The organism is Actinopolyspora sp. BKK2 (assembly GCF_011291845.1).
In the GTDB taxonomy this organism is placed as follows: domain Bacteria; phylum Actinomycetota; class Actinomycetes; order Mycobacteriales; family Pseudonocardiaceae; genus Actinopolyspora; species Actinopolyspora saharensis.
Map to the genome: position 1 here is coordinate 173,015 of NZ_JAANTE010000009.1, position 43,173 is coordinate 216,187.

Annotated in this window: 40 protein-coding genes; 13 read left to right on the forward strand and 27 right to left on the reverse strand. The window is 69.0% G+C overall.

All coding sequences use genetic code 11. The annotated features are described in order from the left end of the window. Positions 1-78: 78 nt before the first annotated feature. The 5 genes from G9Q41_RS17965 to dnaA all read right to left on the reverse strand — a co-directional run bounded on the left by G9Q41_RS17965 (position 79) and on the right by dnaA (position 7,303). The gene (locus G9Q41_RS17965; RefSeq protein WP_207631138.1) at positions 79-726 is read right to left on the reverse strand and encodes a DciA family protein; all 648 of its coding nucleotides are present in this window, start codon (positions 724-726) and stop codon (positions 79-81) included. Beyond that, positions 716-1,885 (reverse strand): DNA replication/repair protein RecF, encoded by a 1,170-nt coding sequence (gene recF, locus G9Q41_RS17970; protein WP_092525066.1) that lies wholly within the window; start codon positions 1,883-1,885, stop codon positions 716-718. Before recF ends, G9Q41_RS17965 begins: the two co-directional genes overlap by 11 nt. A 245-nt stretch (positions 1,886-2,130) precedes the next feature. Next, entirely contained in the window at positions 2,131-3,018 is an 888-nt protein-coding gene (gnd, locus tag G9Q41_RS17975; RefSeq protein WP_092527791.1) for a phosphogluconate dehydrogenase (NAD(+)-dependent, decarboxylating), read from the reverse strand. A 94-nt stretch (positions 3,019-3,112) separates the two neighbouring features. Next, positions 3,113-4,237, reverse strand: coding sequence for a DNA polymerase III subunit beta (gene dnaN, locus G9Q41_RS17980; protein ID WP_092525068.1), 1,125 nt, complete (start codon positions 4,235-4,237; stop codon positions 3,113-3,115). A gap of 1,188 nt (positions 4,238-5,425) precedes the next feature. Next, a complete protein-coding gene (dnaA, locus tag G9Q41_RS17985) occupies positions 5,426-7,303 on the reverse strand; it encodes a chromosomal replication initiator protein DnaA (RefSeq protein WP_165633043.1) in 1,878 nt (625 codons plus the stop codon). A 640-nt stretch (positions 7,304-7,943) separates the two neighbouring features. Between dnaA and rpmH the strand changes: the two genes are divergently transcribed. The 8 genes from rpmH to G9Q41_RS18025 all read left to right on the forward strand — a co-directional run bounded on the left by rpmH (position 7,944) and on the right by G9Q41_RS18025 (position 13,532). Next, complete coding sequence (rpmH, locus tag G9Q41_RS17990; RefSeq protein WP_083921486.1) at positions 7,944-8,087, forward strand: 50S ribosomal protein L34; 144 nt, start codon at positions 7,944-7,946, stop codon at positions 8,085-8,087. Positions 8,088-8,100: 13 nt separating this feature from the next. Continuing rightward, positions 8,101-8,604: a ribonuclease P protein component gene (rnpA, locus tag G9Q41_RS17995; protein ID WP_092525072.1), complete on the forward strand. Its 504-nt coding sequence runs from the start codon at positions 8,101-8,103 to the stop codon at positions 8,602-8,604. Then, positions 8,604-8,918 (forward strand): membrane protein insertion efficiency factor YidD, encoded by a 315-nt coding sequence (gene yidD, locus G9Q41_RS18000; protein WP_092525074.1) that lies wholly within the window; start codon positions 8,604-8,606, stop codon positions 8,916-8,918. Before rnpA ends, yidD begins: the two co-directional genes overlap by 1 nt. Positions 8,919-8,930: 12 nt before the next feature. Then, a complete protein-coding gene (gene yidC / locus G9Q41_RS18005; RefSeq protein ID WP_165633044.1) occupies positions 8,931-9,890 on the forward strand; it encodes a membrane protein insertase YidC in 960 nt (319 codons plus the stop codon). Between the two features lie 31 nt (positions 9,891-9,921). After that, a complete protein-coding gene (locus G9Q41_RS18010; RefSeq protein ID WP_165633045.1) occupies positions 9,922-10,479 on the forward strand; it encodes a R3H domain-containing nucleic acid-binding protein in 558 nt (185 codons plus the stop codon). 205 nt (positions 10,480-10,684) lie between these two features. Beyond that, positions 10,685-11,521, forward strand: coding sequence for a 16S rRNA (guanine(527)-N(7))-methyltransferase RsmG (rsmG, locus tag G9Q41_RS18015; protein WP_165633046.1), 837 nt, complete (start codon positions 10,685-10,687; stop codon positions 11,519-11,521). A gap of 65 nt (positions 11,522-11,586) precedes the next feature. Next, the gene (locus G9Q41_RS18020) at positions 11,587-12,522 is read left to right on the forward strand and encodes a ParA family protein (RefSeq protein WP_092527794.1); all 936 of its coding nucleotides are present in this window, start codon (positions 11,587-11,589) and stop codon (positions 12,520-12,522) included. Then, positions 12,519-13,532 (forward strand): ParB/RepB/Spo0J family partition protein, encoded by a 1,014-nt coding sequence (locus G9Q41_RS18025; RefSeq protein WP_092525081.1) that lies wholly within the window; start codon positions 12,519-12,521, stop codon positions 13,530-13,532. Before G9Q41_RS18020 ends, G9Q41_RS18025 begins: the two co-directional genes overlap by 4 nt. 625 nt (positions 13,533-14,157) lie before the next feature. Here G9Q41_RS18025 and G9Q41_RS18030 read toward each other — a convergent pair. The 11 genes from G9Q41_RS18030 to G9Q41_RS18080 all read right to left on the reverse strand — a co-directional run bounded on the left by G9Q41_RS18030 (position 14,158) and on the right by G9Q41_RS18080 (position 28,833). Then, on the reverse strand, positions 14,158-15,102 hold the full coding sequence (locus G9Q41_RS18030; RefSeq protein ID WP_092525083.1) for a D-alanine--D-alanine ligase: 945 nt from the start codon (positions 15,100-15,102) through the stop codon (positions 14,158-14,160). 115 nt (positions 15,103-15,217) lie between these two features. Further along, positions 15,218-16,501: a PLP-dependent aminotransferase family protein gene (locus tag G9Q41_RS18035; protein WP_165633134.1), complete on the reverse strand. Its 1,284-nt coding sequence runs from the start codon at positions 16,499-16,501 to the stop codon at positions 15,218-15,220. A 286-nt stretch (positions 16,502-16,787) separates the two neighbouring features. Beyond that, positions 16,788-17,936 (reverse strand): N-acetylmuramoyl-L-alanine amidase, encoded by a 1,149-nt coding sequence (locus tag G9Q41_RS18040; protein ID WP_092525085.1) that lies wholly within the window; start codon positions 17,934-17,936, stop codon positions 16,788-16,790. A gap of 552 nt (positions 17,937-18,488) precedes the next feature. After that, positions 18,489-18,812, reverse strand: coding sequence for a thioredoxin (gene trxA / locus G9Q41_RS18045; RefSeq protein ID WP_092525088.1), 324 nt, complete (start codon positions 18,810-18,812; stop codon positions 18,489-18,491). 41 nt (positions 18,813-18,853) lie between these two features. Next, on the reverse strand, positions 18,854-19,867 hold the full coding sequence (gene trxB / locus G9Q41_RS18050; RefSeq protein ID WP_165633047.1) for a thioredoxin-disulfide reductase: 1,014 nt from the start codon (positions 19,865-19,867) through the stop codon (positions 18,854-18,856). A 204-nt stretch (positions 19,868-20,071) separates the two neighbouring features. Further along, positions 20,072-20,911 (reverse strand): hypothetical protein, encoded by an 840-nt coding sequence (locus G9Q41_RS18055; RefSeq protein WP_165633048.1) that lies wholly within the window; start codon positions 20,909-20,911, stop codon positions 20,072-20,074. After that, positions 20,908-21,516, reverse strand: coding sequence for an RNA polymerase sigma factor SigM (gene sigM, locus G9Q41_RS18060; RefSeq protein ID WP_092527803.1), 609 nt, complete (start codon positions 21,514-21,516; stop codon positions 20,908-20,910). The genes G9Q41_RS18055 and sigM overlap by 4 nt, the downstream gene beginning before the upstream one ends. A 275-nt stretch (positions 21,517-21,791) precedes the next feature. Continuing rightward, on the reverse strand, positions 21,792-23,429 hold the full coding sequence (locus tag G9Q41_RS18065) for a protein kinase family protein (RefSeq protein WP_165633050.1): 1,638 nt from the start codon (positions 23,427-23,429) through the stop codon (positions 21,792-21,794). Positions 23,430-23,577: 148 nt separating this feature from the next. Next, the gene (gene murJ / locus G9Q41_RS18070; RefSeq protein ID WP_347567560.1) at positions 23,578-25,488 is read right to left on the reverse strand and encodes a murein biosynthesis integral membrane protein MurJ; all 1,911 of its coding nucleotides are present in this window, start codon (positions 25,486-25,488) and stop codon (positions 23,578-23,580) included. 316 nt (positions 25,489-25,804) lie between these two features. After that, positions 25,805-28,303 carry a DUF6049 family protein gene (locus G9Q41_RS18075; RefSeq protein WP_165633052.1) on the reverse strand — a complete coding sequence of 833 codons (2,499 nt, stop codon included), beginning with the start codon at positions 28,301-28,303 and terminating at the stop codon, positions 25,805-25,807. Further along, positions 28,300-28,833, reverse strand: a complete 534-nt coding sequence (locus tag G9Q41_RS18080; protein ID WP_165633053.1) for an NUDIX hydrolase — start codon at positions 28,831-28,833, stop codon at positions 28,300-28,302. The genes G9Q41_RS18075 and G9Q41_RS18080 overlap by 4 nt, the downstream gene beginning before the upstream one ends. Before the next feature lie 280 nt (positions 28,834-29,113). On the opposite strand from G9Q41_RS18080, the gene G9Q41_RS18085 reads away from it, so the two are divergent. After that, positions 29,114-30,652 carry a CCA tRNA nucleotidyltransferase gene (locus G9Q41_RS18085; RefSeq protein WP_165633054.1) on the forward strand — a complete coding sequence of 513 codons (1,539 nt, stop codon included), beginning with the start codon at positions 29,114-29,116 and terminating at the stop codon, positions 30,650-30,652. Positions 30,653-30,723: 71 nt separating this feature from the next. Here G9Q41_RS18085 and G9Q41_RS18090 read toward each other — a convergent pair whose 3' ends face one another. The 4 genes from G9Q41_RS18090 to G9Q41_RS18105 are packed head-to-tail and all read right to left on the reverse strand — an operon-like array spanning position 30,724 to position 32,829. After that, on the reverse strand, positions 30,724-31,296 hold the full coding sequence (locus G9Q41_RS18090) for a DUF3558 domain-containing protein (RefSeq protein WP_242687616.1): 573 nt from the start codon (positions 31,294-31,296) through the stop codon (positions 30,724-30,726). Between the two features lie 2 nt (positions 31,297-31,298). Then, the gene (locus tag G9Q41_RS18095) at positions 31,299-31,865 is read right to left on the reverse strand and encodes a DUF3558 domain-containing protein (protein ID WP_165633055.1); all 567 of its coding nucleotides are present in this window, start codon (positions 31,863-31,865) and stop codon (positions 31,299-31,301) included. Between the two features lie 2 nt (positions 31,866-31,867). Continuing rightward, complete coding sequence (locus tag G9Q41_RS18100) at positions 31,868-32,413, reverse strand: DUF3558 domain-containing protein (RefSeq protein ID WP_347567561.1); 546 nt, start codon at positions 32,411-32,413, stop codon at positions 31,868-31,870. Continuing rightward, positions 32,410-32,829, reverse strand: coding sequence for a hypothetical protein (locus G9Q41_RS18105; protein ID WP_165633056.1), 420 nt, complete (start codon positions 32,827-32,829; stop codon positions 32,410-32,412). Before G9Q41_RS18105 ends, G9Q41_RS18100 begins: the two co-directional genes overlap by 4 nt. Positions 32,830-33,088: 259 nt before the next feature. Between G9Q41_RS18105 and G9Q41_RS18110 the strand changes: the two genes are divergently transcribed. After that, positions 33,089-33,670 carry a YqgE/AlgH family protein gene (locus G9Q41_RS18110; protein ID WP_165633057.1) on the forward strand — a complete coding sequence of 194 codons (582 nt, stop codon included), beginning with the start codon at positions 33,089-33,091 and terminating at the stop codon, positions 33,668-33,670. 442 nt (positions 33,671-34,112) lie between these two features. On the opposite strand, the gene G9Q41_RS18115 is transcribed toward G9Q41_RS18110, so the two are convergent. The 3 genes from G9Q41_RS18115 to G9Q41_RS18125 form a co-directional block, all read right to left on the reverse strand. Then, positions 34,113-34,628, reverse strand: a complete 516-nt coding sequence (locus tag G9Q41_RS18115) for an SdpI family protein (protein ID WP_347567562.1) — start codon at positions 34,626-34,628, stop codon at positions 34,113-34,115. Positions 34,629-34,725: 97 nt separating this feature from the next. Continuing rightward, positions 34,726-35,658 carry a nucleotidyl transferase AbiEii/AbiGii toxin family protein gene (locus tag G9Q41_RS18120; protein ID WP_165633058.1) on the reverse strand — a complete coding sequence of 311 codons (933 nt, stop codon included), beginning with the start codon at positions 35,656-35,658 and terminating at the stop codon, positions 34,726-34,728. A 47-nt stretch (positions 35,659-35,705) separates the two neighbouring features. Next, on the reverse strand, positions 35,706-36,614 hold the full coding sequence (locus G9Q41_RS18125; protein WP_165633059.1) for a type IV toxin-antitoxin system AbiEi family antitoxin domain-containing protein: 909 nt from the start codon (positions 36,612-36,614) through the stop codon (positions 35,706-35,708). 407 nt (positions 36,615-37,021) lie between these two features. Between G9Q41_RS18125 and leuS the strand changes: the two genes are divergently transcribed. The 3 genes from leuS (at position 37,022) to G9Q41_RS18140 (ending at position 40,659) form a co-directional block, all read left to right on the forward strand. Next, positions 37,022-39,934 carry a leucine--tRNA ligase gene (gene leuS, locus G9Q41_RS18130; RefSeq protein ID WP_165633060.1) on the forward strand — a complete coding sequence of 971 codons (2,913 nt, stop codon included), beginning with the start codon at positions 37,022-37,024 and terminating at the stop codon, positions 39,932-39,934. 168 nt (positions 39,935-40,102) lie between these two features. Continuing rightward, complete coding sequence (locus tag G9Q41_RS18135; RefSeq protein WP_165633061.1) at positions 40,103-40,321, forward strand: hypothetical protein; 219 nt, start codon at positions 40,103-40,105, stop codon at positions 40,319-40,321. Next, on the forward strand, positions 40,318-40,659 hold the full coding sequence (locus tag G9Q41_RS18140; protein ID WP_165633062.1) for a type II toxin-antitoxin system PemK/MazF family toxin: 342 nt from the start codon (positions 40,318-40,320) through the stop codon (positions 40,657-40,659). Before G9Q41_RS18135 ends, G9Q41_RS18140 begins: the two co-directional genes overlap by 4 nt. Positions 40,660-40,922: 263 nt before the next feature. On the opposite strand, the gene G9Q41_RS18145 is transcribed toward G9Q41_RS18140, so the two are convergent. The 4 genes from G9Q41_RS18145 to G9Q41_RS18160 all read right to left on the reverse strand — a co-directional run bounded on the left by G9Q41_RS18145 (position 40,923) and on the right by G9Q41_RS18160 (position 42,917). Next, positions 40,923-41,552, reverse strand: coding sequence for a hypothetical protein (locus G9Q41_RS18145; RefSeq protein WP_165633063.1), 630 nt, complete (start codon positions 41,550-41,552; stop codon positions 40,923-40,925). Between the two features lie 278 nt (positions 41,553-41,830). Then, positions 41,831-42,400, reverse strand: a complete 570-nt coding sequence (locus G9Q41_RS18150) for a hypothetical protein (protein WP_165633064.1) — start codon at positions 42,398-42,400, stop codon at positions 41,831-41,833. After that, complete coding sequence (locus tag G9Q41_RS18155; RefSeq protein WP_165633065.1) at positions 42,400-42,678, reverse strand: hypothetical protein; 279 nt, start codon at positions 42,676-42,678, stop codon at positions 42,400-42,402. The genes G9Q41_RS18150 and G9Q41_RS18155 overlap by 1 nt, the downstream gene beginning before the upstream one ends. Further along, positions 42,672-42,917, reverse strand: a complete 246-nt coding sequence (locus G9Q41_RS18160) for a zinc finger protein (protein WP_165633066.1) — start codon at positions 42,915-42,917, stop codon at positions 42,672-42,674. The genes G9Q41_RS18155 and G9Q41_RS18160 overlap by 7 nt, the downstream gene beginning before the upstream one ends. Positions 42,918-43,173: the final 256 nt, after the last annotated feature.

Here is a 43,173-nt window from a genome sequence, read left to right on the forward strand (position 1 = left end):
GATTCTGACCGCATCGACCCGCTCCGTCCGATCCCACCCCCGAACGGGGGAAGAGCGCGGCTCCACGAGCACGAGCACTCACCCGTAGGTGTCGCGCGGGCCCCTGCCCTGAACGTGTCGTGGACCATAACGCCAGCTCGGGGCCGCCGGGCCCTGCACCCTGATGCTGCGCACCAGCCGCTGCCCGAGCCCGTCGGAGATGCGCTGCACGATCTGACGCTGCAGCAAGCGCAACTGGGTGGCCCACGCCGTGGACTCGGCCTGCAGGGTCAACACCCCTTCGCGCAGCTCCACGGGCTTGCTGTGCGCGGCTATCTCGTCCCCGACCAGCTCGGTCCACCTGCCGAAGAGGTGCCCCCCGGCCAGCCGGTCCGACCAGCCGCGGTCGCTGGCCAACCGGGAGGCCAGCCGGCCGAATGCCTGCGGATCACGCTGATCGTCCTCCCCGGCACCGGACCAGCCGCGCCTCCGCCGGGAAGGAGCCCTCCTGCGCCCGTCCGGGGGACGCCCGCTCCCGCCGGAACGCTGCCTGGCCGCGCGCAGCGCCGCGCGGGCCAGGTCCTGACCGCTCGTGCCGTCCGCGCGAGCGGAGTCCCCACCGCGGCTCGCCCGTTCACCGGAACCGCCGGGACTGCCGCGACCGGACTCAGCGGTCTCCCCTCCGGAGGAACCCTCCACGGGACCACTCCCCCGTTCGGGTGCCTCTTCGGAGAACTCACTCGACATGGCTAACCTCCCCGTCACGCACGTCGAAACGAACGCCGGAAAGCTCGGTCGGCACGTCCTCGGGGACGGCCGCCGTGACCAGAACCTGCTCGGCCCCGGACACCGAGCGCGCCAGCCGCGCACGACGTCGGGAGTCGAGCTCGGCGAACACGTCGTCGAGGATCAGCACCGGCTCGGCACCATCCTCGGACAGCAGGTGGTAGGAGGCCAGGCGCAACGCCAGGGCGAACGACCACGACTCGCCGTGACTGGCATAGCCCTTGGCCGGGGTCCGCCCCAGCACGAGCTCCAGATCGTCCCGGTGCGGGCCGACCAGGCAGACCCCGCGCTCCAGCTCCTGCTTGCGCACCCGCCGGAGCTGCTCGAGCAGCGCCGATTCGACAGCGGCCGGATCGACCCGCTGCCCGCCCGGAGTCCCGCCGTCCGCGGGAAGGTCCTCCACGCTGCTCCGGTAGGCCAACCGCGCCGCGCTGGTCGCGGACTCCTCCGCGGCCGCGGGGTCCCCGGTTGCCACCTCCGCGTAGGAGCGCGTCACGTGCGGCTCCAGATCGGCGACCAGGTCCAGCCTGCCCGCGAGCAGCTCGGCTCCGCACCTGGCCAGGTGCCCGTCCCAGACCTCGAGGGTGCGCAGGTCGTCGGGTCCCGCACCCCGCCCGGCCGACTTCAGCAGGGCACCGCGCTGCCGGAGCACCTTCTCGTAGTCGGAGCGCACGCCCGCGTAGCGCGGAGCCCTGGCGACCAGCAGCTCGTCGAGGAAGGAGCGTCGCTGAGTGGGATCGCCGCGCACCAGCGTCAGGTCCTCCGGGGCGAACAGGACCGTGCGCAGGATCCCGAGCGCGTCGCGGGGACGGGTCGGTGAACCGCGGTTGATCCGCGCCCGGTTCGCCTTCCCCTGCGCTATCTCCAGCTCGACCAGCAGCTCGCGGTCCTCGTTGACCACGGCCGCCCTGGCGACCGCGCGCTGCGCCCCGTGCCGGATCAGCGGCGCGTCCGTGGAAACCCGGTGGGAACCGAGGGTGGCGATGTAGGCGAGTCCTTCCACGAGGTTCGTCTTGCCCTGACCGTTGGCTCCGATCAGCGCGGTGGCCCCCCGAGACAGCGGGAGATCCACCTGCTGCCAGGACCTGAAGTCGGTGAGCTGGAGATGGCGTACGTGCACGGCGGTCCTATGGAGCTCTTCCGGGGCGGCTGGCGTAGGTGCTCGGTCGACGGGACCTCTCGCGGGCTCCCGCTTCCGGGCGGGCCCGACCTCGAGCGGCCCACTGGCCACGTCGGCGTCGGGCCTCGTTCACGAGAGAACCACGACCACTCGGCTTGGCGCGGGGGACGTTCCGGCGCTGTCCGCGCGGAGGGGAAACCCCGGCCAACCCCTCAACTCGGCCGGAAACTCGAAAAGCGCCCCGGTCAGTCGTCGTTGGGCTTGACCGAGTGCCCGCCGAACTGGTTGCGCAGGGCCGCGACCGCCTTCATCGCGGGCGAGTCGTCCTGCCTGGAGGCGAAGCGGGCGAACAGCGCCGCGGTGATCGCGGGGGTGGGCACGGCGTTGTTGATGGACTCCTCCACGGTCCACCTGCCCTCGCCGGAGTCGGTGACGTAGCCCTGCAGCTGTTCCAGCTCCGGGTCCTCCTCCATGGCCCGGACCAGCAGGTCCAGCAGCCAGGAGCGCACCACCGTCCCGTGGCTCCACGCCTTGATCGTGCCTGCCACGTCGGTGACCACGTCCGAGGCGGCCAGCAGCTCGAAGCCCTCCGCGTAGGCCTGCATGAGCCCGTACTCGATGCCGTTGTGCACCATCTTGGCGTAGTGCCCCGCACCCACCGGGCCTGCGTGCACGAAGCCCCTGGCCCGCTCGCCCTCCGGGCGCAGCGTGTCGAACACGGGAAGCACCCGTTCGACGTCGGCGGCGTCACCGCCCGCCATCAGGCCGTACCCGTTGGCGGCGCCCCAGACTCCTCCGGAGACGCCGACGTCGACGTAGGAGATCCCGTACTCGGCCAGCAGCGCGGAGTTCTCCTGGTCGTCGCTGTAGGGGGAGTTCCCGCCCTCGATGACGAGATCGCCGGACTCGAGCAGCCCGGCCAGTTCGCGGATGGTGCTCTTGGTCGGTTCCCCGTGCGGAACCATCACCCACACGGTGCGCGGCGGCGAGAGTTTCTCCACCATCCCCGCTATCGAGGACACGTCGGTGACCTGCGGATCACGGTCGTAGCCGACGACCTCGTGGCCCCCGGCGCGCAACCGCTCGCGCATGTTGAAACCCATCTTGCCGAGGCCGACCAGACCCAGTTGCACCAAGAACTCCCTTTCACACTCCATTTTTCGCAAAAGGCGCCGAACCGGAGCGCTCGCGGGACGTGCCGCCACGCCCCGCGAGCACCCGGACGCCTCAGCTCGGCATCCGAACCGGCATGAGCAGGTACAGATAGCCGGGCACGGTCTCCCCCTCGTCGTCGACCGGCTTGATGACCGCGGGCCGGCTCGAGGTCGTGAACAGCATTCGCGCGCGATCGGTCTTCAGCGCGGCGAGCCCGTCCTGCAGGTACGACGGGTTGAACGCGATCGTGAGCGGTTCACCGTCGAACTCGATCGGCAGCTCCTCCTCGGCGCTGCCCTCGTCGTCACCTCCCGCGGTCAGCCGCAGGCTCGTCTCGGAGAACTCCAGCCGTACCTGGGTACCGCGCTCGGCGACGAGCGAAACACGCTTGATGGCGTCGACCAGCGCGCCGACCTCGACCACGGCCGAGGCGGCGTGCTCGTCGGGCAGCAGCTTGCGGTACGGGGGGAACTCCGCGTCGAGCAACCGGGTGGTGCTGCGCCGGGTCGTTCCGGACAGGCCGAGCAGCCCGTCGGAGGAGGCCAGGGAGAGTTCGACCGTGGTGCCGGAGCCGCCGAGGGTCTTTGCCGACTCGGAGAGCGTGCGGGCTGGCACCAGCACGGCCGTGTCCTCGGCCGAACCGGCCGGTTGCCAGTTCAGCTCGCGCATGGCCAGCCGGAAGCGGTCGGTGGCCACCAGCGTCAGCTGGTCCTCGTTGATCTCGACGCGCACCCCGGTGAGCATGGGCAGCGTCTCGTCCTTGCCCGCTGCCACCGCGACCTGGGCGACGGCCGAGCTGAAGGCGTCCCCGGCCACGGAACCGGCCAGCTCGGGCATCTGCGGAAGTTGTGGATAGTCCTCGACGGGCATCGTGGGGAGGCTGAAGCGGGAGCTGCCGCAGGAGATGCTCACCCTGGAGCCGTCGACGGTGATCTCCACGGGGCGCTGGGGCAGCGCCTTGGTGATGTCGGCCAGCAACCGCCCGGAGACCAGCGTGCGCCCGGAGGACTCGACCTCGGCGTCCACCCCGACCTGGGCGGAGACCTCGTAGTCGAAGCCCGAGATCGTCAGCTTGCCCTCGGTCTCGGCGTCCAGCAACATCCCGCCCAGCACGGGAACCGGTGGGCGCGAAGGCAGGCTGCGGGCGACCCAGGCGACAGCATCGGCGAGACCGTCACGTTCCAGACGGATCTTCATGAGTGTCCTTTCGGTTCCGCTCCCCTGGCGCTGCTGCCGAGGAGAGCCTGATCGAACGGGATGCGGATGTGCTTACCGCGGACCGAAGCGGGTTCGTGGCCGAGTCGTACCGAGGACCCCAACCGGGGTGGGTACTCCGCCGGCGGCTCTCAAAAGCTCGATGGGCCTTCCACGGTAGAGCGTTCGCTGTGTGCTCACTACGCGGGTCCGGGGCCAGTCGGGCGTGTCCGAGGGCGGCGGGAGGCGCTTGTCCACGTCCGCACGCGCTCTTCTTCTTCTCTTCTTCCCTATAAGGAGATTTAGAAGAGCAGTTACCGTAGTAGGGCTTGTGGATGTTGGGGACAAGCCGGTTTTTCGCAGCTTACTGGCTGTACACCGCTGTGGATGCTCTTGTGGGCAATCTGGGGATGAATCAGCTTCGATGTGGATTGATTTGTCCACAAGCCGAGCTGTCCACAGCTGAGGGGGGTTTGATCCACAGTCGATCCCCAGGATTTGCCCAGGTTGTCCCCACTGCCTGTGGATAACGCCGCTTCCCTCGATCAGGTTGTGGATAGATCTGTGGACATCTTGTGGGCAACTTGGGGAGCGCCTGTGGGCAACCCGGGAAGGTTTGTGTACAGCATGTGGGCGGTTTGGGCCCTGCCGCTGGTCAGCCCTGGGGAGCGTTGAGACTGTGCACAAGCCCACCTTCGAGTGATTTTCAGGCGGCTTCGGATGTGGAAATTCACATGTGGGTGATCTTTGCGCGAGCCCTTCACGGAAAGTGGCCCCACGGCTGTGCACAAGATCGCCCCACCCGTTTCGTCCGCTTTCGCGGTGTCCGCCTGCCGAGATCACCCAGTGCTGATCGAAGCTATACCGTGATCCACGTCTCCTCCAGCACTGATCACCGGCGTGTCCGCCGAAGATCCACGACTCCCGCGGTCACCTCCGACGGGATCAGGACTCGTTCGAAGGGGCCGGTCGCTTCCCGCGGTGCTGTGGACGCGCTGAGCGCTCGCCCGGCACGTGGTGCTGGTCGATGAGGGGCCGACGACGGGCGGCGGGACGTCCGGTGGCCTCGCCCGGTCTGCGGCGAGTCCCGCGCAAGGCTTGTGGAAGGCGCGGGCGGAAACCGCTCACCGGTGGAGTCGGGCCTGCTCACGGCCCCACCGGTGAGCTCGCGGCAGCGGTGGGTTCACCGGTTCACAGGAAGGAGGCCTGCTGCTTGATGCGCGCGGTCAGCTCCTGCACGTGGTCGTAGACGCGGCGCCGCTCGGCCATGGCCTTGCGGATCTTCTTGTCCGCGTGCATCACCGTCGTGTGGTCCCGGCCGCCGAAACTCTGGCCGATCTTGGGCAGTGACGAGTCGGTCAGCTCCCTGCACAGGTACATGGCGATCTGCCGCGCCTGGGCCAGCGCCTTGGTCTTGCCCGGCCCGCACAGATCGTCCACGGTCACGCCGAAGAACTCGGCGGTCATGGACATGATGGTCTGCGTGCTGATCTCCGGGGGCTGCGCGTCGTCCGGGATGAGGTCGCGCAGCACGATCTCGGCCAGCTGGACGTCCACGGGCTGCTGGTTCAACGAGGCGAACGCCGTGACCCTGATCAACGCCCCCTCGAGCTCGCGGATGTTGCGCTCGATGCGCGCCGCGATGAACTCCAGCACCTCGGCCGGGGCGGCCAGTCGGTCCTGGGCCGCCTTCTTGCGCAGGATCGCGATTCGCGTCTCCAGCTCGGGCGGCTGGATGTCGGTGATCAAACCCCACTCGAACCTGGTCCGCAGCCGGTCCTCCAGGGTGTGCAGGCTCTTCGGGGGGCGGTCGGAGGAGACCACGATCTGCTTGTTCGAGTTGTGCAGCGTGTTGAAGGTGTGGAAGAACTCCTCCTGGGTTCCCTCCTTGCCCTCCAGGAACTGCACGTCGTCGACGAGCAGGACGTCGACGTCGCGGTAGCGGCGCTGGAAGGCCACCTGCCTGTCGTCGCGCAGCGAGTTGATGAAGTCGTTGGTGAACTCCTCGGTGGAGACGTAGCGCACCCGCATCCCGGGGAAGAGCCGCTGGGTGTAGTGCCCGACCGCGTGCAGCAGGTGCGTCTTGCCCAGCCCGGACTCACCCCAGATGAACAGCGGGTTGTAGGCCCGGGCCGGCGCCTCCGCCCCGGCCACGGCCGCGGCGTGCGCGAAGCGGTTGGAGGAGCCTATGACGAAGGTGTCGAAGGTGTACTTGGCGTTGAGCCGCGTCTGCGAGGTCGGCGGGCCGTTCTTGGGTGCCGTGTACGGCTGGCCCTGCTGCTGCTCGGGCTTGTTCTCCCCGCCGAAGGTCGGCCAGATCTCGTTGGCCGCCTGGAGCGCTTCGCCCTCCTCGTCCTCCTCCTGCTCGGAGTCGCTCTCCGACTCCCCGCTCAGCGGGGGGCTCGTCCCGGCCGGGGTCGACGCCGCGGGGTTGCGGGTGGGCTCCTGCGGGGGCAGCGGGAGGCGTTGCTGCTCGGGAGGGCTCGCTGGTAAGGCCCCGCTGATCGAGCCCGTGTGGGCGGTGTTGCCGTAGTCCTCCGTCTCGTGGGGCGAGTGCGGGCGCGGCCGGGTCTCGCTCGGCCTGCCGTGCCAGCCCTCCGGTTCCCCGACGGGGGAGTGCCCCGGCATCGCCTGTGGATGGGTGGGCTGCTGGGTGCCGTAGCCGGTCTCGTAGGGCAGCTCGGCCTGGCCGAGGGGGTTGTCCTCCCGCTGCGCGGGTTCCTCCGCGGACTCGTTCCGGGGAGGCTCGTCCTCCGGTTCCTCCTCCTCCATCGACTGGGGGGTGACCGGGCGGGTCGGGGCCGGTACGGCGGTGTCCACCTTCACGGCGAGGGAGACCTCCCTGCCGAGCCTGCGCGAGAGCGCCTCGGTGATCGGGTCGCGCAGGGCGCGCTCGATCGCCTCCTTGGCGAAGTCGCTGGGCGCTGCGAGCAGCGCGGTGCCGTCGAGCAGACCGATGGGGCGCGTGACGCGCATCCACGCGCGCTGCTGGGGTGAGAGCGTTCCAGAAGACAGCTCGTGCACCACCTCGTCCCAGACTCTGCCGAGATCGGCTTGGTGGTCGGACACCGCTGAGCCCCCTCCCCTCGTTGGTGTGTGGCCGGTAGTGCCGGGCCGGTCGGTTCGTGATGCGGTTCTCGGGCCGCGCGTGTTCCGTGGAGACGGATCGATTCCGCTGTGCACAACGTGCGGGCGGGCAAAATATCCACATAGTTGTCCACAGCGCTGCCGAAGGTACGACAGACCGAGTGACTCTCGGTGCTCGGGGTTGCCGCAGGTGGGAGGTGAACGGTTTTCAAGCGTGTCGCTCCCCCGGAGGCAGCCTCGATCGTGTGACGTCGGGAGGTCGTTCGCGTGATGGGCGCGTCGAGCAAGCGGCGCAGCCGCCTTGTCACCACCCGATCCACCGGCGTCGGAGCCGGGCACCGGGCCCCCGGCTGTGTGTCCGGTGGCGCGGATAAGTACCCTCGTAAGGTCCCCCGCCACAAAGCGGGCGTTTTCCTGGTGCGTGTCAGCGACACTTCCTCGCGGCACGGAGCCTGGTTCGTCCGCACGGGGCCTTGCACGCTCAGTCGTGTTCGGTCTCGGCGCGGATGTTGCTCGCAGCCGCTTCCGCTACCCAGTGCGGGGACACTTGACCGAGCCACACCGGCCATCTTGTGCCTTGTTAAGGCGCGTGGTTGGCCTGTAGTAACCGGGAGAGCCGACCGTGAGCAAGGGCAAGCGCACCTACCAGCCGAACAACCGTAAGCGGGCCAAGATCCACGGCTTCCGGAAGCGGATGCACACGAGGGCCGGCCGCGCCATCGTGGCCGCTCGTCGCCGCAGGGGTCGTAAGCAACTCACCGCCTGATAGGAGACGGGCCGTGCTTCCAGCGGCAGCGCGGCTCAGGCGCAGCCAGGACTTCGACCTGGTCGTGCGCCGGGGACGTCGAGCCGGCAGGCCACGTCTCGTGATGCATGTCTTCAGGCGCGACCCGTCCGCGTCCGGAGCGGCCGATCGACCGGTCGCCGCGGCCACGGACGTATCCAGGACGGGCGGCGAGGGCACGCACGAGAGCGATACTTCGAACAGTTCGCCCACCCTGGGCGACCACGAGCGCCCCAGGGTGGGCTTCGTCGTCAGCAAGGCCGTCGGAAACGCGGTGCGCAGACACCGGGTGGCACGGCAGTTGCGTCATTTGATGCGCGAGCGCATCGCGGTGTTGCCTGCTGGCACACTGGTGGTGGTAAGAGCACTGCCGCCTGCGGCGGCCTCCACCAGCGAGGAGCTCGCACGGGATCTCGACAAGGCCATGCGCAAGCTGCGTCTGCCGACTCTCCGTGATTCAGCAGGTGGTGGTAATCACCCATCCACGGATCCCGCGTAATGGCAGAGCAAGAGTCCGGCGCACTCGACGAGTCGGTAGCGCCCGCGCCCCGGCCGAGCCCGGTGGCACGGCTGTTGCTGCTGCCGGTTCACGTCTACCGCAAGGTGATCTCACCACTACTTCCGCCCATGTGCCGGTTCTACCCGAGTTGCAGCGCTTACGCGGTGGAAGCGTTGCGCACGCACGGGGCGTTGCGGGGCGGCTGGTTGAGTGTGTGGCGACTGCTGCGCTGTGGCCCCTGGCATCCAGGGGGTCTCGATCCGGTGCCACCGCCGAAGCAGCGTGACAGCGAAGCGGACCGAGCCCCCTGCTGAGGAGTAGCCAAGGTGCTGGACTTCATAAACTACCCGGTGTCGGCCATTCTGTGGTTCTGGCACTCGGTCTTCGGATCGCTGCTCGATCCGGACAGCGGCTTTGCCTGGGCCCTGTCCGTGATCTTCCTGGTTTTCACGTTGCGAGCGCTGCTGTTCAAGCCGTTCGTGCACCAGGTGCGCTCCATGCGCAAGATGCAGGAGGTCGCTCCTCGGATACAGGAGCTGCAGAAGGAGTACGCCCACGATCGCCAGCGTCTCGCGAGCGAGATGCAGAAGTTGCAGTCGGAGCAGGGGTTCAACCCGGTCAGCGGCTGCCTGCCGATACTGGTGCAGGTTCCGGTGTTCATCGGCCTGTTCCAGGTGCTCAACGGCTTCCACCCGGGGGAGGACAGCAACTTCGTCTTCGGCGAGGCCGGGGTGAACTCGTTCCTCGACGCGCACCTGTTCGGCGCGAGTCTGTCCACAGTGATCAGCGCGCCCGCCGAGCAGCTCGCTTCCTTCGGAACCGACCGCGCCTCGATGCTGCTGGTCGGCGTTCCCCTGATGATCGCGGCCGCCGTCGCGACCCATTTCACTTCTCGTCACTCGGTTGAGCGACAGCGCACGGATCAGCGCTCGTCCGGTCTCGGAGCACCCGGTCAGCAGGCGATGATGAACCGGATGGTGCTGTGGGTCTTCCCGATGTTCGCGATAATCGGTGGACCGTTCCTCCCCCTGGCGATCCTGCTGTACTGGTTGGCGAACAACTTCTGGACCCTGGGACAGCAGTACGTCGTGTACCGGCGCATCGACAGGGAGGAAGCGCAGCGCGCTCCGTCCGAGGACTCCGCGGCGACCGCCGCTGTCGTCGATTCGACCGTCGTCTCCGCGGAAGACCCGCCGGAGCGCTCCCGCAGTGACGAACAAGCCGAATTGCCCGGAATACCGGAAGATCGTTCCAGCGAGACGGATGCTCCGGACGAGCGCCGGTGAGTCCGTCGCACCTCCAGAGAGGAGACAGGCAGTGTCCGAGACCGTGCAGGAAGCCGGCCAGGACGAGCAGTCCGTGGCCGGTGGTGCCGAACAGGCCGCTGACGCCGGGTCGGGTAGCAGCGGCGAGGCCGATCTGGTGCGGGAAGGCGATATAGCCGGTGACTACCTGGAACGGCTGCTGGACCTGCTCGATTACGACGGGGACATCGATCTGGACGTGGAGTCGGGTCGTGCCGTGGTGAGCGTGGAAGGCGGCAAGGACCTCGAGAAGCTCGTCGGTTCGCAGGGCGAGGTGCTCGAGGCCATGCAGGAGCTGACCCGGCTGGCCGTTCAGCAGGAAACCGGCGTCCGCAGCAGGCTGATGCTGGACATAGCCGGCTGGCGCGCGAACCGGCGGGACGAGCTCACCGAGCTCGGCCGGCGTACCGCGGAGAAGGTGGCCGAGGACGGCAAGACGCAGCGTTTGCGCCCGATGACTCCTTTCGAGCGCAAGGTGGTGCACGACGCGGTTGCCGCCGTTTCCGGAGTCACGAGCGAAGGCGATGGTGAGCCACCCAGCAGGCGGGTGGTCGTTTACCGGGTCGAGTGATTGCTCGGCGCGTAAAACGCAAGAGTGGATCTTTTGGTGAGAGGCTGCCCCCGTGATCGGAAGTCACGGGGGCAGCCTTGTTCGTATGGCCCGTTTCACGTGAAACACGACAGGCTTCCGGTCGCGCCTTCGCGCGTGAGTGGCGGCGGGCTAGAGTGCCTGAGAGCGCTGTGCGGTTTCACGTGAAACACGAAATCACGAGGGGATGAGTGTGACCGGAGAGCAGGGGTCCAGGGGGATGTCGGACGAGGCCGCGAGCGGCGCTGCTCGGGGCGCGGAGCCCGTCGAAGGGACGTGGCAGGAGGCGACCGGAGCGGAAGGGAACCCGCAGGACGCGGGCAGTGCTCCGGAGCGGGAGTTGTTCGGAGTTCGGCGGGAGTTGGCGGAGAAATTCGCGGAACGTCTCCTGACAGACGGGGTTCAGCGTGGTTTGATCGGCCCCAGGGAGGGAGAACGTCTCTGGGAACGCCATCTGTACAACTCCGCGGTGCTCGCGGAACTGCTTCCGGAGGGCGCCACTGTGGTGGATGTGGGGTCCGGGGCGGGGTTGCCGGGAATTCCGCTCGCCATCGCCCGCCCGGATCTGGAGCTCACCTTGCTGGAACCGATGGCACGCAGGGTCACTTGGTTGGAGGAGATCGCGGATGAGCTGGGGCTGCCCTTGGCCGTGGTTCGCGGTCGCGCCGAGGAGACCTCGACTCGTTCCCGGTTGTACGACTTCGACTACGTGGTGGCACGTGCTGTGAGTTCGTTGGACCGGCTCGCCGAGTGGTGTCTGCCGCTGCTCCGCCCCGGAGGGTGGTTGCTCGCGCAGAAGGGCGCGAGTGCCGCCGAGGAGCTGGAGCGGGATCGCGCTTCGATCGAGCGGCGCGGTGGCGAGCGGGCGGTGGTTCGCGAGTGCGGAGCCGCTGCCTTGCGGACTCCGGCCAATGTCGTAGCGATACGGCGTGCGGAAACCCCGGAGCCGGGTGCCGCGGGTCGGAAGGTGAACGGCTCAAGGGCACGTCGGGCCGACAATCGGCGGAAGAGAAAGGAACGGTGACGGTGACTCCGGAATCGAACCAGCCCGGTGTTTCACGTGAAACACAGCGGCGCTCCGTGGGCGGCATGCGCTTCCCCGGCGGGGCGAGCGACGGAGCACAGACCGAGACCACTGCCTCCGAGGGAATCGGGTGGAGTCCGGTCGTGCAGGAGGGCAGGAAGACGACCGACGCGCTGCATTCCGATGCCGCCCAACTCCCCCGCCCGGACCGGCGCCGGATCATGACCGTCGCGAACCAGAAGGGCGGCGTGGGCAAGACGACGAGCACGGTGAACCTGGCGGCCGCGCTGGCGGTCCAGGGGCTGAACGTGCTCGTGGTGGACCTCGACCCGCAGGGCAACGCGAGCACCGCGCTGGGCGTGGAGCACCAGTCCGGGGTGCCTTCGGTGTACGAGCTGCTGCTCGGCAACGTCGGGGTGAGCGATGTCGCCGCGCGGAGCGCTCAGTCCGAACGCCTGGACTGCGTGCCCGCCACCATCGACCTGGCGGGCGCCGAGGTCGAGCTGGTCACGATGGTGGCGCGGGAGGCGCGGTTGCGTGAGGCGCTCACTCCGGAAGTGCTCGACGAGCTCGACTACGACTACGTGCTCATCGACTGTCCCCCGTCGCTGGGACTGCTCACGGTGAACGCGCTCGTGGCCGCGCACGAAGTGGTGATCCCGATCCAGTGCGAGTACTACGCCCTGGAGGGGCTCGGGCAGCTGCTGAACAACATCGAGCTGGTGCAGTCCCACCTGAATCCGAACCTGGGGATCTCCACCGTGCTGCTGACCATGTACGACGGGCGCACCAAGCTCGCCGAGCAGGTCACCGCGGAAGTGCGCGGCTACTTCGGCGAGCGGGCGTTGCGCACGGTCATCCCCCGCAGCGTCAAGATTTCCGAAGCTCCGGGGTACGGGCAGACCATTCTCGGCTACGATCCGGGATCCCGCGGTTCGATGAGCTATCTGGACGCTGCTCGCGAGATAGCCGAGCGAGGGACGGAGAGGGAGACGGCATGACCGAGCGTCGTGGCGGTTTGGGACGTGGACTGGCCGCGCTCATCCCGAGCGGTCCCACCGAGGAGGAGCAGGAGGCGGACACTCCCGCCCACGACTCCCCCGCGAAGCCTCCGGAGGAGAGCACGGCTCCGGAGACGCCGGAACAGGACGTGGAACAGGGCGCGGAGCGCGCCGGTGTTTCACGTGAAACAGGCGGGGAGGTGGCCGGGGCGATTTACCGCGAAGTCGAGATAGCCGCCATAACCCCGAATCCGCGGCAACCGCGCCAGGTGTTCGACGAGGACGCGCTGGCCGAGCTGGAACACTCCATCAAAGAGTTCGGCCTCATGCAGCCGATCGTGGTGCGTGAACTCGATGGGGGCCAGTACGAGCTCATCATGGGTGAGCGGCGGTGGCGCGCCGCCCAGCGCGCCGAGCTCGCGACGCTGCCCGCGATAGTCCGCAAGACCAAGGACGACGCCCTGCTGCGGGACGCGCTGCTGGAGAACATCCACCGGGTGCAGCTCAACCCGCTGGAGGAGGCTTCCGCCTACCAGCAGTTGCTCGACGAGTTCGGCGTGACCCATGACGAGTTGGCCGATCGGATCGGACGCAGCAGGCCGGTAATCACCAATACGATCCGGTTGCTGCGGCTGCCGCTGCCCGTGCAGCGCCGAGTGGCGGCCGGAGTGCTCTCCGCGGGTCACGCGCGGGCGCTGATGAGCCTGGAGGACCCCGCGGCTCAGGAGGAGATAGCCACGAGAATCGTCGCGGAGGGACTTTCGGTACGCGCGGCCGAGGAGCAGGTGACCCTGAAGAAGGGCGAGGTGACGGAGAAACCGAAGCCCAAGCAGCGGGGCAAGATGGAGCTCGCGGGCGCGGAGGAGCTTGAAGAGCGGCTCGCCGATCGCTTCGACACTCGGGTGAAGGTCGAGTCCGGGCAGCGCAAGGGACGCATCGTCGTCGAGTTCGGCTCCCCCGAGGACCTCAGTCGGTTGAGCGCGCTGCTTCTTCCCGATGATTCCGAATGAACCCGGCGGTGCTTTGCTCATGTGACCGGTGAGCCGTCACGTGAGCGGATTCCCGCTCCCCCAGCAGCCGCTCCGCAGTGGCGCGTTTCGCGTGACCGCGGAGCGGTTCATTGTGTTCGGGCTGGTCCAATCCGATCGGGGAAGGTCGACTCCGGAAGCGGCCCGCGAGCGATGAGACGCCGTGTACAGCTCCCGATCTTTCACCCGGGGACATTCAGTCACGGTGACGATTTGTCGCAGCGGGCCTCCGACTCCCCGAACTCCCTCCGAAGCGAAGTTTCACGTGAAACGGCTACCCCTGGATCGCTACCCGATGTCGAGGAGCCCGCAACCAAGCGCCGACCGAGGCTCCGCCAAGTGCTACCTACGCCAAGCCAGTCCCCGCAAAAGCCTCCACCCCAACGCAAGCGCTTCAGCCCACGCAGTCGGCACCGCCGAAAAAGCCCCACCCCAACGCAAGCGCTTCAGCCCACGCAGGAGGAGAAGCTCCGGTGCGTGAGTCGGATGCATTGCACGGCCGGGCCGCTCGCCGCGTAGGTCGCTACTCAAGAGCGGCCCAACACAGCAAGGCGCCGACTCACGTGACGGCTAGGCAACCACGCACGCAACCGGCGCCGCCGAACCTTCAAGAACCAACGGTGTGTTCGACCAGCTTGCTGAATACCTCTCCAACACTCCGCCCTGCTGCTTCGATCGCCATCGGCAGCAGGGAGGTCTCGGTCAGTCCCGGCGAGACGTTCACCTCGAGGAAGTGCACCCGTCCCGCGGCATCCACGATCGCGTCGGTGCGCGAGACGTCCCGCAGGCCGAGCAGGCGGTGCGCGGACACGGCCAGCTCGGAGGCCTCCGCGGTGGCCGCGGCGGACAGCTCGGCCGGCGCCTGGTAGCTGGTGAGTCCCGCGGTGTAGCGCGCCGTGTAGTCGAAGATCCCGTTGGTGGGTTCGATGCGGACCGGTGGGAGCGCGTGCGGCCCGTCCGACTCCTCCACGACACCGATGGCTATCTCGGTGCCCTCGATGAGCTTCTCGGCCAGCACAGTGTCGCCGTAGGCGAAGGTTCCCATCATCGCGGAGGGGAGCTCCGCCCGGTCCCGGACCACCCGTGCACCCAGCGCTGAGCCGCCCTGAACGGGCTTGAGCATCAACGGCAGCCCCATCTTGTCCACCAGGGCGTCCAGCACCGGCTGGGCTCCCAGCTCGCGGAACGTGGACTGCGGCAGCACCGTCCACTCCGGGGTGTTCAGCCCGGCCCTGGCCAGTTCCGCCTTGGCCGTCGGCTTGTCCCAGGCGCGGCGGCAGGCCCGCGGGTCGGTTCCCACGTAGGGGATGTCGAGCAGCTCCAGAATCGACTGCACGGCGCCGTTCTCCCCTTCTCCGCCGTGCAGGGCGACGAGCACGGCGTCGGGGCGTTCGTTGCGCAGCCGGTGCAGCAAGTCGTGGTCGGCGTCCTGTTCGGTCACCGTGAGTCCGGCCGAACGTAGCGCCGCGGACAGCCTGCGTCCGGAGCGCAGGGAGACGTCGCGCTCGTGCGACAGCCCGCCGGAGAGAACGGCAACCCAGCGATCGGTCAATTCCACTCCTGAACAACGAAGTCCACTGCGCCCGCGGAGTCCCCGCGGGCGCAGTGGACGTGACGTCTCGACGTCTCCGCCCGGGCGGGCGGAGCGGAAAACCTCGGTCAGCTTCTCAGGCCGTGTCCGGTGAGGGGGCCTGCGGCCCCGAGATGTCGCGCTGCCCGGTCGACCCGAAGGTGCGCAGCAGCTCCATCTCCTCGTTGAGCGTGTTCGCGAGCCTGCGCACCCCTTCCCGGATGCGCTCCGGCGTGGGGTAGCAGAAGGACAGCCGCATCTGCCTGCTTCCGAGCTGGTCCCGGTAGAACCCGGTGCCGGAGGCGTAGGCCACCCGCTGGGTGACCGCGCGCGGCAGCATCGCCTTGGCGTCCACGCCTTCCGGTGCGGTGAACCACACGAAGAAGCCCCCTTCGGGGTGGGTCCACTCGCAGCCTTCCGGCATGTGCTGCTCGAGCGCGCCGAGCATGGCGTCCCGGCGTTCCCGGTACTGCTCGCGGAAGGCCTTGATCTGGCCGAGCCAGTCGTGGGTGCTCAGGTACCGCGAGACGATCATCTGGTTCAACGTGGGCGGGCACAGCGTCGCCGATTCGGCGGCGAGCACGAGCTTCTCGCGCACGGCGTGCGGGGCGAGCACCCAGCCCACGCGCATCCCCGAGGCGAAGATCTTGGAGAACGATCCCAGATAGACCACGTTCTCCGGGTCCTGGGCCTGCAGCGAGGGGTAGGTCTGCCCCTCGAAGCCGAGCAGTCCGTACGGGTTGTCCTCCAGCACGAGGATGCCGTTCCGCGAGCAGATCTCCAGGATCTCCGGGCGGCGCTCGGGTGCGAGGGTGACGCCGGCCGGGTTGTGGAAGTTGGGGATCGTGTAGAGGAGCTTGATCTTCTTGCCCTGGCGGTGCACCTCGTCGATCGCCTGGCGCAGCGCGTCCGGGCGCAGTCCGTGCTCGTCCATGGCCACGTGCACCACGTCGGCCTGGTAGGTGGCGAAGGCCCCCATGGCGCCCACGTAGGACGGCCCCTCGGCCAGCACCACGTCGCCCGGATCGCAGAAGATCCTGGTGACCAGGTCCAGCGCCATCTGCGAGCCCACGGTCACCATCACGTCGTCCGGGTGGGCCGAGATGCCCTCCAGGGCCATGACCTCGCAGATCTGCTCCCTGAGCTCGGGAACTCCGTGCGCGGAGCCGTACTGGAGCGCGGTCTGCCCCTGCTCGGAAACCAGTCGGGCGACTTCCTCGGACAGCGAGTCCAGTGGCAGAGCCGCCAGGTTCGGCATCCCCCCGGCGAGGGAAACCACCTCGGGCCTGCTGGCCACTGCGAACAGCGCTCGGATCTCGGAAGCCGTCATGCCCGCAGTGCGCTCGGCATACCGTTCGGAGTGGGTGTCGAGGTTGCCCATGCTCCCCGTGCGGGCGACGGGGGCTTGCGACTCGTTCGACGCCTGCTCGGCCGGTTGTTCGGGCTGGTTCGAGTCTGGCTGGTTCGAGTGATCGGACATTTCCGCGCTCCGGGGTCGGTGGTGCGCCGCGTGGTCGTCCCGATCAGTACGGAAGGATCTGATCGGGTTAACCGGCGATTCTAACCATCACATCGCGTGCGGCTCTCGGCCGTGTAACGTTCGCCTCGAACAATCCTCGCCCAAAGTGGCTGACATCACTAATCGGGGGCGGTGCGCCCCGCGGGACTCACGCCCCCTCGGCGCGGGCGAGCTCGTAGCGCAGCAGATCGTCGAAGGTGAAGGTCCCCGTGGGCTGGTCGTCCTCGCCGAGCAGGTACAGCCGCTTCACGGCCACCAGCACCGCTTCCGCGACGGTGTCCCGGAAGCCGGGGTCGAGCAGGCGGGCGTGATCCTCCGGGTTGCTCAGATAGCCCGCCTCCACGCGGACCGCGGGCATCTTCGTCCAGCGCAGCACTTCCCAGGTCTTGGGATGGGTGCGGCAGTCCAGCATGCCGGTGCGGGCCACGATCTCGCGTTGCAGGAAACCGGCGAGGGCCTCCCCCACGTTCGAAGTGGTCCCGTTGCCGGTGCCGAAGTGGAAGGTCGCGACTCCCTGGCCCTGTGGTGAGCTGTTGGAGTCCACGTGCAGCGAGAGGAACAGGTCGGCGCCGGCCTCGTTGGCGAAGGCGGCCCGGTCCGCGTCGGGCGGGCAGGAGTTGGGCCCGCGGGCGATCAGCGCCTCCATCCCGGTGGCCACCATGCGGCCCTCGAGACGGCGGGCGAAGTCCCAGGCCAGGTCGGCCTCGGCCACGCCGTTGACCACGGCTCCCCGGTCACTGCCGCCGTGTCCCGGATCGATGACTATGCGCTTGCCGCGCAGCTTGGGGCCGGCCCGCCGGACCTTCTCCTGCTCGCGGAGGTAGACGGGTCTGCCGCCGCGGACCTTCGGCGCGAGCTGGCGCAGCGAGCGCAGCGTGGCCGGGCCGCAGATGCCGTCCGAGTTGAGGGCGTACTCCCGCTGGAAGCTGCGCAGCGCGTGCTCGGTCTGCCTGCCGAAGATGCCGTCGGGGCGTCCGGCGTCGTAGCCGAGCTCGAGCAGCCGTTCCTGGAGCGCGAAGACGTCGTCGCCGCTGATGGGGCGGGAGACGAAGTAGGCGAGCGAGCGGTCGCCGAGTCGCCACTTGGCGTCGGTGAGTGCTCGGTATGTGGCCGGTCCCACGACTCCGTCGGTGATCAGGCCCCGTTGCTGTTGGAAGGCCCGTACCGCGTGTTCCACCGACGCGTCGTACATGATCGGTCCCGCGGGACCGTTCGGTGGTAAGAGGCCCAGCGTGACCAGAACGTTTCTGATCTCGGAAACTGCCGGGCCGACGTCACCGCGGTGGAGCAGCTGCATGCACTCCTCGCTCGATTCAGGCGCCGGACGGATCCGACGCTAAGGACGTGTCATTACCCCCAAGTATCAGTTTATAGAGATTTTCCGTTTCGGTTGTCGCAGGTGGTTGCCGAGCGAAACCTCCCCGCTGCGGCCACCCCGGTTCCGAGGGGCTCCACCCACGTCGATCCGGGCCTTCCCGCGAGGGCACGGGACGGGAGGACCCGCGACGGTTCCGATGGGCGGCGTGGCCGTCCCCGCGCCGTCGCGCCGGGCGCCACCCCGAACCGGGCCGTCGACTCAACCGTAAAACACCAGTGAGGTATGCGACTCGCTCCGATGCATTGTGCCTTGTCGCCCTCGCGGTGACGTCACGGGCCGGACCCTCGTGACATCGGAGGGTGCTCACCCGGCCGTGGTGTGCTGATCGAAATCCGCGCAAACACGTGATCCCACCGTCCTCGCTCGTTTCCGCGAGGACGGTGGGATCACGTCGTGCGGTTGCTCCGGAAAGCAGGCCGGGGCGGAATCAGCTCCGCGCCCGGGTGCTCGCCGGAGGCGTTCGCCGCGGTTTCACAGGTAGTCGGCCAGGTCCTCCAGCAGCTGGGCCTTCGGCTTGGCACCGACGATCTGCTTGACCGGTTCCCCGTTGGAGAACAGCAGCAGCGTCGGAACCGACATCACCTGGTAGTCCCTGGCGACGCCGGGGTTCTGGTCGATGTCGAGCTTGGCGATGGTGATCTTGCCCTCGTGCTCGGAGGCGATCTCCTCCAGGACGGGGGCGACCATCTTGCACGGGCCGCACCAGGTGGCCCAGAAGTCGACCAGCACGGGCTTGTCGTTGTTCAGGACCTCGGTCTTGAACGAGTCGGCGTCGACGGTAACCGGCTTGGACATGTCGTCTCCTTTGCGGTGTTGTGCTCTGCTGCGGATGGTTGTCAGCGGGCTGCCGCCGCGTCGGCCTCGGCGGCGGGACCGTATCCGCCCCCGACGAGCTCCGAGGTGACCTCGGCGCTTTCGGAGGCTTCCTGTTCGGCGAGCCAGCGTTCCGCGTCGATGGCCGCCGAGCAACCCGACCCGGCGGCCGTGACGGCCTGCCGGTACGTCTTGTCCACCAGGTCACCGGCCGCGAACACGCCCGGGATGTTGGTGGCGGTGGAGGGCTGGTGCACCTGCACGTAGCCCTCCTCGTCCACCTCGACCTGATCGGAGACGAGCTTGCTGCGCGGGTCGTGCCCGATCGCCACGAACATGCCGGTGACGGGGAGTTCGGACTCGGCGCCGGTGACGGTGTCGCGCACGGTCAGCCCCGAGACGGTGCTCTCGCCGTTGACCGCGGTGACGACCGCGTTGGTGCGCCAGTGGATCTTCTCGTTCGCCTGCGCGCGCTCGAGCATGATCTTGGAGGCGCGGAACTCCTCGCGACGGTGCAGGATCGTCACCGAACGGGCGAACCGGGTGAGGAAGGTCGCCTCCTCCATGGCGGAGTCACCCCCGCCGACCACGGCGATGTCCTGGTCGCGGAAGAAGAATCCGTCGCAGGTCGCGCACGCCGACACGCCGCGCCCGAGCAGCTGCTCCTCCCCGGGAACGCCGACGTAGCGCGCCGCCGCGCCCATCGCCAGGACCACGGCCTTCGCGCGGTACTCGACACCGTGCGCGGTCACGGTCTTGACCGGGCCGCCGAGGTCCATCCCGTCGACGTCCTCGGTCTTGAGCTCCGCCCCGAAGCGGTCCGCCTGGGCGCGGAACTGCTCCATCAGCTCGGGGCCCATGATCCCGTCTCGAAAGCCGGGGTAGTTCTCCACGTCGGTAGTGGTCATGAGTTCCCCGCCGTACTGGGTTCCCTCGAAGACCAGTGGTTGCAGCTCGGCCCTGGCCGCGTACACCGCTGCGGTGTAGCCGGCAGGGCCGGAGCCAACGATGATCAGGTTCCGGACGTCGCCAGTCACCGCGCCCCTTCCCTCGGTCACGTCGTTCGCGGGTGGTAGGTGTCCCCGCGCTTGTTCGTCAACGCGATACTAGGTCCCGCTTGTTCCCGCCCCCTCCGTGCACGTGCCCGCACCCACATGTTGGACGGGGACGCGGGCCGCCGAGCGGTTCCGCCACGGGCGTCGTCCGCCGTCCTGGTTCGCGGCCTGCCGCCCTCCGGCCGGTCAACCGCCCACGACGGTGTCCGAGAGGGTCGCCGGATTGCCCGGCCCGCACCCCGGGCCGACGGCGAGCAGCCGGAACTGGCCGATCTCGCCGGTGGACAGCACCATCAGCTGGGCCCGCCGCCCGTTGAAACTGATCTCCCTGGCCCCGATGGGAGAGCCGTCCTCGATGCCGTTCGCCCGTAAGCACGTCAGCAGTCGCTGCGGGTCGACCAGGGAGTCGACGTACTGCTCGGAGGAGAGCACCTGCTGGAGCTGCTGCCCGTCGAGCTCGACCCGGTCTCCGGTCAGCGCCAGCGGGGACGGTTCTCCGTCCTCCGGCGGCTGGGCCGCGGTCGTGTCGTCGGCCCTGGTCTCCTCCCGCCTCGGCTGGTCCGGCTGGACCGTCAGCACCACGGCCAGCAGGACCGCTGCCGCGGCCATCAGGCCGGAGCCCAGTGCGAAGGCCCTGCGGCGGCTGCGGCGGCTGCCGCGCCCGCGGGCCCCGCCGATGGGGGCGACGTTGTCGGGGAGGGGCTGCTCGGGTTGCTCGGTCTCCGCGGCGGGGTGTTCCCGCCGGTCGGTCTCCGCGGCGGGCGGGGGCAGCGGTTCGGCCGCGAGTGAGTTCTCGATGCGGGCCGCGACCTCCTCCGGCATCTCGAGAGCGGGCCTGCCCGCCAGTTCGATTCGCGTGTTCTCCAGCGCCGTCAGGACGGCGCCCGCATCCGGGTCGGTTCGCGCGGCCGAGGCGATTCGCCCCGCCGTTTCCTCGTCGAGGGCGTCCGCGTGCAGATCGGCCAACACGTCCGGGGACCGGTCCGGGTCCCGAGGTGTCCCGGCGCTCAGTTCCTCGCCACTCATCGTCCCTCCCGTCGACGCGTGGCCATGCCTCCATCTGGGACGTCCGTACGCGCACTCGGGTTCCGCAGGTGCCCGAGAAGTTGTGCGAGCTTCAGCCTGCCGCGCGCGCAACGGCTCTTGACCGTTCCCTCGGCCACCTCGAGCATCCGAGCGGCCTCGGACACCGGGTAGCCCTCGACGTCCACGAGCACGATGGGGGCACGCTGGTCGGCGGGCAGCTGGGCGAGCGCGTCCTCGACGACCATCCTCGTGTCGTGCTCGGAGATCCTGTCGTGCGGGTGCGCGGGCTCTCCCGGACCGCTTTCCGGCAACGGGACGGTGGCTCTGGTGCGCTGTCTGCGCATCCGGTCGAGGCAGGAGTTCACGACTATCCGGTGCAACCAGGTGGTGACCCTCGACTCGGCCCGGAAGGAGCTCGCGTTGCGGAAAGCGGAGATCATCGCCTCCTGCAGCGCGTCGGCGGCCTCGTCCGGGTCCCGCATCGTGCGCAGCGCCACGGACCACAGCCGATCGCGGTGCCGCCGGAAGAGCTCGGAGAAGGCCTGCCGGTCCCCGGAGAGGTGGGCCGCTATGAGATCGGCATCCGAACTGGCGGTTTCTGACACGCCCAGAACCCTACTGATCACTGGAAGGGGTAAGCGGGTCGGCGGTGCCGGTTGCTCGGTTCGAGGGGCGGCGGCGCCGACTGCTCGGGCTCAGAGCGCCTGGGTTGAGCGGAGCCTTTCGCTGGAAGTTCCTGGCAAGGATTTCGGCGGATCGGGCCGCTCGCAGCGTAGGTGGCTGTTGTGGCTACTCAAGAGCGTGCCCGACGCTCCCGAGGCGCCGACTCACGTGCCGGCTAAGCAACCGCCCCGGCAACCGGAACCGGCACCCCGACGACTCAGGACTGGGCGGACGTGCCCATCACCTTGATCTCGTCGATCTGGGAGCTGTAGCGGTCCCCGGAGGCCAGCTCGGTGATCCACACGAGCACGTGCGAGGTCGAGCCGTCCGTTTCCGCCGGGATCTTGGTGGTGCCGTCCTTCAGCGTCCCGCTGCCGATGACCTCGGCGTCCGAGAGGCTCGGCGAGGAGTTCGAAGCGCTGCGGATCTCCACCTCGGTCCCCGAGCTCGGGGACCGCACCTCCACCTCGCTGACCTTCGAGGGGTTCTCCAGCTCCAGCATGACCCCGATGCCGTTCTTGAACCCGGTGCCCAGCTGGTCGTTGTAGTTGTCGGTCTGCCAGTGCGTGCCGGAGTCCCCGTCGTGCACCTTGTCGATCTCGTCCTTGTGGTCGCGGTCCTTCTCGGTGACGAAGACGCTCGAGTCGGACACCGCGACGGGCTTCGGCTTCGGCTGCTGCTGCGAGCCCTGCCCGGACTGCTCGCTCGTGGTGCTGCCGTTCTCGTCGGGGTTCAGCACCACCGGAGGACCGGAGGTGCCCGAGCCGGCGAACAGGCCGATCAGGTTCGCGGTGAGCCAGCCGAGCACCACGACGGTGGCCACGGCGAGCACGCTGACGCTGAGCATGAGCTTGCGCCGCTTGGCCGGGTCGGGTTTGGGCTCCTCGCGGTTCCACACCTCGTTGCTCTGCGACTCGCCGCCACCCGCGGGGGCGGAGTGCATCACGGTGTCGGCCGCCTCCTGCTGGGCGTACTGCTCCAGCACCCGCAGGACGGCGGCACCGGTGCGCACCCCTCCCGTGGTTCCGTGCGACTCGGGACTGCCGAGAGCCCGAGTGGACACCGTGGACAGTTCGAGCGGGACGGCGGGGCGCAGAGTGCGCGGGGGGACGACGTTGCCCTCGGAGTCGGTCGGGGCGGAGGAGATCCCTTCCGGCGCGCCGGGCAGAGCCCACCGTCCGGTCAGCAGCAGGTACAGCACCGCCCCGAGCCCGCGGACGTCCTCCCCGGAGCCCGCGTGGGGCATCGGCCCGGGAAACGCCATCCGGATCTCGCCGGAGGCGGTGACCCGCACCCGCTGGGGGTGGTCTATCCCCAGCACCAGCCCGGCGTGGTGGGCGGCCTCCACCGCGGCGGCCAGGGGTTGCAGCAACCGCGCCGCCCCTCCGGGCGCCAGCGGGCCGTCCGAGATCAGCTCGGTCAGGTCGCTGCCGTGCGTCCACTCCGCGATGACGATGCCGAGCACGCCGTCCGGGTCGCCCGGGGAGTTGTGGACCACGTCGAGCACTCTGGCCACGCCGACGTGGTTGAAGGTGCTCGCGTGCATGGCCCGCTCGAGGGTGCGCCGCGCGTTGGCGGCCTGCTCGGCGTCGGCCCGGTCCCCCACGATGATGGTCAGGGCCACGTCGCGGCCCAGGACACCGTCCTTGGCGCGCCAGAGCTGGGCGTTGCAGCGACTGTCCGAACCGACCTTGGCGAGCAGCCGATATCGACCGTGGTCGAGCACGGCTCCCGGTGCGAGCGGCGGCTCCTGGGAGTGCCCCGTGCTCGCGGGACTTCCCTGGTGCACGGTGTCGTCGTACTGGTTGGCGTCCTGCTTGCCTGCACCCGCCTGTCCGGTCGGTTTTCCGCTCACCTGACGTCTCCCGATTCTTCCCGTCGGCGAAGAGTCGCCGAACGCGATCCCCGCTCGTGCCAGGGGTGTTTCCGCGGCCGGAAAAAGAACGCCGCTTGCCCGCACCCCGCCGTAGAGACTCCCCGTCCGAGAGTACGTGACGCTGCCGTCACCGGCGACGCAATAGACCGGTGATTCGGCTGAACGCCGGTTGCAGTTCGGCAACGCGCAGCAGCCACATGCAGGCGAGGATGACGACCATTCCGCAGACCCCGCCGGAGGCCAGCCGCAGCCAGCCGCTCACGAGACCGTCGCTGACCAGACCGTCGACGCCGCTGCTGATCAGCCACGCGACCAGCGCGCCCGCAACCGAGGCGAGCAGGGTGCGTCCCAGGGTGTTCAGGAAGCGCCTGCTGCCGAGCGGACCCAGCCGGGAGCGCAGCCAGAGCTCGCCCACGAGCGAGCCGACCACGAAGGTGAACGAATTGGTGAAGGTCAGCCCGAGCACCACGTTCTCCGGGGCGATGAGCGCTCCGACCGCGATCGCCATGAGCACCTTGAACACGGTCATCACGACCATGATCAGCGTCGGGGTGCGCGCGTCCTTCATCGCGTAGAAGGCCCGCATCTGCATCATGGTGATCGCGAAGGGCAGCACGCCGAAGGAGGAGACGGCGAGGGCGAGGCCGAGCTGCTCGGTCGAACCGCTGCCGTCCTTGATGGAGAACAGCGCCACCGCGATCGGGACCCCCAGCGCGGTCATGATCGCGCTGATCGGCAGCAGCGCCACCGTGGACAACCTGTTGCCCAGCGACAGGTCGTCGATCATCCGCGCGTGGTCCTTGTCGGCGGCCGCGGCGCTCATGCGCGGCAGGATCGCGGTCATCACGGAGAAGCCGATCACCCCGTAGGGCAGCTGCAGCAGCATCCACACGTAGTTGTAGATGGCCCAGGAACCCGGATCGGAGGAGGTGGCGACTCGGGACAGCGCGAGCAGGCCGACCTGGCTGACGCCCACGTAGCCGAGCATCCACAGCGTCATCCCGCCGAACTCGGAGAGCCTGGAGTCCCAGCCGAGCCGCGGGACGAAGCTCAGCCCGGTCTTGCGCAGCGCGGGAAGCTGGATGAACGCCTGGGCGAACACGCCGCAGGTCACCCCGATGCCGAGCGTCAGCAGGTGCGCGTCGCTCATCCGCACCGGGTTGAGGGTCAGCTCCCCCGGAAGCGCCCGGTAGATGAGCAGCGTGGCGATGATGACCACGTTGTTCAGCACGGGAGCCCACGCCGGCGGACCGAAGACGTGCTTGGACTGCAGCAGCGCGCCGAACAGCGCGCTGGCCCCGTAGAACAGGATCTGCGGCAGCAGCAGGTAGGCCAGCCCGGTGGCCAGTTCCGGACTGGCCTTCTCCGAGTCGCCCATGTACAGCCACACCAGTCCCGGGGCGGCCAGCAGCGAGAGCAGGGTGCCCGCCAGCAGCACCACCCCGGAGGCGGCGAGCAGCTTCTGGACGTAGGCCCGGCCCCCGTCCTCGTCGCTCTTCTGCGCCCGCACGAGCACCGGGACGATCACGCTGGTGAGCACACCGCCGATGAGCAGCTCGAAGATGCTGGTCGGGAGCGTGTTGGCCACCGTGAACGAGTCGTTGACCACGCCGAAGCCGACCGTGTAGGCCAGCACCAGCTTCCAGCCGAAGCCGGTGATGCGGCTGACCAGCGTCGCCACCGCCATCGAGCCGCTGGCCTTGAGCAGGGACTTCTTGCCCTCCTGCTGCTGCTCAGTCGTCTCGGGTTCCGCGTCCTCGGCTTCGGGGTGCTCGGACGTCCCGCTGCCGTGTGGTTCGCCCACTGCGGGGATCACCTCGGTGTGCTGTTCGGAGCGCACGTTGCCCGGGGTGCGTCCGAGTGCCGGGATCGGTTGGGTCAGTTCGTCGGCGTTGCCGGAGATGCCGTCCCGCTCCGGGAACGCGGTTCCGGTCAGCGGACCGGCCACCCGCGGAATCGGCTCGGTCTGGTGAGCTTCCTCCTCACCGGGACCCCGCCGCTGGTAGCCGAGGGCTCCGGCGCGGTTCTCTCCGTTCACCAACTCATTCCTTCGCTCGGTGTGCGCACCCGTGCGTGTACAACCCGGCCATGCTAGCGGAAGCGGCCCCTTCGGCGGTTGCTCTCGCCGAGTGTCCGGATGCCGAAAGGCCGGGGTCTCACCTGAAAGCACGATGACCCCGCCGGGGTCTCCGCTCGCCTCCGGGCAGGAGGCCCTCGCAAAGGCTCTCACTGCGGTCCCCCGACCGAGTCGACGGCCGGGGCGTTCCCGCTCCGGCGCGGGCGACGCCGGAGCGGGAACGTTGCCCACCGGCGTCGCCGAGCGGGCACCCCACCGACCCGTTGGAAAACTCCGATCAGCTTCGCCGCGGATCATTGTCGGTGACCGGTTCGGCCGGACCGTCCTCGTCGGCCCCCCGCTCGGGTGGGCCGTCGTGGTCCTCCGCACGGGGAGTCTCCTCACCCGGGGACGTCTCGGGGGCGGTCGGGTTGTCCTGCGCGGGTGTGGTCTCGGTCTCCCCGCTCGCCGGGGAGCCGCCCGGTCCGCTCGGATCCGTTCCGTCCCCGCTGCCGTTCGAGTCGCTCCCGCCGCCGTTCGAGCCGTTGCCGCGGGAGCGGACCCTGCGCACGATGCGGCGGGCCGACAGCAGCACGAGCAGCGCGGCCGCGGTGATCGTGAGGATCAGGGGCACCGTCCCGTAGGCGTTCGAGTCGACCCGCAGCCTGCGCGTCTGGCCCAGCTTGGCCCCGCCCTCGGTGCGCAGGGTCACGTCCACGGTGAACTTGCCCGACCGTTCCACGGTGGTTTCCGGCAGGAAGAGCCTGCTGCCGTTGGCGGGCACCCGCAGCACTCCGAGGTCGTCGACCTGGACTCCCGGCGGGCTGTCCACGTGCAGCTTGAACCGGACGTTGACCGGCAGGTCGTTCTGCACCGTGACGAGGATCTTGCCCTGCGAGGAGGTCAGCGTTATCTGCCCGTCGAACTTGGAGGTGTGCACTCCGTCCAGCACGCCTTCGAGGGTTCTGCTGGCCACGTCGACCCAGTGGGAGGCGGCTGAGCCGTTGCCCCGCCACGCGCTGGAGGCGCCGTGGAGCAGTCCGTTGCGCAGCGGGGTGGTCACCCTGGCCGGGGCCACGTTCAGCGCGGGCTCGCGTTCGGCCGCGCTGTACAGCTGGCCGACCTTGTAGTTCTGCGCCGCGAGTTCGTCCAGCACTGTCGGCGGGATCTCCGCGCGCTCGCTGCTGGTCGGGTAGGTGGGTGCGACCCGCCGGTTCCCGCCCGCCGCTGAGCTGGACGTCCCCGCGGAGGAGTCGCCGCCGCCGCCGGCTCCGCCCTCGTCCGGCGCGGGAAGCGGTTCCGGCCGCACGTAACCGGCCTCTTGCAGGTTCCGCAGCCCGGAGAAGAACTCGCGCAGCTCCGCTCCGCCCGGGTTCCACCTGCGGGGCGGGGCGATGAGCGTGTCGCCGGCCACGGCGGCCTCGCTCGCCCGGAAGGTCAGCGCGGCCAGCCCGTCGAGCACGGCGGGCATTCCGTCCCCGACCGGGGCGAGCCCGGTCGAGCCGCCCGCCTGCTGCCCTCGCGCCGGGTTCAGCGCGTCGGCGAGCAGCGGGTCGATCTTGCGCGCGGTTGGGGCGTAGTCCGGGTTGCCGGTGTTCAGCCGCGCGGGGCGCAGCGTCCCGCTGGTGCCTGCCAGCGAGTCGGGGTGCATCAGCACGCTGCTCACTGAGGTGTCGGCCAGCTGGGAGGCGGTCGAGCGGTCGAGGGAGCCGTCGACGGGCCAGAGGACGTCGTCGCGGACGGTGACGTTCAGCTCGCGGCTCAGCAGCTCGGCGCCGTCCAGCGATCCCCGGATCAGGTCCGGCAGCCCGGCCCGGGCCAGCGCGACCAGGTCCGCGTCGCTGTACGGCAGGGAGAGCACGCAGCGCCCCTCGACGGCTTCCCGCAGCCGGTCCAGCCAGTCGGCGGCCGTTCGGGAGCCGGTGCCGGGCACGGTTCTGCCGCCCTGCTGGCGCACCTGGTAGCCCTCGGCCATGGCCTTGGCGGTGACCACCAGGTCCGGGTCGATGGCGAAGCAGACGCTCTTGCCGAGCTCGGAGCCGGCCGGGACCCGTTCGGAGACCGCGTCGACGAGCTCGGAGAGTCGACCGCCGGGGGCCAGCGATTTCGCGAGGCGGTCGTCGGTGAGGATGGTCGGCCGTCCCGGCAGCTGCTCCTGGGCCATGTGCGGGTAGTCGACCAGCGGTACCAGCGTGGTGATGCCGGTGCTCTGCGCCGGGGCCTGGGTCGATCCCCCGGGTAAGGACAGCACCGGGAGCGTGAAGTCCGTGACCCCCAGCCGCGCCCTGCGCTGCGGGGCCAGGTCGCCGTTGACGTTGAGCAGCACGGGGTACACCCCGGGGTGCTCCAGGCCCAGCGCCTGCGGGCCGTTGCCCTTCAGCTCGACGCGCAGCTCGAACGAGGTGCTCTGCCCGGGTGCGAGCCGGTCGGTCACGGGAGTGAAGCGGGTGCGGTTCGCGGTTCGCACACCACCGCGCATCGCCTCGACCAGCTCGGGACGCGTCGCGCGCGATTCGCCGCGCTCCACACGCATCTCGAGCTGGTCGATCGTCTCGTCGCTGTTGTTGTGCAGGCTCCCGGACACCTTGAGAACGTCACCGGAGTCGGAGCGCACCACGCCGGGCGTGATCGAGGACACGTCGATTCCGATCTGTCCGCCCGGCTGCGCGGCCGCTTCGGGGGCCGCGGGGGCGAGGGCCGACAGCAGCACCGCGACCACGGCGACCAGCGCGGCCCTCGTCCACGTCCGCGCGCTCGCGGGGATCCGCGGCGTGTGCGCGCCCGGCTGCGGGCTCATCCGTGCTCCGTCCAGCTACCGAACTCCACGCTGCCCGGAGTGCTTCCGAACAGTGCGATCACGTGCCGCACGAGCCTGCGCTCGTCGGCGTAGGCCAGGATCTCGTCCAGTTCACCCAGCGGCGCCCATGCCACCTCGGTGACCTCCACGTCCTCGTCGGAAAGCTCGCCGCCCGTGGCGACGAGCAGGAAGTGGTGCACGGTCTTGTGCACCTTCCTGTTGTCGGCCACGAACCAGTAGTCGATCGTGCCGATCGGGCGGACCGCCCTTCCGATGATGCCGGTCTCCTCGGCGACCTCGCGGACGGCGGTCTCCTCCGGAGTCTCTCCCGGCTCGATGTGGCCCTTGGGCAGGGACCACAGCAGGCGCCGTTGCCGGTCCAGTCTCCCGATGACGGCCGCGTACCGCTTCGAGGCGTCGACGACCAGTCCGCCCGCCGACGTCTCGTCCACGGTCCGCAACCTGCGTCGCCGGCGCGGACCCCGGCGCTTCGGGCCGGATCCGCCGGGACCACCGGGCGGAGGAGGCATGGGCCCGATGGTAATGCGCTTCGCCGGTCAATCGTCGTTGTTGACAACGCACCGTGTTTCGACGTGTCGTGCGGCTGGTTCCGCTCCGCCCCGTTCGGTGGAGAGCTCCGCTCGCGGATGATCATTTCATCGTCGCCGTGCGTGTTCGAGGGTGGTTTGTCCAGGACCGGGAGAGTGATCTCGGCCGAGGGCGGCCGTTCGCGCCGGGTTCACCGGGGCGGAACGCGGTTCGCGGTGACCGCCGTGGGCCGCCGCGGGGTGGCCGATACCCTGGTCTGCCGTGTCCCCTTCCGTGTTCGACGCCGCCGACTCCGATTACGGTCCACGAGCCTCCGCCGCGCAGTCACCGGGTGCCGGTGCGGACCCGGCGCTAACGGCGCGGCACAACGCGGTCGAGGAGCTGCTGAGGCAGGCACCGGTCGCCGAGGAGCTGGCGCGCCTCTTCGCCGATTCCGGTTTCACGCTCTACATCGTGGGCGGCAGCGTCCGCGACGCGCTGCTCGGCAGGCTCGGCGGCGACCTGGACTTCACCACCGAGGCGCGCCCCGACCGGGTGCAGGCCCTGCTGGAGGGCTGGGCCGAGACGGTCTGGGACACCGGCATCGAGTTCGGCACGGTGGGCGCCTACCGGCGGGGCGTGACGGTCGAGATCACCACGTTCCGCGCCGACACCTACGACCGCTCCAGCCGCAACCCCGAGGTGGCCTTCGGGGACTCGATCCACGGGGACCTGTTCCGCAGGGACTTCACCGTCAACGCCATGGCCGTCGAACTCACCGGGCGCGAGTTCGTCGACCCGCACGACGGGATGCGCGACGTGATCCAGCAGCGGCTGGACACCCCGGCCACCCCGGAGGAGTCCTTCGCCGACGACCCGCTGCGGATGATGCGCGCGGCCCGGTTCGCGGCGCAGCTCGGCTTCGAGCCCGCAGAGCGGGTGCTGGAGGCGATGCGCCGGATGTCCGACGAGATCAAGCGGATCACCCCGGAGCGGGTGCAGACCGAGCTGTCCAAGCTGCTGTGCGGGCGGCACCCGCGCAAGGGCGTCGAGCTGCTGGTCGACACGGGGCTGGCCGATCACGTGCTGCCCGAGCTGCCCGCGATGCGGCTGGAGATCGACGAGCACCACCAGCACAAGGACGTCTACCTGCACTCGCTCGTGGTGCTGGACCAGGCCGTCGACCTGGAGCGGGCCGCCGACCCGGAGGGCGAGCCGGACCTGGTCCTGCGGTTGGCCGCGCTGCTGCACGACATCGGCAAACCCGCCACGCGCCGCTTCGAACCGGGCGGCGGGGTCAGCTTCCACCACCACGAGGTGGTCGGGGCCAAGATGACCCGCAAGCGGCTGCGCGCCCTGCGCTACTCGAAGGACACCATCTCCGACGTGTCCAACCTCGTCTACCTGCACCTGCGGTTCCACGGATACGGCGAGGGCAACTGGACCGACTCCGCGGTGCGGCGCTACGTCAACGACGCGGGTCACCTGCTGCAGCGGCTGCACAAGCTGGTGCGGGCCGACTGCACCACCCGCAACAAGCGCAAGGCGCGCGCCCTGCAGCGCGCCTACGACGACCTGGAAGCGCGGATCCAGCGCATCGCCGAGGAGGAGGACCTCGCCAAGGTTCGCCCGGACCTGGACGGCAACGAGATCATCGAGCTGCTCGGCGTGAGCCCCGGGCCCGTGGTGGGGCGCGCGTGGCGTCACCTGAAGGACGTCCGGCTCGACCAGGGGCCGCTGGACCGGGAGGACGCCGTGGCCGAGCTGTACCGGTGGGCGCGCGCGGAGGGCGTCCTGCCGTCCGAGGACGATCCCGGCTGACTGGGTGCCGCGGCGTCGGCTGCGTCCGGCGGAACGAGACGTGAGCGGTTCTCACGGCGCGTTGAGGGCGTTCAGGGGCGGGCAGGCTCCGGCACGTTCGGCTCGATCTTCTTCGCGATCTCCACCCCTTTGGCGCACTCGTCGAGAGTGTCGGGGGGATTAGTTTCACGGACTTGGACCTGGATCAGCCCGTCTCCGGCGTTGAACATCACGTTGCAGATCCGCGCCTGCGTCGACCCCTTGGTGATGGCCCGTGCTCCGGAACGCCCGTTGACCTGGAGACGTTCGAACTCCGCCCAGACGTTCTTCTCCGCGTTGGTCGAGACCGTGTTCCGCGTGTCCTTGGACAGCGCGGCCGAAATGGGTTCACCGCTGTAGTAGCACCCTGGACTCCAAGGCAGATCCTCCGTGGGCTCGCCCGGCAGCTCGAGCCCGAAGGACTTCAGCTCGGCCTCGGAGAGCATCTCGCAGGGATCGAGGTTTTCCAGCGAGTTGCTCCCGGAGGCTTGGGGCGTGGAGGAGTCGTCCGAGGTGTCGCCGGACCCGCTCGGTGAGCACCCCAGCGCTCCGAGCAGGGCCATCCCCGAGACGGCCGCGAGCAGCGCACGCTTGCCCCCGACCGGGGGCGAACCAGCACGACGCATCGCTACGCAGGCTCCGGCATGTCCGGCTCGACCTTCTTTGCGATCTCCAACCCCTTGGCGCACTCGTCGACCTCGTCCGGAAGACGATCCTCGCTGGCTTGGACCTGGATCAGCCCGTCTCCGGCATTGAACATCACGTTGCAGATCCGCGCCTGCGTCGCGCCCTTGGTGATGGTCCGGGCTCCAGAACGGCCGTTGACCTGGATGCGTTCGAACTCCGCCCAGACGTCCTTCTCCGCATTGGAGGAGACCGTGTTCCGCGTGTCCTTGGACAGCGCGGCCGAAATGGGTTCACCGCTGTAGTAGCACCCTGGACTCCAAGGCAGATCCTCCGTGGGCTCGCCCGGCAGCTCGAGCCCGAAGGACTTCAGCTCGGCCTCGGAGAGCATCTCGCAGGGATCGAGGTTTTCCAGCGAGTTGCTCCCGGAGGCTTGGGGCGTGGAGGAGTCGTCCGAGGTGTCGCCGGACCCGCTCGGTGAACATCCCAGCGCTCCGAGCAGGGCCACGCCCGAGACGGCCGCGAGCAGCGCACGCTTGCCCCCGACCGGGGGCGAACCAGCACGGCGCATCGCTACGCAGGCTCCGGCATGTCCGGTTCGACCTTCTTCGCGATCTCCAACGCCTTGGCACACTCATCGACGCTCTCGGGGAGACGGGACTCGGTAGCTTGGACCTGGATCAGCCCGTCTCCGGCGTCGAACATCACGTTGCAGATCCGCGCCTGCGTCGAACCCTTGGTGATGGCCCGCGCTCCGGAACGGCCGTTGACCTGGATGCGCTCGAACTCCGCCCAGGTGGACTTCTCCGCATTGGAGGAAACCGTGTTCCGCGTGTCCTTGGACAACTTGGCGGCAACAGGATCACCACTGTAGTGACATCCGGGGCGCCACGGCAGATCCTCATCGAGCTCGCCCGGCAACTCGAGTCCGAAGGACTTCAGCTCGTCCTCGGAGAGCAGCTTGCACGGGTCGAGACTCTCCAGCGAGTTGTCCCCGGAGGCTTGGGTCTCGGAAGGACTGTCCGAGGTGTCCCCGGACCCGCTCGGTGAGCACCCGAGTGCCCCGAGCAGGGCCACGCCTGAGACGGCCGCGAGTACCGCACGCTGCCAGCTGCTCACTGCGCACTCCTCCGCACGTCCTGGGCCACCTGATCATCGGTGGCCTGGTACTTCTGCTTGGCCTGCCGGAACAGATCGGCCTTGCGACGCAGCTCGTCGCGCAGCTGTCCCAGCAGGTCGGCCGCGCCGTTGGTGCCGTTGCGGGCCTTCTGCCCGAACTTGGCCGCCAGCTGCCGCCCCGAGGGGTAGTCCCCCAACCCCGGCACCTGCTGCAAACCGTCAGCCTTCGTAATCAGCTTTTCGACCTCATCGGCCTCGCGTTCGTAGACCTTGGCCGCCTCGTCGGCGGCGCTGGGCTCCATGCTCAGCCCGCCACCGTCGATCTGCTGCTGGATCCAGGAGTTCTCGGCCTGGATGCTGCCCAGCGCGGCGCTCGCCCCCGCGAAACCGGCTTCCTCCGCGTTCGGATCGGTCATCACCGCCCCCTTCGAACTCGCCAGCCCGCTCGCCACGACCAACAACACCACCGAGCGGCCACGATCACCCTAATCGACGAACGAAACGCAGTGGTCGGTGATCGAAACGCCACCGAGGTGACCGTCATCTCACCCGATCGGACTGAAGGAGTCGGTGGCTCGGTCGTGGGAAAGCTCGGCGGCTCGGTCGTCGAGGTCCGCGGGTGCCGACTGCGCGGTCCAGTTGCGGCGATCCCCAAACTGGCTTCGGAGTGAGATCATGCCGGACGTGGGAACCGACGCGGACGTGAAACCGGGAACGCTGCTCGTGGCGGCGCCGACCCTGTACGACGACAACTTCCGCCGGGCGGTGGTGTTCGTCATCCACCACCACGAGGAGGGCACTCTCGGCGTGGTGCTCAACCGACCGAGTGAGATACCGGTGCACGACGTGCTGCCCAAGTGGGCCGAGCACTCCAGCGAGCCGCAGTCCCTGTTCGTGGGCGGACCGGTGGACCAGCGCACCGCGATCTGCCTGGCCGCGCTGCGCACCGGGGTGGAGACCGGTGAGCTGGAGGGAGTCGTCGGGGTCAACGGGCCGGTCGGGCTGGTCGACCTCGAGCAGGACCCGGAGGAGCTGGCCGGGCTGGCCAGGGGGATGCGCTTCTTCGCAGGCTACGCGGGCTGGGGCAAGCAGCAGCTCGAGGGCGAGATCGATCGCGGGGACTGGCACGTGATCCCGGCGCTGCCGGAGGACGTGATCGCCGACCCCTCGGTGAACCTGTGGGGGCGGGTGCTGCGCAGGCAGGGGCCGCCGCTGGCCTTTTTGGCCACGCACCCCGGCGATGTCCAACTCAACTGAGTTTTTTTGGGTGTGGTCGGTCCCGTGCTTGGGCGGTCGCTTGGCGGAACCTCAGTCGGCGCCCGGCTGCGGGATCCTCGACATCGGGTAGCGACCTACACAACGTCGAGGCTGTCCTCGCCGGGCACTCGACTGAGAACCCGCGGCGGTGCCGACTGCGTAGGCTCACAGCGCTCTCGTTGGCGTGGGCCTGTTGGTCGGGAGTTCCAGTTCGGGCTATCGGTGGATCGGGATGCTCGGCGGTGCCGACTGCTCAGGCTCACAGCGCTCGCGTTGGTGTGGACTCCTTGAGTGGGAGTTCCTGTTCGGGTTTTGCGGCGGCTCGGTTGGCTCGCGGCGGTGCCGACTGCGCAGGCTCACAGCGTTTGCGTTGGAGTGGATTCCTTCTGCTGGAAGTTCCTGGCAGAAGTTCGTCGGCCCGGCCGGTTCGCGGCGGTGCCGGTCACTCGGGAGACGGGGAGGAGGACTCCTGCTGGCCGAGCAGCGCGGCCGCGCAGCCGCCGCCCGCCGAGCAGAGCCCGGCCGCGGCGCAGCCGCCTCCGGCCGAACCGGCCCCGGCGGGTTGGCCGCTTCCCGAGGAGGCCGCGCAGACGGAGCAGCCGGATTCGACCGGAGCCGCCGCCGCGGCGCGCGCCCCGAGCATTCCCCCGGTGAGGATCAGCGCCACCGCGCCGACGGCACCGATTCCCACGACCAGCCAGCTCGTCGCCGCTGTTCCCAGCGCGGCCGCGCAGCCACCGGCGATCACGGCCACCGCTCCCCCGGCGAGGATCGGCGGCGCGGCCACCCGGTTGGCGAGCCGGAAGGTCTGCTCGTCGCGCAGCGCGTCCGGGGTGCGCACCCCGGCGTAGCGGTTGCGCGGCAGCGTGCCGCGCAGCCCGCGCACCCCGAGGGTCAGGGCGGCCGCGCCGAGCAGGATCACGGCGACACACACGATGATCAGCAATGCAAGCGCCACCCCGACAGCCTACGACCTCCCCGCGCGGCTGCCGGGCACACCGCCGCGTGGCGTGCCCGGGAGCACACCGGGCGGCGGGGAGAGACGTTCCCGGCTCCTACTGCTCCCAACGCTGCGTCGTGGGACTCCACTGGTTCACGGCGTCGCCGCGCAGTATCGGAGTGAGGAATGCGTCGGCGAGGGCGACGGCGTCTTCGAACGAGTGCAGTTCGTGGAATCCATCCGTCGTGCTGACCTGTCTGGCGTAACCCTCGGCCCAGCTGCGGTGATCGGGAATATCGAACCCCATCGGCAGAGTGATCTCGGTGCGCTGCGCGGTGCGACGCTGCACTTCTTTTCTCAGGGCCTGGTTCAGAAGACGTCCGTCAACGACGTCGTGACTGATCGCGTAGACAAGATCGACAAGATCTTTGACACGACTCGACGGAATGCCGTTATGGAGTTCGTACATGGCGCAGATCTTGTCCGCGAGGTGATCTTCCAGCGCTACCAGCTGCAACTGCACGTCACTACCCGGTAGTTCGTTGATGAGCGGTTCGAGGTGACGCTGTTGGGGTTGACCGACCGGATCCATATCGGTCACGAGGTCGACGGTGATGTGGTTCTGCTTCTTTGTCCCGAGAAACGGCTTGAACGTCACCGATCGACACGGGCGTCCCGCGACAGCGTCCGGTCCGCCCCCGGGCGGAGCTCCACTGGTGCTGATGTGAGCAAAGCGCACTGCATCTCCGAGAGTGATTGCAGCGGCTGCGAGTAGTGTCTGGACAGCTTCTTCCAGGTCGGCCTCGGGGGTGCGGTGCAACAAGTCCAGGTCGCGAGAGTAGCGAGCACCGGGGTAGCGCACGAGCATCGCCAAACCGCCCTTGAGTAGCCACCCGTCGGGGTTGTGGGTGAATACCCGAGCCATGAGCCGTTCCAGGAAGAACTGTCGCCACAGCTCACCGCTTTGGACCTTCCGGTGGCCTATGCTTCCTGGGGCGATCCTGCGTAGCTCGTTCTGGAGCTGGATCGGGGTGACGAGGTTATCCACGTACTACCTCTGCTTTGATCAGGGGCGGGAATCGTCCAGGGAGGCTGCTAAAGCTGATCGCTGGTTCGCCGTGGGGTACTTCGAATGCTGGTGAGCAGGTTTTCGTTTCGGTAACGCGGAGAGCATGTCACCGCGTTGAGCGCCCTGCGTACCGGTGCCATACGTGCTTCGGTGAGATCTGGTAACGACGACTCCCCTCCGGGGGCCGAGTCGGGCAGGGGTGCCGTGTGGCACACGTTCCTTCGGGCTTCCTCGTAGACTTCGGGGAAGGACCGCAGGATCTCGGCCAGGACGCGTTCGCTCGGCGAGTCGGCGCTGACGTGATTGAGCAGGTGGTCCAGCAGGGCACGACCATCACCGGCCGCGAGCCCGTAGCGGCGACTGTAGCCATCGATGCGGGGGGCCAGTCGATTCAGATCCAGCCTGCCGTCGCGGGCGGCGTCGTGGACGATCGGCCCCACGTGACTGGCGTCGACATGCTCCTCGAGCAGGTCGACGACGGTACGTTCGATCGTCGTGACCGGAAGTCCGTCGACCAGTGTCACGTCGGACTCCGCGACGGCTCGCTTCCGCAGGCGCAGCGAGGGATCTCGCGGGTTGCGGCGGCGGGGCACGATCATCTCGACGTCCTCGGCGACCAGTTCGCCGAGATCGTGCAGCGTAGCGGCGCTGCGGTGCGAGACCACTCCACCGTCGGTATCGGGGGTCAGCCGTTCCCAGGCCGGAACGCTCGGGTTGAGCGCGAGCCAGGCGGCCTTGATGTCGGTGTGTTCGGCCTCCTCGGCCGCGGCGATGGCGTACACCCCGCGGCGCGGGCGCACGAGCAGACCTTGTTCGACCAGCCGAGTCAGCGTGACCGTGTCGATTCCCGCCCGGCGGGCCTGGGCCGAGGTCACCATTCCCCACTGTCCCGCTGAGTAATCACCGAGCGCCTTGAGAGCCATCGCCGTCTTCACAGCCCCAGGTTACACAGCGGGATACAGCAATCACTACACCTGGACGTAGTATTTGCTGTCGGAACATGTGGTTTTCGCTCCCCGCGCGGCTGCCGGGCACACCGCCGCGCGGCGTGCCCGGGAGCACACCGGGCGGTCGCGCGTGCGCCCCTGCGGGCGGGTGCCCCGGCCCGTCGCGGCCAGTCCCGGCCCGCGTACGTGCTTTACCCACCGGTTATCCTGTTCGCGTGGCCATCGCCCGACTTCTTGTCGTGCCGCGCTGAGACGACGTGACCCTCGGCGCGGCGACCCCTCATGCCCGGCTCGGGATGAGGGGTTTTTAGTTTTCCAGGGGCGGCACACCGATGGGTCGTCCGGAGCGCCGGCCGGTGAGCCCGGGCGACGAACTAGGGAAGGAAACGCACACGATGAGTGGCGCGGAACGGAACTCGCAGGGCACGGACGGTGCGGGCGACGAGACGCCCCCCTTCCGGTACACCGCGCGGATCGCGGGGGAGATCGAGCGGAACTGGCAGCGGCGCTGGGAGGAGCTCGGCAGCTATCACGCCGCGAACCCGGTGGGTCCGTTGAGCGGCGAGGACGCGGCCGCGGAGAAGCTGTTCGTCCAGGACATGTTCCCCTACCCCTCGGGGTCCGGCCTGCACGTCGGTCACCCGCTCGGGTTCATCGGCACCGACGTCTACGCGCGCTACCACCGGATGCGGGGGCGCAACGTGCTGCACACGATGGGCTTCGACGCCTTCGGGCTGCCCGCCGAGCAGTACGCGATGCAGACCGGCACGCATCCGCGCACCACGACCGAGAACAACATCGAGCGCTACCTGACGCAGATCCGCAGGCTCGGTCTCGGCCACGACGAGCGGCGCAGGGTCGCCACCACCGACATCGAGTTCTACAAGTGGACCCAGTGGATCTTCCTGCAGATCTTCCACGCCTGGTACGACACCGAGGCCGACCAGGGGCGCGGCCGGGCCCGCCCGATCAGCGAGCTGGAGGCCGAGTTCGCCGCGGGTAAGCGGTCCACACCGGACGGCACTCCGTGGGAGGAGCTGGACCGCGAGCAGCAGCGCCGCATCATCGACTCGTACCGGCTGGCCTACCTCTCGGAGGCGCCGGTGAACTGGTGTCCCGGTCTGGGGACGGTGGTCGCCAACGAGGAGGTCACCGCCGAGGGGCTCAGTGAGCGCGGCGACTTCCCGGTGTTCCGCCGCAACCTCAAGCAGTGGATGATGCGGATCACCGCCTACGCCGACCGGCTCGTCGACGACCTGGACCGGCTGGACTGGCCGGACAAGGTCAAGACCATGCAGCGCAACTGGATCGGCCGTTCGCAGGGCGCCGAGGTGCACTTCGGGCTGGAGAATCGCTCCGAGCGGATCGAGGTGTTCACCACCAGGCCGGACACCCTGTTCGGCGCCACGTACATGGTGCTGGCCCCGGAGCACCCGCTGGCTGACGAGATCCTGGCCGCCCCGGAGGAGTTCGGTTCTTGGCCGGAGGGCACCGACCAGCGCTGGACCGGCGGCTACTCGGGCCCGGCCGAGGCCGTGGCCGAGTACCGGCGCGCCGCCGAGATGAAGTCCGAGCTGGACCGCCAGGAGAACAAGGACAAGACCGGCGTGTTCACCGGGATGCACGCGGTCAACCCGGTCAACGGCGAGCGCGTTCCCGTGTTCGTGGCCGACTACGTGCTGCTGAGCTACGGAACCGGCGCGATCATGGCCGTGCCTGGGCAGGACCAGCGCGACTGGGAGTTCGCCGAGAAGTTCGGGCTGCCGATCGTGCGCACGGTGCAGCCGCCCGAGGACTTCGAGGGCGGGGCCTACACCGGTGACGGACCGGCGATCAACTCCTCGTCCGAGGTGACCGGGCTGAGCCTGGACGGGCTGGACGTGGACGAGGCCAAGAAGAAGATCGTCTCCTGGCTGGAGGAGCACGGTCACGGCAAGGGCAGCGTGCAGTACAAGCTGCGCGACTGGCTGTTCGCGCGGCAGCGCTACTGGGGCGAGCCGTTCCCGGTCGTCTACGACGAGGAGGGCTTCCCGCTGGGGATCCCCGCCGACCAGCTGCCGGTGGAGCTGCCCGAGGTGGCCGAGTACTCCCCGCGCACCTACGACCCGAACGACGCCGACAGCAGGCCGGAGCCGCCGCTGTCCAAGGCCGAGCAGTGGGCCGAGGTGGAGTTGGATCTCGGCGACGGGCTCAAGCACTACCAGCGCGACACCAACGTGATGCCGCAGTGGGCCGGGTCTTGCTGGTACCAGCTGCGCTACATCGACCCGGACAACCACGAGCGGTTCGTGGACCCGGAGAACGAGCGGTACTGGATGGGGCCGCGCCCCGACCGGCACGGTGCGGACGACCCGGGCGGGCTGGACCTCTACGTCGGCGGTGTGGAGCACGCGGTGCTGCACCTGCTGTACGCGCGGTTCTGGCAGAAGGTGCTCTACGACCTGGGGCACGTCTCGGCCGAGGAGCCGTACCGCAGGCTGTACAACCAGGGCTACATCCAGGCCTACGCGTTCACCGACTCGCGCGGGGTCTACGTCCCCGCCGAGGAGGTTGTCGAGCAGGACGGCAAGTACTTCTACAACGGCGAGGAGGTCAACCGCGAGTACGGGAAGATGGGCAAGAGCCTCAAGAACTCGGTCTCGCCGGAGGAGATGGCCGATTCCTACGGCGTGGACACGCTGCGGCTCTACGAGATGTCCATGGGTCCGCTGGACTCCTCCCGCCCGTGGGCGACCAAGGACGTGATCGGCTCGCACCGCTTCCTGCAGCGGCTGTGGCGCAACGTCGTCGACGAGCAGACCGGGCAGCCGCGGGTCACGGACGAGGAGCCCGACGAGGAGCTGCTGCGCGCGCTGCACAAGACCATCGACAGCGTGCGCTCCGACTACGACAGCCTGCAGTTCAACACGGCCGTGGCCAAGTTGATCGAGCTGAACAACCGGGTCACCAAGGAGTACTCGGGTGCGGCCGGGCCGCCGCGCTCGGTGATGGAGCCGATGGTGCTGCTGGTGGCCCCGCTGACCCCGCACCTGGCCGAGGAGCTGTGGTCGAAGCTCGGTCACGAGGAGAGCCTGGTGCACGGGCCGTTCCCGGTGGCCGATGAGAACTACCTCGTCGAGGAGACGCTGGAGTACCCGATCCAGTTCAATGGCAAGGTGCGGTCCAGGATGACGGTGCCCGCCTCGGCCGAGCAGGAGGAGCTTCGCGCCACGGCGCTGGCCGATTCCAGGATCCAGGAGCTGCTGGACGGTTCCGAGCCGCGCAAGGTGGTCGTGGTTCCCGGTCGGTTGGTCAACGTGGTCGGCTGATCGCTTTTTCCGTCGTGGCGGGCTCGCCGCCACGGCGCCCTCGCCGGGGCTTCGGTCCCCCGCACGGGAACCGGAGCCCCGGTGTGCTCGTCGGTGATGAGCGGGCACGGGCGATCGTGCCGAGCACTGAGGGTGGTCACGGCTTCGCGACCGGTGTATGCTTGAGGTATGCAAACGAGTATGCGGATCGACTCCGCCAATCGGGACGCGCTCGCACGTATCGCCGAGCGCGACTACGGCGGTGCGAGTCTGGACGAGACCGTGGCTCGGCTGGCCTTCGAACACGAGTCCTTCGCCGCGCTGGCAAGGCTGTCCGACGAGGAACTGCGGGAGTACCAGGACGAACAACACGACCTGGCCGAGGCCGATGTGGCTGTGTCCGAATGAGCGAAAAGCAGCCGCGCCCCTGGCAGGTGTGGTGGACCGATTTCGATCCTCAGGTCGGACACGAGCAGGCGGGACTCCGTCCCGCCGTGATCGTCTCCACCTCGTTCGAATGCGCGTTGCCCAACGGGCTGATCATCGTGGTGCCCTGCACCACCACGGATCGAGAACTGCCGTACCAACCACAGCTGAGTAGCCTCAATCGGACCACGTTCGCCATGTGCGACCACGTGAAGTCCATCAGCCAACAACGACTGCGGCGACCTCATCGTGCGCGGTTGACTCCCGACGAGATCAACAAGATCAAATTCGTGCTCCGCGGAATCATCGACATCAACTAGTAGAGCGGCTCCGTGGGTAGCCCCGCACCTGGCCGAGGAGCTGTGGTCGAAGCTCGGTCACGAGGCGAGCTTGGTGCACGGGCCGTTCCCGGCGGCTCGCTCGGGGCGGTCACAGCCCCCACGCCGCGGCCGACTGGGTGATCAGCCCGTTCCGGTAGCTCTCCCAGCTGTGGGCGCGGCTCGATCGTGCGTTGCACGGCTCGTGCGAGGTCGTAACCTCGGCCTCGCACGGTCATCCCAGCGTGCCGCCGCAGGTCGGGGAACTACTCGAACCGCCGAACGAAGTCTCGCAGCCGGTGGGTGATCCGTTCCGCGATGGCTGCGCGGTTGTCCGGTTGGTCCTCGTAGTCGGTGCGGAAGGTGCGCATAGCGTCGAGCAGCTCACGTTCCTCGGCCGGTTCGTAGTAGCCCAAGCTCGTGATGAGGAGGCAGGAGCGATATGGGGAGAGAACACCGTCCAGACAGGTCCCGGCAGCGTTGAAGCAGGCCATGGGAAAGTAGACGTCGGGGGTGTCGCGGCCCATCAGTGCTCTCGGAGGTATCCGCAGCAGAACCGGTTCGGCGATTTCGTCGTCACGTCCTGCTTTGCGCTGCGGGTCAGCGGCGATTTCGGCGAAGGCGTCGCAGTTTCCCAGCTGTTCGATGCAGTCCAGGCTCGCCCGTTCCAGCGTGCTGTGCGTGCGTCGCTGACCGGGATCGTCCAACAGCGCACGCACTTCTCGATAGGATTTCACCAGGGTGGTGCCGGGGGTGTCGGAGTACCCCAACGCGGCGCACCCGTGGATGAACTGGGTCAGGCCACGGCGCAATGCCAGATGTGGATTGGCTCGGTCCTGTTGCTCGGCGTGCTCACGCAGCTGCTGAATCCGCTGCCGTACTCCCTTCGGGCGCACTCGAGACAGGGTAGGTCGTTAGCCGCTGCTTGTCTTCGAGGTGTCCTTCTGGGCCGAAGCAGGTTGCCAGAAGGCACACTCGCACCAGTCGTTATCCGGTGCGGTGCGGATCGCGGCTATGTCTCCGGTCGCGTCATTGACGACTTCTGAGCGCCCTCGGGGCTCCCGCTGCGGGCCGGTGGGAGCGCGTGCGGCCCCGGTTCCGCCGTTTCGGCGGGGCCGGGGCCGTTCTCGTGCGCGACGGGCGGGCTCGGTTCCCGGCGGCTCGCTCGGGGCGGTCACAGCAGCAGGAGGCCGTCCCGGACGCGACGCATGATTTCCAGGGCTGGGTCCGGAGGCGGTGGCGCGGGTCTGGACGCGTGGGGTGCCGCGTTCCAGGCGCTGTCGCGCCCGTCGGGGTGGGGTTCGCGCCACACGGTGCGGGCGGCGGGCACCAGCGGTTGCGGCGGTGCCGCGGGGAATTCCCGGTCGATCCACTGTGGCCTGACCTGTTCCGGGGCGGGTTCGTCCGGGTCGGTTTCGGGCCAGCGCACCGGTGCGTGCGGGGTCTCCGGTGGTTCCGGCCGTGCGGGCGGCTCCGATCGCGCTGGTGCCGCGGGCGGGGGCTGCGGTGCGGCGCGGGCGGGCACCTGCGGGGTGAGCTCGCCGGTTCCGGCGGCACCAGCAGGGGCGAGGCGGGCGTGCAGCTGCCACACGCTCAGCGCTCCCGGCCCGGAGTCGGCGTGTCGGACGTGCGGGCGGGGGTGCGAGCCCGTTCGGGGACGCGGTGCCGCGGGGTGCTCGGGCCAGGCCAGCAGCGCGATCGCCAGCAGGGTCAGCAGCATGGGCACGAGGAGTTGGTGCTGCATCACGTTCCTCCTTCCGCGTTGGTCGGCGGCCGGGTTGTCGCGGTGTTCCCGGCGGTTTCTCCGACGGCTTCTTCGGCGGTGATCTCTTCGGCGGGGGCGGTTTCGTGGGCGGTGGCGTACTGGCGCAGCACCGCGGCCAGCTCGATCAGCTCGTCGGCCAGCTCCCGGCAGTGCGCGGGGGTGTAGCGCCCGTTCCCCAGGGCGAAGGCGGCCTCGGAGCAGTGCCACCGGCACTGCCGCAGCAGCGCGGCAGTCCGTTCGTTCGGAGCGTTCAGCACTGCTCACCGTCCGCGGAGTCCGTGCGCGGCGGTGCGCCGACCAGTTCGCGGGCCCTGTCGTCGCAGTCGGGGCAGGTGGGCCACAGCCAGGCGATCTCCCCCGCGGCCGAGGTGACCTCCCGGCCGCACAGCGCCGTGACCGTCAGGTCCGGCGGGAACTCCACCCCCGGTGGCGGGACCGGGTCCTCGCTCACGTGCCGCGCGTGGTCGCCCGGCACCCAGGTGAACGGATGGGACATGATTACCTCCTGTGCACGATAGGTAGGGCAGCCACCATGCTGGTACCGTTGGTGACATAAATTTGGCACCTGGCACCAAAGTCGACAATTCCTCGATCAGGTGAAGCTCGGGTGTGCAGCGTGCTCACCTAGTAGGGCTTTGTTAACTCGTTGGTGGTGGGTGTGATGATGGAGGTGTGACACCGGAGGAGATGCAGGTTGTGGCTCCGCGGATCGAGGAGTTCGCGGGGCAGATGCTGGCGGGGTTGCCGCGGCG

Bases quoted from the DNA above. Each gene is read 5' to 3' on its own strand.
- G9Q41_RS17965 (WP_207631138.1), bottom strand. From the start codon at position 726: ATGTCGAGTGAGTTCTCCGAAGAGGCACCCGAACGGGGGAGTGGTCCC.
- dnaN (WP_092525068.1), bottom strand. From the start codon at position 4,237: ATGAAGATCCGTCTGGAACGTGACGGTCTCGCCGATGCTGTCGCCTGG.
- yidD (WP_092525074.1), top strand. From the start codon at position 8,604: ATGGCAGAGCAAGAGTCCGGCGCACTCGACGAGTCGGTAGCGCCCGCG.
- rsmG (WP_165633046.1), top strand. From the start codon at position 10,685: ATGAGTGTGACCGGAGAGCAGGGGTCCAGGGGGATGTCGGACGAGGCC.
- G9Q41_RS18020 (WP_092527794.1), top strand. From the start codon at position 11,587: ATGCGCTTCCCCGGCGGGGCGAGCGACGGAGCACAGACCGAGACCACT.
- G9Q41_RS18025 (WP_092525081.1), top strand. From the start codon at position 12,519: ATGACCGAGCGTCGTGGCGGTTTGGGACGTGGACTGGCCGCGCTCATC.
- G9Q41_RS18035 (WP_165633134.1), bottom strand. From the start codon at position 16,501: ATGGGCAACCTCGACACCCACTCCGAACGGTATGCCGAGCGCACTGCG.
- G9Q41_RS18040 (WP_092525085.1), bottom strand. From the start codon at position 17,936: ATGCAGCTGCTCCACCGCGGTGACGTCGGCCCGGCAGTTTCCGAGATC.
- trxA (WP_092525088.1), bottom strand. From the start codon at position 18,812: ATGTCCAAGCCGGTTACCGTCGACGCCGACTCGTTCAAGACCGAGGTC.
- G9Q41_RS18055 (WP_165633048.1), bottom strand. From the start codon at position 20,911: ATGAGTGGCGAGGAACTGAGCGCCGGGACACCTCGGGACCCGGACCGG.
- G9Q41_RS18075 (WP_165633052.1), bottom strand. From the start codon at position 28,303: ATGAGCCCGCAGCCGGGCGCGCACACGCCGCGGATCCCCGCGAGCGCG.
- G9Q41_RS18080 (WP_165633053.1), bottom strand. From the start codon at position 28,833: ATGCCTCCTCCGCCCGGTGGTCCCGGCGGATCCGGCCCGAAGCGCCGG.
- G9Q41_RS18090 (WP_242687616.1), bottom strand. From the start codon at position 31,296: ATGCGTCGTGCTGGTTCGCCCCCGGTCGGGGGCAAGCGTGCGCTGCTC.
- G9Q41_RS18095 (WP_165633055.1), bottom strand. From the start codon at position 31,865: ATGCGCCGTGCTGGTTCGCCCCCGGTCGGGGGCAAGCGTGCGCTGCTC.
- G9Q41_RS18105 (WP_165633056.1), bottom strand. From the start codon at position 32,829: ATGACCGATCCGAACGCGGAGGAAGCCGGTTTCGCGGGGGCGAGCGCC.
- G9Q41_RS18110 (WP_165633057.1), top strand. From the start codon at position 33,089: ATGCCGGACGTGGGAACCGACGCGGACGTGAAACCGGGAACGCTGCTC.
- leuS (WP_165633060.1), top strand. From the start codon at position 37,022: ATGAGTGGCGCGGAACGGAACTCGCAGGGCACGGACGGTGCGGGCGAC.
- G9Q41_RS18135 (WP_165633061.1), top strand. From the start codon at position 40,103: ATGCAAACGAGTATGCGGATCGACTCCGCCAATCGGGACGCGCTCGCA.
- G9Q41_RS18140 (WP_165633062.1), top strand. From the start codon at position 40,318: ATGAGCGAAAAGCAGCCGCGCCCCTGGCAGGTGTGGTGGACCGATTTC.
- G9Q41_RS18150 (WP_165633064.1), bottom strand. From the start codon at position 42,400: ATGCAGCACCAACTCCTCGTGCCCATGCTGCTGACCCTGCTGGCGATC.
- G9Q41_RS18160 (WP_165633066.1), bottom strand. From the start codon at position 42,917: ATGTCCCATCCGTTCACCTGGGTGCCGGGCGACCACGCGCGGCACGTG.